Raw genomic sequence first — 57,671 nt, 5'->3', positions numbered from 1 at the left:
AGATTCAATTGCCATCCTCCACTCGCATAACCAATCCCGAATTGTCCTACTGAGTAAGGAATTAAACCTAGTTGTAATCCCTTCTCCAAGCCGGTCTCGATTCGCGCATCTGTATAAGTATAGTTAAGAAAAGTTGACCATTGCGGAGTCATTTGCCACCGTAATGCTGCCTCCAACCCATTTGTATTTACCAGCCCAATATTCGCCCAACGGCCTGATATAACTCCGAGGCGATTATCTAAACGGCTGCCGAAATAGGTAAACTGTCCTACCAAATTTTCTAAAAACTGGATATCGACTCCAGCCGTCCAAGAAGAGCCGGTTTCTGGATTTAGATCCGGGTTCGGCAACCAGTTATGAACCGTATCAAAAACATACAATTGATCTAATCCAGGATTGCGCTGAACCGAAGCCCAACTGCCCCGCACCGCCACCGTTGGAGTAACAGCCCACCGTCCCCCAACACTGGGATTCAAATAGCTCCCAAAGTCACTATTAAAATTTTGCCGCAGACCAAAATCTGCCTGTAATGAGTTACTTATTTTCCAAGTATTTAAGGCAAATATTGCTGTATGAAACCTATCTCTGTTTTCACTTTCGTTCAGGGTAAGCTGATTAGGGACTGTACTTAAAACATTCCCATTTAAGTAGCTATTTTGTACATCGAAGCCCCAAGTTAGAGTATTTCGAGGAGATGTTTGCCATTGATGCTCTACCCTAGCATTGAGAGCTTGGGAATTCAGAGTACCAGTCCGGTAGAAGATATTTTGAGTCGGGCCATAAGTATTAAAGTAATCCTGATTGTAAGAAAGTGTCGTTCTCAGAACAGAATCTTCCCCTTCTCCTAGCAAAGCCTTCCAAGATAACCCAATATTAAAAGCATCGTGGTCTAATCTGTCTCTTTGCAGAGGAAACCCGAAATAAAGTAATCCCCGACGACTGCTAATTTTAGAAGCATCTAAACTAAGAGTGTTTCTTGAATTCAAATCTAGCGATATCCCGCCAAAGTAGTTGCTAGTTGCGGTATCTCCGTTAAATAGAAGACCTTCAGAATCTCGATTTGCTGCACCTTTAGGGACAGCATAACGATTATCTGCTTCGTACTCTTCATAGCCGAGATTAAATCTTAGATTGTCCGCAGAACCCCCGTAGCTAATCCGATAGTTGGACTGATTAAAAGAGCCATATTCAACTGAAGCATTGAGTTTAGGAACTTCTTGCCCTTGTTTGGTGATGATATTAACAACTCCTCCAAAAGCTTCCGAACCATATAAAGTAGAACTGGTGCCGCTAGATAATTCCACTTGTTCAATTGCTTCTACTGGAATACTATTAAGGTCGGTAGCACCATGATAAGTATTAATATTCGTGTTGATAGGTCTGCCATTGAGGAGAAAAACAGACTGATTAATCGAATGTCCCCGGTAGTAAGTGCCAGTATGAATATCTGCCCCGAAACCGGCATCATTAATGGCAAATCCAGGGAGTCCTCTCAAGACTTCCGCTGCACTATTAGCGCCTTGCTTTTGAATTTCTTCTTGATTAATTGTATAGACGGGCGTAGATGTTTCTGGAAAAATTTCTCTTTTCGCCGTTACGACTAATTCAATTTCTTCATTTGTTCCTACTTGAACTTCTGGCTCAGTTGCCAACTCGCTTGATTCAAATGCTTCAGGCGTTTCATCAGACTCGCTATCAGGCTCAGATGCTATGGAATCAGTAGTATTATCTAGGTTGAAAATAAGCGCGGAATCACTTTGATTAACTTCTCCGGCCGGAATCCCAGCCTTTCCAATTATGACTACCTGAATACTATTAGAATCCAAAGGAGTAACAGATACAGCAGTAATTGCATCAGTAGGGTTGTTTTGATAGAAACGATTTCCTTCGGGTAAGCTCAAGTGAGCATTGATGATGTTAGCGGTAAAGATATCGTTGTTGCTGGATGTCAAAATTTGAGAAAGTGTACCACCCGTAGTTTCTAAAATTACCTGAATGCCGTTACTTGTTGGAATTAAACGAATGCTAGTGACTTGCGTAACTTCAGCTAGAACTGGATGGCAAACTAATACTGCTACAGCATTCGCTACCAAAAAGCTATTGAACAGTAAGTGTTTATTCATATATTTTTTTCAATAAAGTTTTAGTTAATAATCGTTTTAGCTAATTGCTTCGAGTTTTAGCGATCGCATGGATGATTCAAGGTAACAAATGATTAAGAAACCAGAAGATGACTTGACGAATGAAGCTCTTTAATTTCTTGTAGTAAACTTTGATATTGTTGTCGTTTCCCTTGTTGTAGATAGAGATCGGTGGCTTTCTCAAAATCTGCTTTCACTCCCTGTTTGTGTCCCAGCGTGTAGTGGACGAGACATCGACAGTGATAGGCGTCGCCATCCTGAGGATTGAGTTCAATCGCTTGGCTAAAGTCTTCTATTGCTCCCGGATAATCTTGTAGTTGGGAGCGGACAAAACCCCGATTATAGTAAGCTAAAGCGAGGCTGGGGTCGATCTCAATTGCTTGGCTAAAGTCAGCGATCGCTCCTTGCGTATCTCCGAGGGCAGCGCGGGCAAGACCTTGATTCGTGTAAGCTTGAGCATTATCGGGATTGAGCCGAATTGCTTGGTTTAAATCAGCGATCGCTTCAAGGTAATCTCCGCTCAATACCTCGTAAACTCCGCGCTTGAAGAAGTCCTCAGCGCTCATTTGATCTGTATCGGTACTCGCCGTTAGCGTGATTTGTAATGGCTGAGCTTGAGCCATCGACGGCGAATTCAGCAGTGCCATTACAATGCTGAAGATAATGCTGAAGATGACAATCTTGCGGGAAAGGCGACTCATAACATAGACATTGAGAACATAGATGTTGAGAAAGCACTGCGTAACACCCGTCATTTAGTAGCCAATTGCTCACAGGCTGTAAGTTTGTCGCTACACAAACAAAGCCTGCCTACGCAGGCTCAATGTCAGTAGATTTTGCTCTGACTGGGATGCAACCCCATTATTTTGAGTTGAGTCGTTGTTGCCGTCAAAAGACAAGCTGTCAAACTTGAACAAGAGTGCAAGTCTGGAGTGTAAGCTTATTCAGAGATTGCACAAGGCACAAAGTTCAGATGTATGGTTCCTCTACCTAACTACCGTCCCAAACAACTTTCCCTTGGCCCTTTAGAAGCGGAGATTTTAAATATCGTCTGGGAACTCGGCTCTGCCACCGTTAAGGATGTACACGATCGCATTCTGGCTGACCCAGACCGGGAGTTAGCTTATACTTCAGTAACAACGGTGCTGCGTCGCCTGACCCAAAAAGGTTGGCTAGCTTGCGATAAACAAGAACGAAGCTTTTGCTGGCAACCTTTGGTATCGCGGGAAGAAGCGCAAGTCATTAAAGCTCACGAACAGTTACACCAGTTTTTGGCAGTGGGGAACCCGGATGTCGTCGCCGCCTTTGCAGATAGCCTAGATAGCGCTAGCGTAGAGCAAATAGAAGCGATCGCGCTTCGTCTTCAATCCGCACGCAAAGCGAGAGAGGAGGGAAAATCATGCATCTAGCGATGATTCTGACGGCGTTAGGATTGGCGTGGTGTCTGAGATGCACAGGGTTAGAGCCATCAGGAACTTGGACGCAACGCTGGCAACGATCCTTTGGGTTATTTTTGTTTCCGCCGCTGCTATTGATCGTGACAGCGATCGCAGTTATTTGCATGGGTGCAGACGGAAAGATGGGAGGACTGCAAGCCGGATGGTTCAGTTACTCCTTCGCCTGGGGATTTTTAGGCGTTGCCGGAATTTTATGTCTAAAGCTGGCACATGAAGGATGGCGTTCGGTACAACAGACACGCACTTATCCCCAAATCGAGCTTGAAGGTAAATTGGGTCGCCTTCTCAATGCCAGCGTTCTATTTAGCGCCCAAATTGGTTTCTGGCAGCCTGAATTAGTCGTCAGTCAGGGATTGTTAGAAACCCTCGATCGAGATCATCTAGAAGCAGTTCTCGCCCACGAACAAGCGCATTACTATTATCGGGATACGTTTTGGTTTTTCTGGCTTGGCTGGGTGCGCCAGATAACCGCTTGGTTGCCGAATACAGAAGCTTTGTGGCAAGAACTTTTACTATTGCGGGAACTTCGTGCGGATCGATGGGCGGCGCAACAGGTAGATCCCTTGTTGTTAGCAGAATCTCTGCTATTGGTGGTGAGTGTCTCGCCAGTACAGTCTGAAAGTTTCTGTGCAGCGTTCAGTGCCATGACCCCTCGAAATCGTTTAGAGGAGAGAATCGAAGCGCTTCTGGCACCATCAGAGGAGTCAGCTTCACCCAGCATATGGCTTTGGCATTGGATACTACTAGGGTTTCTGCCGCTAGTAACCGTGCCGTTTCACACTTAAATTTTGGTGTTGCACAATCAGGATAATTTCCTTTCAAATTTCGCGCAAAGACGCAAAGACGCTAACAAAAACTTTGCGTCTTTGCGCGAGATTATCATTAACCGAGGACGGAATTACTCAAGAAAACCACTCCAATCGAGCAGATAACCAAACCGGCAAATCGCTGCCAGGATAAAGGTTGAGTGGCAGATTTCCGGCTCACTGCATTGCCAAGCAGCATGGCAACCAAGGCAACGCCATATTGAATGAAAGTGAAACCCAGAAGGTAAGCAACAAGCGGTGTCATACCAGCACCGACGATTGCCTCGCCATAAGCATAGCCGTGAAATAAACCAGCAAGCGCTCCCAGCGCTATAAGAACCATCCAGTTTGGTTTGTTTGGCGTTAGCAGCAGCGCCCCAAAGACAATCACGGAACCGGCGATCGCTATCTCAGCTGCCGGTAAATCTAGATTGAGTAAATGAATCCCAGTTCCCGCCAGTGCTGCCAATACAAACCCGGCTGGGATGAACGCGCCCCGCACTTGCCCAACCGCCAGTAATCCAATCGCCACCACAAACGCAAAATGATCCAGTCCAATCAAGGGGTGGGCTAGCCCTGAAAAGAACCCTTCAAAGAAATTAGACGGCGTCTTGCCACCCATTGGATGGTGAGCGATCGCCCGCTGGGCACATAGGAAAGTGCTAATTAAAACCAAAAATACAATTACCGTTCGGCTTTGCATCAGATTTAAGAAAGCAAAGCGTCTATCTTTAGACATATTCTGTACCTCGCAGATTTCGCAAATCAATTTCTCTCGGCGGGTATTCTGGCTGAGAGACCAAAACGACGGATCTCATTACAGCTGCGGGACAGCGACGGTTTTACACCGAACTTTCCCCGTTACCTCTGGTGGCTGCTCCCCACCAGAACCGATTGAGTAGGGCAATCATATCACTTCAGTGCTGGCATTTTAAAAAGTATGGGTAAAATGAACCTCAACTCAAACAGATGACTCCAAGAGCCGCTTTATTTGAGGAGGAATCGGAAAAATGTGCGTTAATTGTCTGCTGGGTTCGGCTTTAATGTTCTTTACACCCAGCGTTTCCGAAGTACCATCCAACCCGACGAATCAAATTGCATTACCTCAAGAAACTCAAATAGCGATCGCTACTTGAGTGCTACTAAAATTAGCTGAGGATTTCCTTTAGCTCGTGCTGGTTCCAAAGCGAACGGTAAAGTCCAGGTTGTTGCAAAAGTTCGGCATGAGTCCCAGACTGCACAATTTGACCTCGATCCATCACAAAAATGCGATCGGCAGTTGCAGCCGCAGACAATTGGTGAGAGATAAAAATAACCGTTTTGCGCTGGATGCCTTCCGAAAGATTATTCAAAATGGCTGTGGCAGTTTGATTATCAACGCTGGAGAGAGCATCATCCAAAATCAGAATCGGGGAATCCATCAGCAAAGCACGGGCGAGAGCAGTTCGCTGTCGCTGTCCCCCTGAGAGGGTGATGCCGCGCTCTCCGACAATGGTTTCGTATTGCTGGGGAAAATTGAGAATTTCCGGGTGAATTTGCGCTTGCTTGGCAGCATTAATAATCTCTGTCTGTTCGCTCAGAGGATTGCCGTAGCGAATATTGTTTTTGATGGTGGTACTAAACAGAAAGCTGTCTTGCGGGACATAAGCGATCGCTCCGCGCAAATCGGGCAATTTGATCTGCGTAATATCATTGCCATCTACGAACAAACTATCGCTTGGAATATCCACTAATCGCGGCAAGGCATTGGCAAGTGTCGATTTTCCTGAGCCAATTGGTCCCACAATCGCCACGGTTTCCCCTGGTTCAATCGTAAAGCTAACATTCTTCAGCGCGGGCGTTTCGGCTCCCGGAAACGTATAACTGAGTTGACGCGCTGTTAATTTACCGCTTACTTTTTCAACGGGTAATGCGAGTGCATTCGGAGAATCTTTAATTTTGGCTTCTGCCATCAGAATCGACTCAATGCGGTCGATACTCACCTCACCTCGTTGGTAAGCAGTAATCGTAAAACCTAGTAAGGCGGTCGGGAAAACTAATCGTTCAGTATAGAGAATCAACGCCAGAAAATCGCCAATTGTGATCGCACCCGCCACAATTGATCGTGCTCCAACCCATAGCAATATCAGTAAGCTGATAAAAGCCATGCCTTGAATGATTGGAAACAAGACATTTCTGGTCTTTGCTAATTGGATATTGGCTTGCAACAGGCGATTATTTAACCGGGAGAAGGCACGGCGTTCGTTCTCCTCCTGAGCGTAGATTTTAATCAGACCAATCCCGCTCATATCCTCTTGAATCAACTCGCTGATGCTAGAGAGTTCCTCTTGCAACACCAGCTGTTCGTTCCGTAGGCGATCGCTAAATAGCTGCACAGCGATCAGCATAAACGGATAGACTGCGATCGCCAGCAGACTCAGCTTCAAATTAATCGATAGCATCACCGGCAATGTCAGTCCGTAGGCAAAGACTGTATTCGCCAAACTTAACACGGCAAATCCCAGCAGACGCCGGATATTATCCACATCGCTAGTCGCCCGGTTAATCAAATCTCCAGCAGTGTTGCTTGCAAAATAAGACGGTTCCAGAGTGAGTAGATGCTGAAAAATCTTTTGTTTCAGGTCAAATTCTACTTGTCGCCCGACTCCAAACAGCAAGATGCGCGAAGCCATCCGCACTACCCACATTGCCGAAGCCAGAATCAGGATTAGCGCTACATACTTCCAGATTTGAGCGAAGTCGAACGCTTGGCGGAGTTCGTCAACGCTATCTCGAATCAGCAAAGGGATATAAACGCCCACTGCATTCACAACAAACAGCGCGATAACGCCTAAGGTAGCCTGTCGCCAGTGGGGACGCAGATAAGCACCCAATTTTTGCAGCCGAGAGTGAGCCATTCTGTGAGGACTGAGGATTAAAAACTGAGAAAAGGCAACAGACAAAAAACTTTCTTGCAACCTGCAAGAAGCTTTCGCCTAACATCCAATCCCAAACCATCGTAGACGAATTGGCGCTCGTGCTGCTTCTATAAAACGAGGGGTGTCAACCAGCCGCGTAAGAAGTAGTAGATGAAAGTGAGATATTCTTCTACCACTCGCGTTGTCGTGACTAGCGCTTCCACGGTGGGAACAAAATCCGTGACGGTGATGCGTCGGGCAGGCGTTGCCCCACTTTGAAAGGTAAAGAAATCTGTAGCTCTGGGAATGACCGTGACGCCCAAATTGGCAAACGTAAGGTTGGCACGGCGAATATTTAAGCCGGAGGCAACGAGAATAATCCGGCGCGATCGAATACCGCGCTGCCTCAAGATTTCCTCAACTCTGACCGCACTGGTGCGGAGATCAACCCCACGCGGTTCAATCACAATTCGATTGCGGGGTACACCCATCCTGACCAGTAGCGCCGCGACATCGTTAGCCTCGTTAACACTATCTTGATTTCCTGTCAGCTCCGCTCTAGGTCCTGCACTGACAATCACTAAGGGGTCATTACCGCTCCGTAGCTGTTCTTGATACAGCTGAGCAGAGTATAGAATGCGATCGCCTGTATCAGTTAATTGAATCTGCGTCCGGTAGGGAAGATTGGGTTGTGTCGTCCCTCGCCCCAGCACCACAATCGCCCCCACAATTTGAGATCCGGTCGGCGTAATATCAGCCGGACATTGAGTTTGACAAATCAGTTGCCGTCGTTGCTCCAGTTGAATCGCCTCCACTTCCGCTTGCTGAGCCAGCCAGTAGGCAACGATTGGCAAACTAGACAACAGCAAAACGAAGAAGGCTATCCTAAGTTGGTTCCAGGCTACGCCTGTTAGCGCATTCTTTTTCACTCCGCCAATGGCGAACAATAAAAGCATAATCGACAACCCCAACGGTTTGAGCGGAAACGAAAGAATGTTCCAGGCACTCGATACCAACCTTTCATTGGGGTTGTAAAACGCCATCACCATGATGACAAACAACAGCAGCCCGCCCAACCAAGCGAGATATTGTTTGGGAATCCATCGCACTAACAAAAAATAGACTAAGGTGCCAATCAGCAGCCACAGCAGAACCCGCGTTAGTAGTAAAAACATAGTAGGTAATTGGTAATGGGTAATTGGTAATGGGTAATTGGTAACGACTATTCACCAGCGATTACCGATTGCCTCTTATTGACGTTTCAATTTTGCCCGAATCGCCTCGGTTACGGTTTGAATTACCTTAACACGGGCATAGTATTTATCATTCGCAGCAACAATTGTCCAGGGAGCGTTAGGAGTGTTCGTCCGCTGAATTGCTTGATTGACTGCCACTTCATAGAAAGCCCAATTGTCCCGATTTCGCCAATCTTCGGCGGTGAGTTTGTATTCTTTAAAGGGGTCATTCTGACGCGATATGAATCGCTGATACTGTTCTTCAGGACTAATATGCAGCCAGAACTTGACCAAAACGTAGCCTGCATTCGTCAGTTGGCTCTCAAACTCATTGATTTCCTGGTAGGCTCTGCGCCATTCCAGTTCTGTGGCAAAACCTTCAACACGCTCTACTAACACTCGCCCGTACCAGCTGCGGTCATCAATGCCAATTGTCCCTGCTGTTGGCAACCACCGCCAGAACCGCCAGAGGTAGTGATGCGCTTTCTCTTCATCCGTAGGTGCTGCGAAGGGATGAACGGCATAACTGCGGGGGTCGAGGACATCGGTTAAGCGTTTGATGGCTCCTCCTTTCCCAGCCGCATCCCAACCTTCAAACAGCACCAAGACGGGCACTTGATGTTTGTGAATCTTCATCTGAAGCTTCAGCAGTTCTACTTGGGCATCGCGTAACTGCTTTTTGTACTCATCCCTGGAGAGAGCAAGATTGAGATCGACTTGCGCTAAGAGATCCGGCTCTGCTGGGTTGAGGTGTTTTTGAGGGGGTACAGGGGTGATAGGCGTCCGAATGTGAAGTCGGTCGAGGGCTTCTGTGAGAGTGGCAGCGAATTGGGTGAGGACTTTCACCTGCGCCCAGCGTTGGCAGTTGCCCTCCACTAATGTCCAGGGGGCGGAGCCAGTGCTGGTTTGGACGAGCATTTCTTCGGCATAATCTACATATTTACCGTAGTGTTTCTCTTGTTTCCAGTCTTCCGGACGCACTCGCCAAGCGTCTAACGGATCTTTGGCATATTCTTTGAGTCGGTGCTTTAATTCTTTGCGGCTTAGATGAATCCAGAATTTAGCGATCGCATTTCCATCATCCACCAGTTGGCGCTCAAAGGCGTTTATCTGGGCCATCACGCTTGGGATTTTTGAGTCCTCGATTCGTTCAAACAGCCGGTCTTCCAAAACATGGGTGTACCAGCTGTGATAAAAAATCCCAATACTGCCCTTTACTGGCAGTCTCCGCCAGAAGCGCCACAAAAAAGGGTATTGTTGCTCTTCCTGGTTGGGAGGCCAAATCGGGTGAACCGTAAACCCTCGCGGGTCCATGTAATTGACCATTTTCTTGACTAAAGCACCTTTCCCCGCTGCCGCCCAACCTTCCAGCACGACAATCATGGGTAGCTTTTTGTCCCAGCAAGCCTTTTGGAGCGATCGCACTTGACGCATTAGCGTCTCAATCTGAGAATCATAGATATTTTTATCGAGGCAAAGATTCAAGTCCAGCGTATCTAGCATGATGTTGACTAGAAAAGAGCAGTACCTTTAACTATCTCCTAGTCTTGCACTTGTTGCGCTGACTATTCAGTAACAATCTGCAAATGTCAAAGCTTAGACATAAAAATACAGGAGCCAAAAACAAGAAGACAAAAGCGCTTTTTCTTCTTGTTTTTGGCTCCAGGCACTAGATAGTTTGAAAAGAATCGGTAATTGGTAAATTACATCCCGTTACCAACTACCCATCTGATTATTTTGCTTCAAATGCTCCGATATCGCAAACACCACCTTGCGGTCTGGCAACACCTCGTTGATCCGTTGCCAAGCAAGTCGCGTTATTTCCTGTATTAATCGCTGGACTCCCTGCTAATAAGGGTAGAGTCTGAGTCAAACCACCAGTCGCAGAAAGTGCGCCTAGTATTGGTTCAATAATCGTGATGCCAAGCGCGCAGTTTTTGTCAGTGGGATCGTTTGGGTTTTTGGCGGGAAATTGGATATTGTTGCCGCCATTAGTCATTTCGTCAGAACAATTCTGCTTAATATTCCAGGTATTCCCGCCATTATCCGCTTTATTGTTAGCGATAATTGTATTTTTCAGGGTTATATCTGGACTGCTGCCAAAAATACCAGCCCCCATAAACCCAGCATAATTGTTAGCAATCGTGACATTATTGATGGTCATCTTGCCACTGGTTCTCATGATTGCGCCGCCTAGACCCCCCTTGGCATCTGGAGTCACAGCACGATTCCCTGAAAAAGTAGTATTAGAAACTTCTGCGCTTACGTCATTTCCCGTCCACAGTCCCCCGCCCTGATTCGCAGAAATGTTGCCAGAGAAGGTAGTGTTCCTCACTATAAAAATAGTGCTGTTTGTTCCGGCAGTGTAATTAGGGGCAGTTGTGGTGCCACCGACCACGAAAATAGCACCGCCAAATCCTTTGTCGCCAGTGCCCGTAACGCTATTTCCAGAGAAGGTGTTATTTTCGATTGTCGTCGTATTGTTGTTATAAAGTTGATTAAAAAAAGCCCCACCTTGATTGGTGGCAATATTGTTTGTGAAGGTGTTGTTCCGGAGAATAATTTTACCTAAATTACCATTCGCACCATCATTATAAATGGCACCACCCGCCCCCCCAGGAGCCACAATTCCAGCGGTATTTCCCGTGAAAGTGCTATTCGTTACGGTTAAGTCGCTGAGCAAGTCATAGATTGCTCCGCCGAGGCTAGCTTGATTTCCGGTAAAAGTGCTTTTATCTACAACAATTGTACTTTCACTTTTACTATAGATGGCACCGCCTCCGGCCTCCCCAGGCTTCGTGGATTTGTTATTGTTAAAGGTACAGTTAAGTACCACTAACTTACCTCTGTAGCCGCTATAAACGCCGCCCCCATTTTCGGTACTAAAGCCATTCGCAATAGTGAGATTTCTTAGGGTCAATTGCACGAGGCTATCAGTGGAAAAAATCCGATTAGTTCCATTTCCGCTGAGAGTTACTACACTTCGTCCGTCGATTACTGTATTCGCGGAAAGTACCTTTTCTTTCACTACAATCGTATGCGGACTAGAACCACAATTAAAGGTTACAGTCCCCCCGCCTACTAAAGCAGTATCTAAAGCAGCTTCAGTACAACTTGCAGCGGTTCCGTTCCCGACAGTTCCAGCCGCCTCAGCTTTTTGATGTGAGGAAATCGTTAAGGCAACACAGAAAGCGAGAGTTAAGAAATAGACTGGTTGTTTCATACCAAAAACCTCATTGTTCAATATTAGAAGAGATTTATTGTTCGCAATTGCATGACCAAATGAGCTTACTTATTTTTGGGCGTAGAATACTGTGCAATTGCAAAAAAAGGTTGGAAGTGAGAAAGGTTAGAAGCTGAGCTAACAACCCAAATATTTGACAGACTCAATATTTGTTGGTTCCCTAACGAATCCGGCAGTCTCAGATCGAGGAATAAGTTGTAATCTGAAATAGAGCCTTTACCAAAAATAGGAATTTTAATCCTCCGCGAATATACGTAGTTTTAACTATGTAAAATTGTCTTGCGACAAGCCTTGTTAAATAGTTCTTCGTTATAGCTGTCAATCCGGAAAACTTTTCGATTTTCAGTAAATTTACACAGGTTTTATAGTATTAAAGCATTGCCAAAGTACAAATATATTTTTATTTAAAAATAGAAATCATGGTTAACCGTATAATTAGCTATTAATTCGTATTTGCGCGTACACAATAAAATTAACTTTATCCCTATATTTACACAAATAGAGTTTAAGAAAATTCGCTTTTAAAAATATTTTATTTATTTATTAATGAAGCCTGTTTGAGATCCTGATAGTTCTATCAATCCTGGTAATGAGGAGCAGGATAAATCATGACCCCAATGGGTTAACACCAGATGAAATCAGCTTTTGAAAGTTCTGGCGTATTGCTTGGCTTACTTGCCGTTGCACCAGCGATCGCTGTGAAACCGGCACAGGCAGAAACGATTGTTCCAGCTCAAGACGGTACGGGCACAATTGCCGCTCCTGAAGGCAATACAATCAATATCGGCGGAGGAAAACTGTCTGGCGATGGAGCAAACCTTTTCCACAGCTTTGAGCAATTTAACCTCAATGCAGACCAAATAGCTAACTTTATTTCTAATCCCAAAATTGAAAATATTTTAGGCAGAGTAGTGGGTGGAGATCCCTCTACCATTGATGGCTTAATTAAAGTCAGCGGAGGAAATTCTAATTTATACCTGATGAATCCATCGGGGATTATATTTGGTGCCAATGCCAGATTGGATGTGCCGGGAAGCTTTACCGCAACCAGTGCTACAGGGATTGGTTTTGGCTCTAATTCTTTTAATGCTAGCGGCGATAATAATTACGCAACCTTAACGGGAATGCCCAGCAGTTATTCGTTTAATACTGCTCAACCGAGTGTTATTGTCAACTCTGGAGAACTAGCAGTTAAAGAAGGGCAAAATCTTACCTTGCTGGGTGGCACTGTTGTTAGCCAGGGAACGCTGTCAGCACCAGGAGGTAAACTAATTGTGGCAGCAGTACCAGGACAGAATACAGTCCGGATTAGTCAACCCGGTCAATTGCTAAGTTTAGAAATTCACCCCATTTCTTCTGATGCTAGTCAGCCTTCAACCGGAACAGTTTCCTCTCTACCCCAACTACTAACGGGTAGTAAAGCGGGAAATGCCACTGGACTGACTACAAATAGCAAAGGAGAGGTAGAACTAACAGGTTCTGGTATCAAAGTAGAAGCGGGGGATGTGGTAGTCCGTCAGCTCAATGCGGGAACAGCTACACTTTCAGCCAACCATAATTTGACTCTGGTTGAAAGCCAAATACAGACATCTGGGGATATGAATTTGCTGGCAAAAGATACCGTGCGAGTGCGGGATAGCGTCGCGACTCCTTTTGTGGCAAAGGCGGGAGGGAATCTCACCGTTCAAGGCAATAAAGCGGTTGATATTTTGGCGCTGAATCACCCAGAAACACCCTTTCAAAGTGGCGGCAATCTCAGTTTAATCAGTGATGGAGTGATTTCTGGAGATGCTCACTATTCAGCAGGGCGGAATTTCTCAATTCTCAACTTATCGGGAGCAGGCGGCAAGTTTCAAAGTATTTATGACCCCATCATTACGTCTGATGGCGATGTCATGCTTGATTCTTATACGGGCGCTTCCCTGAAGATAATCGCAGCCGGAAAAATTACGATTAGTGGAGATATCGTCATTAATGCGATCGATCCAGAGGTAGATCCTAATAGTCGTGCCCTGATTTTACAAGCAGGTGCGACTGGGACAACTGATAACGTACCCTTCACCGAACCCTTTCCGGGTGCCCCTCCCGAATATTTTGACGATGCAGGCGCAAATCCCTCCTACACAACCTTTGTGAAATCTCCTACCTCAGCTGGAACGATTACAGTTGCAGGAACCATTAAATCTGATGATTTATTGGGACCAGCGGAACCTTTAAATGTTACCTTGTCGGCACCGGGTGATATTAATGTTCAAACCATTCAGTCGTCTGGTGGAAATATAAGTATTAGCAGCACCAGCGGTTCTATTAATGCCGCCGATCCAGTTAATCAAGTTTACAATTTAGACTCTCGTAATCGCCCTGGTAATGCAGGTGCAATTACCCTCAGCGCCCCATTGGGAAATATTACAACCGGAGATATCTTTTCCTCTTCTGATAACTTTGGCACGGCTGCTTCTGGGACTGGCGGCGCGATCGCAATTAGCGCCGGAGGCAATATCAAGACTGAAACCATAGATTCCAGTTCTAAGTGCAATTCTTGCTCTTCCTCTGGCAATGGCGGTGACATTACGCTGATTGCTGGTAATGATATCGCCGCCAAAATCATCGATGCTCAGAGTCTTGGCAGTGGCACTGGCGGTAATGTAACTATCGCGGCGGGACAGAATCTCACCGTTGATAATAAGTTCGTTACTTTTACCTACAACAACCCCAGCATTAACACGACAGGAACGGGCGGGGGTGGAGCCATTAATATCAATCATCACGGGGGAGTTCCAGTCCCCTCGACTCCATTTGCTGTTGGCGATCCCACGACGAATGGAACTGCCCAAGCCATCACCACGGGCACTTCGACAATATCGCCCCCCGAATCTTTCCCCGGTGGAACTGTTCAGGGCAATATTACGATCAATACCACTCCTCCACCGCCAATTCCCGCGCCAATTCCTGCACCAATTCCTGCGCCAACTCCCGTGCCAAGTCCTGCGCCAACTCCTACCCCCATACCCAGTTCAAATCCCCAACCGGAACCTGGGAACCAACCCAAGACAGAAATTGTGACAGACTTTCAAGGAAATACACTCTCACCTGTACCAGTAGCGGGTGCAGAAAATCAAAGACCGATTTTGTGTACGGTAGAGAGTCTCGAAGATGAAAAGCTGCCACTTTTACACAGGTTGCCTCGCTGTCAAGAACACCGCGATCGCCGCAATCAACCACCGGCAAGCTCTAAAACCCTGTTTGTTCCCCGACAACAAAGCGATCGCGCAGTTCCTCAAAAGTAATCAATGTCGCTAAAGCGCTGGTTTGTAAGCTCAGCCGCAAAAATCTCTAAGATATAATTTTGAATCGCACAGAAATGGGGATGCTTCCGCGTTTCTGTGCGATTTTCCGACGAAAGAGGTATGCGATCGCTAGTTTGGTGAAGGAAAGTATTTATAAGGAACACAAGCTCTCTTACCGAGGACAACGCATTGCCCTCAGTTAGCTATCCTTATAAAGCACTGATTCAAAGTTTGAGAAGGTATTGAACGTGTCGCAAGTCAAACCAACCATTCTGGTGACGGGTGGAGCTGGATATATTGGAACCCATGCCGTACTGGCGCTGATCAAGGCAGGCTATGGGGTCGTGGTATTAGATAACCTGGTGTATGGACATCGGGAATTGGTGGAAAATGTACTCAAAGTAGAGCTGGTAGTGGGAGATATGAGCGATCGCGCTCTCCTCGACCAGCTCTTTGCCACTCGCAACATTGCGGCAGTCATGCACTTTGCCGCCTATATTGCGGTGGGAGAGTCCGTCACCGATCCCGCGAAATACTACCACAACAACGTCGCTGGCACCCTGACACTGTTAGAAGCAATGGTGGCAGCGAACGTGAAGAAATTTGTCTTTTCTTCCACTTGTGCCATCTACGGGATGCCCCAGGAAGTTCCCATGACCGAACACCATCCCCAAAATCCCCTTAGTCCTTACGCGACGAGTAAGTGGATGGTAGAGAAAATTCTGGCAGATTTTGATATTGCCTACGATTTAAAGTCCGTGGCGTTCCGCTATTTCAATGCCTCTGGTGCCAATCCCGATGGCTTACTCGGTGAGGATCACGAGCCAGAAACGCACCTGATTCCCCTGGTACTTCAGACAGCTTTGGGCAAACGGGAATCTATCTTCATTCTCGGCACCGATTACCCGACACCGGATGGCACTGGAATTCGGGACTACATCCACGTCAGCGACTTGGCAGATGCTCACGTTTTAGGGCTAGAGTATCTCCTGCAAGGGGGAACGAGCGATGTCTTTAACTTAGGCAATGGCAACGGTTTCTCCGTCAGAGAAGTGATTGAGACAGCCAAGGCGGTCACGGGGCGGGAGATCAAAGCAGTAGAACGCGATCGCCGTGCCGGGGACGCCCCTATTTTAGTTGGCAGCAGCGATAAAGCAAAAAAAATTCTCGGTTGGTGTCCGCAATACGCAGACCTGAGTAAAATCGTTGCTGACGCTTGGCAATGGCATCAGCATCGTCATGGATAATTCTGGAGTGGAAGTTAGATTAGGTCGTTTAGAATCGATTGTTGAACAAATTGCAGAGGCAGTACTTGCCAGCGCTGACACAATTGACCGTCTTGGCGAGCGAGTAGATGCTCTCACAATTCAAGTACAACAACAGGGAAACCTTAGGGAGGCAGTAATTGCCACTAATGAGACAATTAACCGCCTTGCTGACCGAGTGGATGCCCTGACCATTCAAGTACAAGAACAGGGGCATCAAGTCCAACAGCAGCACTATCAAATTTTTGCCTTAAGCGATGCGGTGCAAACCTTGGCAGAAACCCAAGATGATTCTCTTGTGCGGTTGATGCAGCTAACAGAAGCTTTACAACGCCTTGTGGATGCCATTGAAGCAACGGAAGAGACCGAATCTTAATCTCGGTCTCTGGTTTGCCATCGTATCCCGATTGGCTGTCAATCCTAGGGAAATAAAGTGGAAGTACCCATCAACTCATCAGGAGAGTTTTCATGCACTTTCTTCGTCGGTACGCTGTCATCCTTCCCGTGACTGCCGCCGTCAGTTTCTCGATCGTCAGTTGCACCGAAAGCAAAATCACTCAGTGTCAAAAGATATTCAAGATTACCAACGAAACGGTGAATGAAACCAAAACCGTTACCAATGGAGGTCAGAATAGCTCTCCAGAAGCGCTAGCTAAAACAGCCGAGATTTGGGATAAATCAGCTCAAAAAATGACAAATATTAGCGTCAACGATCCAAAGCTTAAAAAGTTTCAAGCTGATTTTATTAGAATGTATCGAGAGAGTAGTAAGGCAACTCGCGAATATGTTTCAGCTCTCAAAAAAAGGGATTTTCCCGCAGTTGACGCTGGATTTAAAAAATTGCAGAAATCCTATAATCCAGAAAAAAATTTAGTAAACGGGATAAACAGTTACTGTGGAAGTTAACCAAAAGCTGCCTGCGATTTCCACTCGCTCTCTAAAGCTCAAAAAAGTAGTAGAAGAGAAGAAGCAGGCTATTTTTCTAAGCTAAGTTCTAGGAAGTCATTTTTAATTCCCTGTAATCCAGTGTCAGGCGTGCAAAAGTGCGGTAATGCACTTAGAGCCTACAGCGATCGCTCTTGAGCTAGCGATCGCGGGCTGAGGAGTGAGTAAAATTTACACTCAGCCCTTAAGTACGCGCAACTGTGAAGTCAGCTTTGTCATTAAAATATGCTCTCGTCCATGAATGGTTGACCCCCGAAGCTACTGGCGGGTCAGAACTCGTTGTCCGTGAAATCCTCAAGCACATTGATGCCGACCTCTATGCCCTAATTGACTTTGAATCCACCAATCCTGAAAGTTATCTCTTCAATCGCCCCATTGGCACCACATTCCTGCAACACTTCCCGAAAGCCCGTAGTGGCGTCCAAAAATATCTCCCTCTATTGCCGCTAGCAATTGAACAACTAGACTTACGCGACTATGACGTAATTCTCTCCTCTGCCCACGCTGTCGCCAAAGGAGTCCTCACCAGCCCACAACAACTGCATATCTGCTACTGCCATACGCCCATGCGCTACGCCTGGGATTTAACTTTTGATTATCTAGACAGTAGCCGACTAGGGCGGGGTCTCCCAGGCATCCTGACGCGGTATCTCCTTCATCAACTGCGTCAGTGGGATGTACTCTCCGCAAACCGCGTTGATTATTTCATCGCCAACTCCCAACACACCGCACGTCGCATCTGGCGCTGCTATCGGCGGCAAGCAGAAGTCATTTATCCACCCGTCAATGTTGAGCGGTTTTCCTTTCAGCCCCAAAAAGAAGATTTTTACCTCACCGTTTCCCGGCTGGTGAGTTACAAGCAAGTATCTTTAATTGTCCGATCTTTTAACCAACTGGGACGCCCGCTTGTGGTGATTGGCACGGGGCCGGAACTTGACGAAATGCGCCAGCTAGCGAAACCCAATGTAAAAGTGCTAGGGTCACAACCAGATGATGTTGTTGAGCAGTATATGGCTCAAGCAAAAGCATTTGTATATGCAGCCTGTGAAGACTTTGGCATGGCGTTGGTAGAAGCCCAAGCTTGTGGCACTCCTGCGATCGCCTATGGTGCTGGTGGGGCATTAGAAACCGTTCTGGATATTCGGGAACACCCGACACAGGGAACTGGCTTATTTTTTCCAGCCCAAACAGAAGCGGCTTTGATAGAAGCGGTAAAAACCTTTGAAGCATCGCAAGGATTATTTAATCCGGAGATTGCTAGAGTCCGCGCTTCTCAGTTCGCCCCTCAAACTTTCCAGAAGCGCTATCTAGCCTTTCTAGAGAGCTGTTATCAAGAATTTCAGTCATCCTCAGCCATTCGTCCCTAATCATCAGTCATGCTCTTTAGCCGGTTGCTAAAAACTCATGACTAATGACCAATGACCCATGACTAATGACCAAATTCTACTTTCTGGGACTCCATTAGCTGTCTTCAGGCGTCTTGTGGCTTTATGATCGGGACTGTGTGGTGTGAAGTGAAGGAGTAAGATGACTGCCGAAAGCCAACTTATCTCCGGCAAGATGTTGTGGGCGTTCGTGAAGCGAGGTTTTCAACCACTCGCGCCGACAGGTAGGCCCAGAGGTTTGAGCAAACAGCGAGACCTCCCCCTACAGCGTCTAGACCGAGATTTCGCTAAGCGATGTTTTGATGTTCTGTTTTCACTGTCGGTTTTGATTTTGTTTTCTCCGGTTTACCTGCTGTTGGCCTTGCTGATTGCTCTGAGCACACGAGGTCCAATTTTTTATGTTCAGGAACGAATCGGGAAAAATCATCAGCCTTTTGGTTGTCTCAAATTCAGAACGATGGTGCCAAATGCAGACGAAGTGTTGCTGCAAATGATGGCAACCTCACCCCATCTGCGTCAGGAATTCGAGGATAATTTCAAACTCAAAGACGACCCTCGAATTACATGGATTGGTAAATTTCTACGGGTGACTAGCCTGGATGAGTTTCCCCAATTCTGGAACGTTCTTAAAGGGGACATGAGCGTTGTCGGGCCAAGACCTCTCGTTGCCGAGGAGTTGTCAAAATACGGGCATCACATTGACAAAGTGCTGACGATTCGACCTGGAATCACCGGATTGTGGCAAGTTTCTGGGCGCAATGACATCCCTTATCCGCGCCGAGTCCAGATAGATGTCTATTACGTCAATGCCAGGAATTTCTGGCTGGATTTGTGGCTAGTTGTAAAAACAATTGGCGTTGTCGTTTCCCCCAAAGACAATGGTGCCTACTGAAACATAGCTAATGTTCGGCAATCTATAACTCAAGTCAAGTTCTTTGAACAACGGCTCCTACAGCTTTCCTCCTTGTGTGGAGAGAGCTGTAGTATTTTGTCGTTCATCGTTTGATGAGTTAGTACAGCGCTGGGAGTTACGCTTGCCTCTACAGCAGGTAAACTCTTCATGTCTAATTTCAGAGTTTAGATAAATTGGTTGTTGTAATGGCGATTAATTAATTTGTGTCGCTCAGAATTTATGCAACAGGTATTGTAGGTACTCTTGCAAGAAGCTTTCCCCTCTTCTTTGCTCAACATTTAGTCCACCGTCGAAATACGTAAGTCTTATTGCCGAGGCTTAGAAGAATCTACGTATATTCCTGATGTTGCGCCAGAGATTTTGCGTTAACGTAAGGAGTGAATTAAGGATTTCCTCTACTTACAGAGGGATTTTTCATAAATTTGGGTGCAAGTGACTCTTGCTGCAATGTTAGCGAGAGAAAGCTTACAGGATAATTACCAGTTACTGTTAAGACGATTGTTTCGTCACAGGCTATAGGGAATACTAAGTATGACGCAACGCAAGCGAGCGCTAATTACGGGCATTACGGGACAAGACGGTTCTTACTTGAGCGAATTTTTGCTTGAGCAAGGCTATGAGGTTCACGGGATCATTCGCCGGACTTCTACATTTAATACAGACCGAATCGATTATATGTATGAAGACCCTCACAAAGAGGGGGTGCGGTTGTTTCTGCACTATGGCGATTTAACCGATGGCACAACTCTACGCCGGATTTTAGAACAAGTCCAGCCGGTAGAAATTTATAATTTAGGTGCCCAATCCCACGTCCGCGTTAGTTTTGACTCGCCGGAATACACGGTTGATGCGGTCGGGATGGGGACGCTACGCCTTTTGGAAGCAATTCGAGATTACCAGCAGCGTACCGGCATTGAAGTACGGTTTTATCAGGCGGGTTCTTCTGAGATGTTTGGTAAGGTACAAGAAGTGCCTCAGAAGGAAACCACACCGTTTTATCCTCGCAGTCCTTATGCTTGTGCGAAGCTTTACGCTCACTGGCAAACGGTGAATTACCGAGAATCCTACGGGCTGTTTGCGTGTAACGGGATACTTTTTAACCATGAAAGTCCGCGGCGAGGAGAGACGTTTGTAACGCGCAAGATTACCAGAGCGATCGCTCGCATTGTTGCCGGGAAGCAGAAAAAAATCTACCTGGGCAATCTCGATTCCAAGCGGGATTGGGGCTATGCAAAAGACTATGTAAGAGCAATGTGGCTGATGCTACAGCAACAGGAAGCAGATGATTACGTTGTAGCCACAGGAGAAACTTACTCCATTCGTCAATTCCTGGATATTGCCTTTGAACACGTCAATCTAGATTGGAAAGACTACGTAGAGTTTGACGAACGCTATTTGCGCCCAGCGGAAGTGGATTTACTGATTGGCGATCCCACGAAGGCGCACCAAAAGCTGGGTTGGAAACCATCGGTTACTTTTGAAGAATTAGTTCGCTTGATGGTAGAAGCGGATATGCAAGCTTTGGGCTTGAATTGTCCGAATGGCAATGGTTCGCACTCGCCTCTGGATCTTGCCACGATTCGCCAGAATGTAGGTAGTATGCACGATTAAGTCGTTTTGACTTGTAGGGGCAAGAGCGATCCCCGCGCCCTACTGAGTGATGAGTGATGAGTTTTTCATTAACTCATCACTCATCAATTTTTGGAGATATCCTGAATCCAGTGGAGGATGGCAAGAGATATGGCTAGTTTAGATTTAAGCGATAAACGGATTCTCGTCACTGGCGGAGCTGGTTTTTTGGGGCGTCAGGTCGTAGATCGGTTGTGTAAAGCCGGAGCCGATCAAAACAAGATTACGATACCGCGATCGCGCGAGTACGATCTCCGCTCCTTAGAACACTGTCAACGCGCCGTTGAGCAGCAGGATGTCGTGATTCACCTCGCTGCTCACGTCGGCGGCATCGGTCTGAATCTGGTCAAACCCGCTGAATTATTCTACGACAACCTGATGATGGGCACTCAACTGATTCATGCGGCCTATCAAGCAGGGGTTCAAAAATTTGTTTGTGTAGGGACTATCTGCGCTTATCCCAAGTTTACGCCAGTGCCATTTAAAGAAGATGACCTCTGGAATGGCTATCCGGAAGAAACTAACGCTCCCTATGGCGTTGCGAAGAAAGCTTTACTGGTGCAACTCCAATCCTACCGGCAGCAGTACGGCTTTAACGGTATTTACCTATTGCCAGTGAACTTGTACGGGCCGGAAGATAACTTCGATCCCAAGAGTTCCCACGTGATCCCCGCCTTAATTCGCAAAGTACACGAAGCTCAAGCTAGAGGTGACAAGCAGCTACCTGTATGGGGCGATGGGAGTCCCACTCGCGAGTTTCTCTATTCTACGGATGCGGCTTTGGGTATCGTCATGGGTACGCAGGACTACAATGGCGCAGAACCCGTCAATTTGGGAACGGGTTATGAAATTTCTATCAAGGATTTGGTGGAACTGATTTGCGAACTGATGGGCTATCAGGGCGAAATTATCTGGGAAACCGATAAGCCGAACGGTCAACCGCGCCGCTGTTTAGATACAGAACGGGCGAAGCAAGAGTTTGGCTTCACAGCCCAAGTGGACTTCAAGCAAGGGCTGAAGAACACGATCGATTGGTATCGACAACACGCTGAGTAAGCGTGAAAAAGTTGCTAGTGAGAAGAACCCGTTTTGCCAAACAAAACGGGTTTCTGCGTTGTCAGAAGCGAAAATAGCGTAGCGATCGCAAAACAAGTCCACAGGATATCGAGTCAAGGGATGGACGCTAGCATCCCCTCGCCACAAACCAAATTTATTAAGACTTGTGAACAAAATCGATTATCAACTGGATAAACAGCAATTGAGGCGATCGCTTCTCAAAACACGACAATCGATGCCTGTGGAAGAGTGGAGAGAAAAGAGCGATCGCATCTGTACCCACCTCGAATCTTCGCCCCTATTTACTCAATCAAAAACTGTCTTAGCTTATTTCAGTTTTCGACAAGAACCTGACCTCAGCCCTCTAATTAGCGATCGTCGCCATTGGGGATTTCCCCGCTGTGTTGGCGATAGCCTCATTTGGCATCTATGGAAACCTGGAGACTCCTTACAAAAAGGTGCTTATGGTATTCTTGAACCGCACCCAGATAGCCCCGTTTTACATTCAACCGAGGTAGATTTAATTCTTGTGCCATCTGTAGCTTGTGATGTGCGGGGATATCGTTTAGGTTATGGTGGTGGTTATTACGATCGCTTGCTCAATTCATCTGAATGGGCAACCAAATTAACTATCGGCATTGTCTTTGACTTTGCTTTTTCCCTAGAGTTGCCAATTGATTGCTGGGATAAATCTTTGCAGGGCATCTGTACAGAAACGGGGTTGAGGATGATGCGATGAAATCTCAATTTCTCAATTTTTATTTTTTAATTTCCGCGCAGAGGACATTGTCCTCTGCGCTCCAACCACCTACTTAGAACAAGCATTTGGTTAGACCAATACACTTACTATAATATGACTTAATTAGATTAAAAGCAAGATTTTTTTCCAAGAATAAACATCATAAATTATTAATAATAATAGAAATAATTATTCATTTTTTATTGACTGATTCCAATTAAAGAAAACAGCTATTGTCGCCCAATGATAAATTCCAAAACTCAAAAAACAAACGCGATATATCGCCTTTTTACAACTCAAAACTCAAAAGTTAAAACTTTTTGGATGTATGGGTTCCTGGGAGCGATCGCGCTAGTGATGCTTTTTCCTCTACTTTGGCTCATCAGTACTTCCTTAAAATCTCCCACTGAAAATATCTTTCAGTTCCCACCCCAGATAGTGCCACAAGAGCCGACATTCCAGAACTTCATCACCGTTTGGCAAACCAATCCCTTTGGTCAGTATTTGTTCAACAGTACCCTGGTGGCAGTGCTGACAGTGGGCTTAAATCTGCTATTCTGCTCGCTTGCCGCTTACCCCTTGGCACGGCTGGATTTTCGGGGACGAGACATGGTTTTTGCGGCTGTTGTCTCCACGATTATGATTCCGTTCCAAATTGTAATGATTCCCCTGTACATCTTGACCGTACAGCTAGGTTTGAGAAATACCTATTTGGGTGTTATTTTGCCAAGCATTGCCTCTGCCTTCGGGATTTTCCTACTGCGGCAAGCATTTCAGGGCGTTCCCAAAGAACTGGAAGAAGCCGCTCGGATGGATGGCTGCTCGGAGCTAGGCTTGTGGTGGCACGTCATGCTTCCAGCAATTCGCCCAGCACTGGTAACGCTGGCAATTTTTGTCTTTATCGGTTCTTGGAGTGACTTTCTCTGGCCCTTAATTGTCCTCGACCGACCCGAATATTACACCCTCCCCTTAGGTGTCGCCACCCTTGCCGGGGCATTATCTCTAGATTGGCGACTGGTAGCAGCGGGTTCTGTCATTTCCATTACTCCAGTGCTGCTTGTCTTCCTCTTTTTGCAACGATATATTGTGCCGACAGATGCAGGGAGCGGCGTCAAAGGTTAATGGTGCTTCAGATCAAGGCGATCGCGCAAAGATTTATCAAAGCACCCTATCCAACCAGAAATTTCCCTTAGAAACAGAGCGGTGCTACTGTTAGCTTTATTTTCAGTTCCAAGAGTCCTGAATTCAACCCGAAAGCGATCGCGCACGAGAGATTTAAGTGGATTCACCTCGATTTAAGTCATGCAATCAGGTGATGGAAACTCACCCAATCGGGTGAACTTTGTGGGAACAACCTGGCTGTTTGCGAAATTTCAATGACTCAGATGGATGTTTCAGAAGTACCTAATGTAAATTCTTGCAGCGATTTCCTTCAGGAGCAGTCACTCTCTATGATTCACCACATTTCTCTCCCCGCTGAAAATCCCCTTCACGTCGCCAATGTCTTTGCAGAGATATGGAATGGAAAGGTTGCCCCATTCCCACCAAATCCAGGCAGTTATATCGTTATCGCCGGCGATGAGTACGGGACGATGATTGAGATTTATCCGGTTGGTACCGAAATGATACCTGGTGAAGGTTACGAGCAGGCAGCATTCATTCAAAACGTTTTGTACTCACCGTTTACAGCTACCCATGCTGCCATATCTGTACCGACGAGCCAAGAACAGATTGAGAAAATTGCCACCCGTGAAGGCTGGCGCGTGCTGCGCTGTAGCCGGGACTCGTTTTTTGATGTAATCGAGTTGTGGATTGAGAACAAGCTATTGATTGAACTGCTACCCCCAGAGATTGCCCCTCAATACGTAGCATTTATGCAGCCACAAAACTTAGAGAAGTTGTTCTTTGCCACTGCTACAGCAGCGTGAAGCCTGGATTAGACAGGCTGGGCGTTTCCTACTCTGCCTAATTAGACAAAGTTGATTCGCTCGTTAATCTTTCAAATTCCGATCGGAAGAACAACTGAAGACCTAGAGATATAGAAATTAGATTTCTTCCGGATATAGCTACGTTGTCTATGTAAAACAAAGATTAGTTAGATGCACCCTGATGTTTACCCCTGGAGACAAGCCAGGGGTTTTTCTTTTTAAGGGGTTATTTTGACCGATTGATATTTTCCGGAGTTGGGATGCAATTCCTTGAGGCTAGCTAGAACAGATTTCTGATAACGTTTGGGGGGAGTTTGATTGAGCGTGCGTCAATGGTTTTTGTCTAACTGGCGTCGTGTTTTTCTGCTCCTCTTGTTGGGAAGTGCCGCGAGCGCTCCAGCGACGATCTACTATGTGAGTGCAGTTACCAGAAGCGATCGCTATACCGATCCTGCCCAAGTTCCGGCTGAGCGTGTCGCCATTGTTCTTGGTGCAGGCGTATTGCCCGACGGTAGCCCCACACCGATGCTAGCCGATCGCGTGGAAGCGGCTGTGCAACTTTATCAGATGGGTCGGGTTAAAAAACTGTTGATGACGGGCGATAATAGCCGCACCGACTACGATGAAGTGAGCGTAATGCAGCGCTACGCGAGCGATCGCGGTGTACCGGCTGCTGATATTACTCTGGATTATGCTGGTTTCAGCACTTATGAAAGTTGCTATCGCGCACGAGAGATTTTTGGGGTGACACAGGCGGTTGTCATCACGCAGCAGTTCCACTTGTCACGCGCCGTGTATACTTGCCGTCAATTAGGTGTGAATGCGAGCGGCTTGGGTACACCCGATTGGGGACGGTATGGAGATGGGGTGATGAAATCCTATTCGACGCGGGAAGCACTCGCGACGGTGAAAGCCGTTTTAGAGGTGAATCTTCTCCGTCCTCAACCAACTTTTTTGGGGCAATTTGAGGGAATAAAGTAGGGACAAGCAAATGTTTGTAAAGATAGTAGACTTCTTGCACGGAGTTTTTTATAAAACCGCAGAGGCAAGAAGTCTATTTGTTTTACGATTTGATTGCTGCAATGCGATCGCTTTGCAAGCTGGAGAATAAGCTTTCCCAGTCGGGATTTTGGCTATCTTCTGCCTCTTTTACCTCAAAGGTGAGATTACACGCTTTCGGTTCTTCTAGCGATCGCACGCACAATTCGGCAATATCTTCCCGGCTCACTTTGCCCCGAATATTATCACCTTGCTCGAAAATTAACGCCTTGCCTCCTGGTTCTTCCGTCAAAGCACAAGGTCTAATAATTGTGTAAGAAATACCACTTTCACGGATACTTTCTTCACCGCGCAATTTCCAAGTAAGGATTCCTCCTAGTTGGTCGTTCATTCTCACCGCTGGTGGTTCTTCCTCTAAATTAATGCCAGGACGACCAGGACGAGTCACACCTGCCGAACTGATCGTGATAAATTGAGGCATCGCGCCGCCATAAGCTTTGATAGATTCCACCTGCAAAGCAAAGCCTCCCGGTGAAAACTTCGGATTTAGTTCTCCATCGTATTCAAACTTGCTCAACATCAACTGGAACGAGCAAATTTTACTGGGATTAATTGCTTCGCCATCTTGCAAAGTTTTGGCGCGAAACACGGGAATTAACTCAGCGAAGGGAACGCGAACATCGATCCAGGTATTTGCTACGGTATCAAAAGAATAAGAATAAGCAACGCCATCCCATCTGGATTCGGTGCGGATAAAAAATTTGTAGCGTTTTCCATCGCCTCTGACACGCAATTCCACACCCTCGTATCCTGCCAAATCAATTGGAGTGTCGAAGTTGCGGGTGCGGACGGAAGCAAAACCACCAGAGTTGTCGGTTGATACGTTGCCCGCAAACAGCGCTGTGCCTTCTACCAGTTGTATGCCACTCTGGCTTACGCCACCCATAACGACATCATCCACCGCACCCCAAGTATTTTTGATGTCATCTGAAAGGTTGCTAAAATCAAATACTACTTTTTCAGCTCCCCCCTTCGTCTGAGGGCTAAAGTAGTTGGCAGCAACTTGCACTAAGTTCTGGATGCCTTGATAGTCCACGATTTCCGGGCTGTCAACGACTTCGGGCATATAAAACTTGATACCCTGATAATACTTCGCCCGATCTGGTGTATCGCCCTCGACTGGTTGCACCCGAACCCCAGTGCAACAAATTACAGCACTAACGTTCGACATCATTTCCGGCGTCAATGTTTCTGAGATGGTGATGTCTCCCTCAAAGAGTTCTACGTTGTCGCCAAGCATTTCCCGCGCTTTCTGGGTATTTCTGACGAGGGCACGCACTGGATAACCCCGTTCAACCAGTCGCCGCACGACTCGTTTACCGACACCACCCGTCGCCCCAGCAACCAGTATCACTCCCACGCGCTTTCCTCCAGTAGGTTTGTCTTGATTATCCTTGGCACGGCCTTGCAGCAACCGCTGAAGGCAGTTGAAGAAAGGAATCACCTCGAAATAGGTCAGAGTTTGCAAAAATCTGCCGAAATCCCATTTAGAGCGGTTATTTTGATTCGTCATCTTTTTGTAAAATTTACGTTTTTATCTGATTTTTCCCTTTATCTTTTTTAATAGTCAACTGACTTCAAAACAACTCTCTAATGGAGCAAGATCCTTCAGCCGTCAATGCTGAGACTCATTTACTCATCCTCGATCTCGATGGCACAGTGCGATCGCCACTCTCAAATCACAAGTTTATCCAGCGTCCCGGCGATCAGCAGATTATTAAAGGCGCTGAGGGAGCGATCGCTTACTTCGCCGCGTCTGGCTGGAAAATCGTCGGCGTAACCAATCAAGGGGGTGTCGCCAGTGGTAAAAAATCTCTGCAAAGTTGCATTAAAGAGCAGCAATACACTTTGGGATTATTACCAGAGATAGAAGAAATTTATTTCTGTCCTGACTTTGAAGGAAAAAAGTGTTTTTGCGTCACCTCCAGCGATGTTGTTAACCACAGCCAGCACTCTGAATCTGGAAAGTTTCGCAAACCGAATCCAGGAATGCTGAATTTGGCGATAGAAAAACACTTGCCAGACAAAGTGTTAATGGTAGGCGATCGCTCGGATGACAGAAATGCTGCAAAAGCCGCAGGTATCAAATTTCAGCAAGCAGAAAGCTGGAGGCAAACTTATGGCGATACTGACGTTTGAACAAATGGGGATGAGGATGCGATCGCCAGCGGACGGACGCGAATTAGACTACACTACTCGATGTGCGATCGTATCCTCGCTTTCAATCTCGCTCTGCTGGGTGAGTTAACAATTACTGTTCCAGAATCAGTTATTGCTCTTTACAGTTGTAATTGCCATTGATTTTGCTCCAGTAAATACAGATTTATAGGCTACTATTTCCTTTAGCCTAAAATTAGCTTTTTTTAACGCAAAGGCCACCAAGGTAAGCGCAAAAGTACGCAAAATTAAAGATGTAAGCTTAAGGTTTGTTAGCGCCTATGCTTCAGTTTCAGCCGCCTGGTTTTGAGCAAAAAGTCATAGAAACCTCCCTCGGTTCGATGGTTTACTATACCGCAGTAGAGGACTCGTGGTTAGGGCAACGACAAGCTGAATTGCCACCGTTAATCTTCCTGCATGGCTTTGGTGGCGGAGCTTCTGCCTACGAGTGGTCGAAGGTGTACCCGGCTTTTGCAACGACTCACCGCATATTCGCCCCGGATTTAATTGGTTGGGGAGAGTCAGCTCATCCAGTCCGAGATTATCAAATTGCAGACTATTTGAAGACGCTGACGGAGTTTATTGAAAAAATTGGTATTTCTGGAGGAGAGCAAAGTTTTACCCCGGTAAAAGTGGTGGCATCTTTGCTGACGGCGGCTTTCACTATCCGTGTGGCTATTGAACGTCCGGAGTTATTCCAATCGCTATTTTTAGTATGTCCGTCTGGATTTGCCGATTTTGGACAAGATGCTGGGCGCAGATTACCGCTTCAAGTAATTGGGACGCCGCTGTTAGATAAGCTAATTTATACGCTTGGGGCGACAAACGACGTGGCGGTGCGGAGTTTTCTAGAACGCTTCCTATTTACTAAGCAAGAACGATTGTCTGAAGAGATAGTAGAGGCTTATTTGGCGTCAGCGCAGCAGCCAAATGGGGAATACGCAGCGCTGGCATTTTTGCGGGGCGACCTTTATTTTGACCTTGCCCTGTATATTCAGCAATTGACGGTGCCAACTTTTATCCTGTGGGGTGAACAGGCACAATTTATCAGTGTGAATCTGGGCAAGCGTTTGGCTGGACTGAATCCAAAAGCAATTCGCGAGTTTCAGCCAATTGCGGGAACGGGAGTGCTACCTCATTTGGAGCAGCCAGAAGTGTTGATTGGACTGCTTCAAGGTTATTTGTCAGCAGTTAATAGATAAGTGTGTTTTTCTCAATCCGCGAGGAGAGTCTAGCTACGCGAATAGTCTTCTATTAAACGGATGCTTTACATCCTTTGTCTGAGCTAACCGTGAATTTGGGATAAGCAATGCGTTGGTGATTATATTGTTGCCAGACTTGGACGAAAACTTCCGCAATGCGGGATAATTCTTCTCGCGTTAACCCAGACTCAGCTAACTGGCTGTCTTGCCAACGAGCGCGGAGAATTTTGTTAATCATGGAGAGGGCTTGTTCTGGAGTCGCATCTTTAAGCGATCGCAATGCTGCCTCACAGGAATCTGCCAACATCATTATCCCCGTTTCTCGCGACTGAGGAATCGGCCCATCATAGCGGAAATCTTCCTCCCGCACAATTTTCGTCGGGTCTTTCTCGGCTATCTGCTGCGCTTGGTGATAAAAATAGGCAATCAACATTGTTCCCTGGTGTTCCGGGATAAACCCCTGAATTGCCTTGGGCAAACGGCATCGCCGCGCCATTACCATGCCCTCAGTCACGTGTTTTTTGATAATCTCAGCACTCTTCCAGGGGTCATTAATTTCATCATGCTTGTTGGGACCACCCATCTGATTTTCAATAAATCCTAATGGATCGTGCATTTTCCCAATATCGTGGTATAAAGTACCAGCCCGAACAAGTTCTACATTGCAGCCCAGTTCCCGCGCTGCGGCTTCAGCCAGGGTGGAAACGAACAATGTATGTTGAAAAGTTCCCGGAGCTTGAGCGGCTAAACGTTTCAACAGGGGACGGTTGGGGTTCGCGAGTTCTGCCAGCCGAATCGGCGTCACCAAGTCAAATACGTGTTCTAGATAGGGACTCAAACCCAGCGCCACAATACTCCACGCTAAACCGGAAAAACCGCATAAGGCAGCTTCTTGGAGTACGGTGTACCAAATTGAACCCGTTGCGGCACCGAGAATCAGATTTACAATCAGGTAGACAGTGCCTTGAGTTAATCCGACGCCAACGCCAAGGAAAGCGAGTTCTTCGCGCGATCGCATTTTCCCTGCCAGTAAGCTCATCATAATTCCACCCGCAGCACCCGCCACCAAACAATCCCAAGTAATGGGCAGGCTAACCGATAACACGCCACCCAGCAGTCCCACAACGGTGACACCCAACGCAGAACCGTAGAAACTGCCCACCAATAAACCAACTGCTGGCAAATTCGTATAGCGAATACCCAAACTCACTAGCACTGGCGTACTCAAAGTCAGCAGCAATATCAGCAAGTGATCTCGTTGCCGGATTTGGGGATTAAATCGCCGTTCCACCCGCCAGAACGTACACACGCCACCCGTGACCAGAATTCCAAAACCAATCAATCCAGACCAGCTAAGGCTCCGGCGGCTTAATTGAAAATACTCTAACAGCACAAAATCTGCCTGGGAGATGGTTTCACCGGCGCGGACAATCACCTCATCCTGCCGAACTGCGATCGTTTGCAGTGCCACCGCTTTTGCTGCCTGTTCTGCCAGTTGTTTCGTTTGTTCTGGATCTTCTATTAAGTTGGGGCGCAGTCCCCAGAGCAACATTTGGGTTGCCACCGGCTCAGCTTCCGGGGGAACGAGCAAATTCATTTGCACTCTCAACGCTTGCTGTAAGATACTGTCAGGCAAGCCTGGGGGAATCCCTTGGGTGAGCATCCGTTCGGCAACCTGGGGGATGCCGGTTTTTGTTTGCTGCCAAGCTTCATTTGACAAGTCTAGTAGGGAGGCATCGTAGCGCCTTTCTGGATTGCCATCTGAGAAGGCGGCGACAGCTTTGGCGTATTGCGCGCGGGCTTGGTTAATCGTGCTTATTAGGGCTAAAAAATCTTGAGGACTTGCGGCCTGGTGGTAAGCTTGGAGTTCGGCGACAGCAGGGGTTGCGGAAATATTCGATTGACCGTTGGCATCTGGCAATAACCCTGACTGGGGTTGATTCACTTTCATGTCAGTGTCCACCGCTGCCAATATGGAGCGCCACTCCCACTCCGCGCACTTGCGGAGGTCAATCTGAGTGGCAGCAGACAATATGGCAGTCGGAACCATTGGAAAAGAACCGGCTAGTTGTCGGAGGTCGTCGGCGGTACGAAGCGATCGCTCCAAATCATCGTAAACTTGTTCGGTTACGTCTTGCTGGATCGTCAAGACGGGCACGGCACCTGTGCGGGCTGCCTTCCGTTTTTCTTCTGTGGTGAAAGTATCTACGACATTAGCGTCAAAGGTTGCCCGAATCGTCTGCGGTGCTATCTTGCCGACGGCGAGCTTTGGCGCATTGTAGTAGCGCTGCCCCATTGTTCCGGTGAGGGACACCACTGCCAGCAGCCAAACAATCCGAGGACGGTTTCTGCGGTTTTGGAGAGTAGCGCCAAGACCTAATCCTAGACCTTGCCCTGGTATAGCGGCAGGCGAATCAAAAAGTCGGGATGGTAAAAGACTGCGAAGGGGCTGGTACGTCCGCCGCCATTGATCAAGCTGGTGCGTCAATGACTGAAGCGTCTTCATGTTTATAGTATGGCTGTCGTTTTAGGCGACAGGAGTGATGGTAGCGAAAAGTAGATTGGCATTCATAAAAGGCACCTTACAGCAATCTTTACCCTTAATGGCACCCCTTTGTTGGCTTCATCCTACCTTACAAAACACTGCCTAAATTGCCTATCCCCCTTGGGGGATTTATCCGATTAAATTTAATTTTCTTTGACCAGCTTAGCTTGCATGGAGTAGCGATCGCTGGTATTAAAAAAAATTAACGCCGTTGAATTACATGGGGCGCTGCTACGGCGCTGATTTGCTGGACTTGCTTTGCTGTTGAGGCATCATAAACACCAGACCAAACAGCAAGGAGATTGTCTGCTAGTTGAAACAACTGAGCATCTGAGGCGATTCCCCACTTAGGTTGATTCCAAGATAGCCGCCATCCCATAGGAATGCCCACTGTACTGTTATACGCTCCCGATAAAGCACCCGCGATCGCGCAGGTAATCGGGGGTTGGTAGCCGCTACGGGCAGCACGGGCGACACTCAGGCGAAAATCTTCTAGAGTACTGAGGAAGCAGTAAAAACCCAGAGCGATGGGGGTACTCTGAGGCTGGGCATTCCGACATAGTTGAGCGATCGCTATTTCTAAGCTCGCATTTTCTGCTAATAAAATTTGGACTTGCTCTAATTGTTGCACCAGAGGCGTCTGGGAATCTCCTAAGAAGGCAAGGGTTTTGGGAATCAAAGTAGCCCGATTGAGTTTTTCTCGAAGGCATTGAGCGATCGCGTATCCCACTGCTAACGCCCCATCTCTTAACTCTGGCTCATCTTGCCAGATGCTGACAACTTGTTCTAAATTTTGCCGCAGTTTGGCTTTATATTCATGGGAGAACAGCACAATCGGCAGTGTGGCAATAATCGCTCCTGGCGTAGGCGCGTTAGCACTGTTCGCCTCTATCTCCACAAATTTTTCCGTGAGGTGACGCCAATCTGCGAAATCGAATTTACCCCGCTCAATTAAGCTTTCTGCACCCCAAACCGCCATTTTGCCCCAGCTAGTAGGCTGCTGAGACTGTTTTTTGCTCAAAGGGGTGAAATCCCCGAATGCAGCGCCCAACAAGGTGCCGCGAAACCGACTTAACAGAGAGTAGCGCATGATTTCTATCGTAGAGGCGATCGCGACTTAGACAGCGTTCTCTCAACATCTGCCGTGCTATAGTCTACCGTCTCCCCAGTAGAATCGCATCTTCACTGAAAATTTTCTCTTGTAATGACTTCTCCTGTTTGGATATTTTTCAAAAAAGGAATGCCTATCCAAACTTCTATCGAGAAATTATAAGATGAATTGTAGTCATCGACGATATAACATCCATTAAAACTGCGAGTTTTCTTCAGGGAAATATTCCAACTCGGCGGAGAAATACTCCAATATTTAGCTTTTTCACTAGATTCGTTTTGTAAATTTGTTTTACTAATTTTATAAGGAACTTCAATAATATCGATTAAATCATAAGCATATTCATACTTGTCCAAAATACTTAGAATATCTTCCCAACTTTGAACTTTTATTTTTTTGTCAAAAATTCGTGAATTCAGCCAAGAATTACCAATTTCAACCAGTTGTTTCGCGATTAATTCTACCCGATGCTTGTCTTGCTTGAGAAACTCTAAATCTTCGGGAAGTAATACCCTGTTGGGTAGAATAGTCCAAACTTCAAAGGAAGTCTCTGTCTCTGTATCAAATGAGAAAGTAGATTTTTTTATACCTGGTATGTCTTCAAAAACTTGCACAGCACTAATGGGTGCTAGGGAGTCTAAGTATTTAGATTTAGTAGAACCTATTTCAACTTCTGGTAAATCTTTTGGGTAATTCTCCGCTAAATGATAATCTGGAGCCTTACATAGCTCTTCTGGAAGATAGGATTTTGTTGAAGTTTGCACTGCGCTTCTCCATTGGAATAATTTTTGTTTCAACAGAGTAGCAGAGCGAGTAAGACTATTCAGTGTTGCAGTTTACTAAAAAAAATAGTTTTAATTATCAAGTATTTTCATCCGCCTAAAGATAGATAAAAAAATGAATAACGAACACCAAGCGATCGCTCATCAAATTTTATAGACGGAAAACAAGTCAAGTATGGGGAAGAGAAATGCAACAACTGAAACTTAGAGTAAGATTCCCTATCTATAGTAAGAATTCAGATGCCAAATGCGCGAATTATGCTAAATTTGGTCGTCCTTCGGAATGGATATGAAAATTCTTTTTCATCGTTGCACTGGGCAGCAAGGCTCACAGCGACTCCAGATTTTAATTGTCATTACCAGCATTTTCTTCATTACCATTCCATCTGGACTTGCCCAGGAGGCTACCTCGCCAAAATCCACACCCGTAAGGATTTCAACTGAAGAACAATATTTTGCTGATGTTGTTGTCAGAGGACGCCCAGTTTTTCAAGTAGGTAGTTTATCGGGAATCAGCGCTCAAGAGCGATCGCAAATTATCAATCGGCGGATTGCCAGTATACTGCTGCAATCAGAGGCTTTGGGGCAAGTCACCGTTAAACCAGACAATCCACGGAAGATAGCCACCTTACAACTCAATAACCGAGTCTTAATGTCAGTAACTCAACAGGACGCCCGCGACTTTGGGGTGTCTGTAGAGGTGCTTGGCGAGAAATGGGCGAACCAATTAAATCAAGCTTTCAAAAAACCGCCCCTAGCCATTGATGTCGGACAGCGACTTTATCTTACGGTGAGAGATCTAGTCCGGGATGCCATCAGCAGCTTGCCCTCAATTTTAGGGGCGCTGGTCGTTGTTGGCATCACCTGGGTAGGCGCTAGAGGCGTGCGTTACATAGCTTTGAAATGGGCGCAGAAAGAGACAGAAGGCGATCGCAGCACTGAAATTCTGATGGGGCGAGTAGGATACGGTGGAGTCTGGGTTATTGGCTCCGTGATCGCTCTAGGCGTCTTGGGGCTTGACATTGGGGCCTTACTGGGGGCGTTGGGACTCACCAGCGTCGCAATTGGTTTCGCCCTCAAAGAGGTTTTCAGTAACTACATTTCCGGGATGATTTTACTTGCCGCCCGACCTTTTCGATTAGGCGATCAAGTGACGATTAAGGAGTTTGAGGGAACTGTTACCCAAATTCAACTGCGGGCAACCACTCTAAATACCTATGATGGACGGAAGGTGTATATCCCGAATCAAGAAGTTTTCCTCGCCAGCATTATCAATAACACCGCTTTCAAGCACCGCCGCAGTTCGGTTACGGTTGGCATTGCCTATGGTGCCAATATCTCTACTGCTAAACAAGTGATTACTGATGCCGTTCTTAAAGTCAAAGGCGTGCAGCCAAAACCAGTGCCAGAAGTCCTTGTCCGGGAACTGGATTCTGGAAAGGTGAATTTGGAAATCCGCTTTTGGGTGAATTCTCGGCGTTTGGAGTTTTTAGAAACCACTTCTAAAGCAAATGAGGCGATTAAAGAAGCCTTGCACAAAGCGGAGATTGAAATACCCACCGAAATTTATACATTGTTAGTACGCAAATCGCAGACTGAGGCTGATGTCTATCCCAGCGACTGGGATTCCCAGAAGCGGCTTCCGAACGGCAAGTAAGCTGTTCTAGGCTCCCAGTCTGTTAGCTCCGAATGTTAAGCTCCAAATAAAGCGCGATCGCTTTTTTACGACACCTGTGGCACCGATGGGGGTGCAGAACTGACACCGCTTCCTTTGCCTCGGTTGTATTTCAAATAAAACCCTGCCACTACTAACAAGATAATCATCAGGGTGCCAATACCGAGGGGACTGGGAAGCCAGAATACCGCCTCAACATGGTTCACTTCACCGGGTTTGAGCGTCCAAACTAACAGATGTCCTTTCTCTGAGATAACTGGGTTGAGTGCATTCTCCGCCTTCTCAACACTCCGCGCGCCCCAAGGGGTTCTCAAGCTAAAGTCCAAATCGAACAGCGAACCGGGACTAACGATAACGTTACCGTTAGTAGAAAGAACACCGAGCGATCGCAAATCCAAATCGTAGCTTAAGTGATTCCGTATCCAGAACAGGAAATTCCCCTGTCTCAGACTCAGGTGGGAATTAATCTTTGGTAAATCTGTCTCTGTCGCCGCCTGAGAACCTTTCTTTACAGGGGGATTAAAAAACTGGTTAAACTTCTCTTCCAGTTCCGCACCGCTAGCGAACGGGATTGTCACCACAACTTCCTGGTTTGAGATGCGCTTCGTTTTCCCTTGCAATTGTCGCGCCCGACGCTGAAGGCTATCTAACCATTCCTGTGCCTGATCGCTGCTCAATGCCGTCAGCTGTTCGCCCAACTTGATATGCTGGACAATCTCGCCACGGTTCGGATTCTCGAACCTCACCCCAGCATCATACTGAACGCAGCCCGACAGCAATACGACCGCTAACAGCATCGCCCAAAGAACCCGCATTTTCGGCAATACTTTACCGAAAGCACCCCTCGCACTCTGACTCAACACAGCTAACTTCACGCCTTTCTCTCCTCCTTACTTCTCTGGTTGCCTTCTCTCGTGCCGGAAGTCGTTCGTTACCCTTGCCGCGCCGCTACACCCAACTGCTGGAACAACAAACTCGGCAAGAAACTACCCCCGCCTACCCATTCCGGCTTATCGCCCAAATCCACCAAATTTTTAAACGCCTCAAAAATACTACCAGCCACCATCGTATTCTTGACTCGACCGACAATCTGACCTTTTTCTACCTTGTAGCCTAAATCCAGATTGACAGAAAACTCTCCCGCCATTTGATTCGACTGTCCAGCACCGAGAACCTGATCCACAATCACCCCCTCATCCATGCTGGCAATTAAATCCGCTGTCGATGTCTTCCCAGGCGCAAAGCAGAGATTTACTAACTCTGGGCTGGGACGCGACAAACCACCCCGAAAGCCGTTTCCTGTTGACTCACAGCCCGCCCTGGCTGCCCAGCGCCGATCCCAATAAAATTCTTTTACCGTGCCTTTCTCGATAAGCACTTTGCGACGGGTGGGCGTTCCTTCATCGTCAAAAGCACAGGCAGATGGCCCGATGCTGGGATCTTCAAATAAATTTAAGCGTTCGTCAAATAGGGTTTCGCCCAGTTTACCGACCAGAGGAGAGGCTTTTTGGACGATACTTTGACCGGAGAGAACCGTTTTAAATAGGCGTCCGATGGCACTAGCGGCAGCTCTAGGATTAAACAGAACGGGGAAAGATCCGCTCTGAATGGTCGCTGGCTGCTCTGCTAGAGCGTATTTTCGTAACAAATCTTCTAGAAGGCGATTAAAATCTGGGACGCCTTCACGGGCAATATCGGAGCTATAAACCTGGAGAAAATCTTCACCCCGTACCAAATTCCCCGAAAGGCTGGCACTGACAACTTGGCTAGTGCGCGAGGCGTAGACATCCGCACTGGTTGCAATTTTTACGTTATTTGTCCGGACGTGGAACCCCACATCTACCAGAATATCGGAGTTGTAGTCGTGGATTTGAGAAATTAAGCGATCGCCCACTTCCACTAATTCCTGGGTTGCTGGTGGCGTATATTTTTTTTCCGGTTCCGTCACCTGTACATCCGCAGCAAATTCAAACTCAGCCTTGTCGCCAATTTCTGAAGTTTGTACGGCAGCATCCACCAAATCTTCCAGCCGCGTCAAGTCTGTGGAACTGGCAAAACCCAGCCTCCCCTCGTGTAGCACCCGCAGCGCGACTCCTTGCAGTGCTTTGGTTTGCAGGGATTTTAAGCGATTGTTTTCAAACTCAACTGGTGTGTCTTGGCTTGATAGATAGTAAACCTCAGCGGAGTCGGTTCGTCCCTTCGCCAATTTCAGAATCTGCTCCAGCGTCGCATCAGTCACCATCTCAGGTTCTCCCGCTTCACCCATACCATCTTAAAGCTACCAGAGGGACTCGTCGCACTACTGCCCTAAATACCGCTGTAAAGACAGACAGGAAGTTTACCGACTGCTGCTAATTGTTCTACGACTTTTAATTGGAGAAAAATCTCCTCAACAACTCAAACAGAAGCTGGATTTGCGATTAGATGAATTTTCCCAACCTAGGAAAGCCCATCCAGTCACGCCATATTGGGCATAAAAAAAGGTTTGCGGGAAGCCAAACAAGAACCCAATCACAGATAAAATTAGCGTTCAAAAATTAAACCAAGCTAATCCACCGAGTGTCAAACCAATGGCAACCAAGGCAACCCAAATAAACAAATTGTCCTTGGTATTTACTTGGCTGAGATCGATGGGTTCCGGTTCTGGACGCTTTTGAGGAGTTTTCGTAGCACCCTGAAGATTGCTCCCCCGGCGAAATTCCGGTTCGCTGTCAGCGAGAGTTGTGAGATCGGGAATCTCTGTCAACCATTCTGGACGCCTGCTGAGTTGCGGGGCTTCCATAATGTAGAGTAAGCGACGGCTTTGCTTGCTAGTTTGTGGATCGGGATGATGTCGCAGCTGTTTGCAGAGAGCTATCGCTTCTGTTGTTTGTCCTGCTGCTTCATAAGCCGTCACCAGCCAAATCAAGATTTCTCCTCCCAATCGGGAGTTCCGCGTCACCAAGCTACTTGCCTTCTCTAAATGCTGCACTGACTGGCGGTAATCTCCACGTTCAAATGCCGCTGTGCCAGTCTGGTACTCGGTTTTAATAATGTCCTGGGTTTCTGAATTCACTTTGCCAATCGAATTTAAAGAGAACTTTTTTGTGCTTTGTACGTCATCACCGACAGCCCCTTTAAATTTTAGCGAAGCAGATTATCCTGTAATCAAGACGGCTAAAATCAATTGCCTTTGCCAGGGTTTTCGAGAGCATCGAAAGACAAAAATTGCCAGATGCCAGCTCGGAAGATTTATCGTCTGTAACGGGTGGTTTCTGTTTCGTTGTTTCAACATCACCCGTTCAGGTGAATCAACGAGGGGAATTTTCCTCGCCTTGCCAGGGTTTATCTTAAGAAGTCATTTAAACTTTCATACTTAGCACCATCCAAAAGATTAGGATGTAAAACCATGCTCAAAACCCTACCTCTGCCGTTGCATCGTTTTCATCGGTTTTGCCTTGCTACCGGCTTAGCACCCTTGACGCTGGGCATTACGGTACTAACCGGGGCGATTTCCCCAGCCAAGGCACAATTAATCATTCAGCAAGGCGTGCCTACTTATGGATTTCCCCAGCATGGAGTTCCCCAGCCGTCGTCGGGTAGCTTTGTTTATGGCAGTCCGATTCCCAGTCCGATTCCGATAAACCCAACGACGGGGATGAGCGATCGCGGATCGAGTAATTACTACCGAGTCAATCCCAATCCCTATCCGAGTTATCCCGACTATTACCAGGGTTATCCCAACTCCTATCCAAGTTATCCCGACTATTACCAGGGTTATCCCAACTCCTATCCGAGTTATCCCGGCTACCCGGTGGGATCGCACAGAAGAGTCAACAACTCGACACTGATCAACCCCACCTTAATCAATCCCCAGATTCGGGATTCTATCCTGATTAATCCAGTGATTGTGAATCCGCGAGGCAATCGCAGACGCTTCAACCAACCCAGGCAGATTATTATTCGTTAATCGCGCACGCCTAAGTCATAGACCCTAAGTCATAAACTCAGAGGCGATAATCATCGAGCCGATACCGGCGTCGGTGAAAATTTCTAATAGCAGTGCGTGGGGAATACGACCGTCAATAATATGAGTAGCCCGAACGCCTTGAGCAAGCGATCGCACGCAACATTTGACCTTGGGAATCATCCCACCGCCCACAACACCGTTCTCAATCAGACGTCTCGCTTCGGCGATATCCACTTTGGCAATCAGAGTGGAGGGATCTTTGTAATCCTGCAAGATCCCTGCTGTATCTGTGAGCAAAATCAACTTTTCTGCCCCCAAAGCTGCCGCAAGTTCCCCAGCTACGGTATCCGCATTGATGTTATAGGCTTGTCCACTGTCATCGGTTGCCACGCTAGACACTACAGGGATATATCCGCTACTGACCAGCGACTGCAAAAGCTTGATATCAATACTGTTTACTTCTCCCACAAAACCAATGCCCTCTACCCCTTCTGGACGGGCTTTGATCAAGTTGCCATCTGTGCCGCAAAGTCCAACAGCGGAACCGCCAGCACGGTTAATTAAGGAGACAATTTCTTTATTGACCCGACCCACTAAAACCATTTCCACCACCTCCATTGTGGCGGCATCGGTCACGCGCAGGCCATTTTTAAATTGGGGTTCGATTCCCAGTTTGCCCAGCCAAGAGTTTATTTCTGGACCACCGCCATGTACCACGACGGGACGCAAGCCTACACAGGATAAGAATACAATGTCGCGCATTACCTTATCTTTGAGCGAAGCGTCTTTCATCGCCGCGCCGCCGTATTTGACGACAACGGTGCGACCGGCAAATTGCTGGATGTAGGGAAGTGCTTCGCTTAGCACTCGAACACGAGTCGCTTCAGCTTTCTTGAGGTATTCGCTATCGTTAAGCATTACTTAGCAGGATGATGCCAGTTATCGTTTTCTAGAAGTTTAGTGCATACTGGCGTCTGCGGCACGATGAGAGGCGGCTGTTTCCAGATTTACTGACCGTTATTCTCTTGCTTTGGCTTGAGAACTGAGGGAATGGCTTCGATGACTTGCGTAGCAATTTGTTCGGGAGTTTGCCCCTCGCCAATGGTGATGTGCAGATCGGCTTGGGCATAGAGTGGTTTCCGTTGCTCAAAACGCTTTGGGAATTCGGTCGCGATGTCAGCATTTTTTAACAGAGGTCGGGTGGTATCGTTTTGCAAACGGGCGACTAAAAGTTCCACAGGGACATCCAGCCATACGACGAGACCGTGTTGGAGATAGCTCCAATTTTCTCGCTTCAGGATAATACCGCCGCCAGTAGCGATCGCTAACTTCGTATAAGCCGACAATTCGGACAGCACTTGGCTTTCCAGCTTCCGAAAGCTTTCTTCCCCGTCACTGGCAAAAATCTCATTAATCGATTTTTTGGCAACTTGCTCAATCACCGCGTCGGTATCGAAAAAGTGATAATCCAGATGCTGTGCCAATAAGCGTCCTACGCTTGTCTTTCCCGCACCCATCATGCCAATGAGATAGACATTGATGCCCTTGAGTCGGTCGCGTAGTTTCTGATTGCTTTTTTCCATATTTACAATTGCAGGAGCGATCGCTGTCCTAGTGTAACCATCAACAGAAGAAATTAACTCTTTCACCTACATATCAAATTTCCCGGTAGCTATCTTTATCCAAGTCTTCCAGCGACGATTGCCACTTTTCTACCAATCCTCCGCGCACGCTGCTTCTCACCCAAGGATGCAGATCGTAGCGGGGACTGCCTAGCTCATCTTGTACGTCTTCAATCAAATACCATCGTCTCAGATCTGCCAGTGCCGCATCCAACTCTGAATCCAACAATTCCCCAACTTGAGACAACTCGGCTCTGCTAACCGTTACATCTACCCCGCCCATATAACGCAGTACACTTTTTGCTGCCACATTGATTCGCTGCCACGCTGCCTCCAGACAGAAGCGGTAGAAGGTCTCAACTTGTCGGCTGGCAAGCTTTAATTCCGACAAGATTGGCTCAAGTGCTTGATCGTGGAATACTCGCCCAGCCAGGAAATGCAGTGCTAAGGGTGCGCCACAAGACAATTGATGCATTTGATAAAGCTGTTCGTTGCTTGCCTGCTTGATTACCGAAATGTTGTTGTATTTTGCCTCATCCTCCAACAATTTAGACGACCATCTTTCTTCGAGTCCTGGGATTTCAATTAATCTTACATAGGGAGGTTTAGTTCGGTGTCGGCTGGTAATCAGTGCCCGACTGGGGTTGAGCATTTTGATAAGGTTCGCCAGAATATCTTCAACTTGTGCGGTCTCCGCATTATCCAAGACGACAAGCAATTTCTCTGCTCTCAAACGCTGGTGAACTCGCTCAGGGGGACAATCCAGTTGATGCGCAATTTCATTTAAAAATTTCTTCCACGTCAGCGCCTCAAACTGCTTTTCCTGGCTGATGTAACCATCCACCCACTCACTTTGCCTCGCTGTCACCCACACCACATCCGCGAACAGATTTCTGTCGAGTGCTTCTTTCGCAATTTGGCTGGCAGCTTCAGATTTGCCATACCCTGGACTGCCGCTGAGGGAAAAAATAGAGAGTTCGGCGGGATCGTCTAGGCGGTTCAATACTTCTTGAATGAAGCTTTCTCGCCCCCACACCATTCGACATCGCGGATTAGGGATAAACAAGCCCCACTGGCGTTTTTTGCCCCGCTCTAGTGGTGCTTCGGCTGGGGCGTTGAGGGTTCCATTCTCCTCCCAGCATCTTGTACCAGGAGTAGTAGACAAGGAGTCTTGAGGAACGACCTGTTCCCCGATTGGACAGGATAGCAAGCTCTGAGAATTGTCCGGAGCATTCTTAGAAAACTCGCTCCATTCATCATAGGAACAGTTCAATAACAGATGACATAAGCCATTGGCAATCCGATACTCGCAGGTTTGGCGGCTCTCCGAGTTCAAAATTGCTTGTAAAGCTTGGCGGGAGGGTTCAAGTGTATTGAGTTGTTTCCGCCACGCACTCAAAAATTCTTGCATTAAGGCACGCTTGCCTTCAGGCTTGTACTTTCTGTTGAATTCTTCGTGTAGCTTTTTCTTTAAGCTTGCGGACAAAAAAACGTTACTGTTATCTCTTCTGAGGTCAAATCCACCAGCCATATAGATACCGATAGACCTTTTTGCGTATTTCTGACAAAATTTGGAGCTTTGTATCAACAAAATCCTGCAAACTATTAACTTGAGCAACCAACTTGGCTTTGAATTACTTTGAAATTACCCTATAATTGCTTTGTTTCAATTTCAGTAATGTTACGGTTGCCTAATAAGGTTAAATTGTGAAGCACGGTAATCTCACTTAGGATCATCAAAGTTGGGTGTTCTACCATGAAAAATAACCTCAGCAATATCCGCGAAGTCGTCCAACACGCTTTGAGTACAGGCTACTTAACTGTTGCAGCCGAAGAACAGCTGCGGAGACTTTTAACAACTAAGTATGGATTAGAAGACTTCAACGCTTTTATGCAGTTGCAGCAAGCTGCAATGCTGGGTCAAGTGAGGCAAGAGTCCCGCGAACTCGCCCTTTCTCAGCGACTTTCCTGTGGGAGATGCTAGCGGCTAAGCCAAGCATTGGCAAAAAATCGTCCTTTCCAGCCCTTTGTTAACCCGGTAATGTTAACCCGGTAAGGTTAGACGACGGTTGGTTTCGTATCTCCCAGATGGAGCGTTAATTAGCCCCAAGCTTAATAAAAGAGCCACATCTTTAGTCGTCATTTCTTCACAAATCTGCTCAACTAATTTGTCAGCGAGATACGCCCTGACAACAGGTGGCAAGGTGAAATTATTCGAGGTTTTTTCAATCAGCGATCGCCGTCGCAAAGATTCCATTGCTTCTAGCTGCTGCCGTTTCGATACTCCCGGCACCACCTCGTCTCGCAAGGAACGTATAGGAATTAACTTGTGACGAATTGCCAGCCAGTACATTACTTTTTTTTCTAAGTCCGAGAGGCGATTGAACTGCCGATCTAATAGATCTCGGATATCCCCAAAGACAACCAACCCTTCTGCTAAAAAGTCGGTGATATTTCCGTCAAAGACATCTTGAATCGTCGTTGCTACAATTTTCAGGACTAGCGGATTTCCCGCATAGCGGTTGATCAGGACTCTACATTCTTCGGTTGAGCCAACTAAACCTTTGAGTTGCAGTAACTCTTGTCCATCGGATGCTGACAACCCCCTTAGTTCTAAGGAACGAATGGGTAAGTTTTCCCCTTCTAAGGATGCAATTTCTTTCGGTTTCTCCCGACTGGTGAGAACCAGACAGCTAGGATGGCGTTCTTCTCCCAGACGTCGGAACAGTTCCCCATATCCCTCATATTCGGGACGATAGTATCCAGCGTGTTGGATAGGAGATAAGACTTCCTCTGCTCGATCGAGGATGATCAGACAGCGATGCGATCGCAGATAAGCCATCAGTAGGGAAATTCCCTCGTCTGCGGTTGCGTCACCGATGATTTCCTGTCCTTGAGACAGAAATTGAACCAAGTTTGCCACCAAATCTTGAACTGATGGAGCATGACGTAGCGATCGCCAAATGACAAACTCAAAATCTTGCTGAATCTGTTCTGCTAGCTTTACAGCAAGAGCAGTTTTCCCGATTCCCCCTATCCCCAACAATGCCACTAAGCGGCAGCTGTCGTGGACAATCCACTGCTCTAAGGTTGCCAGTTCTTCCTCGCAACCGTAGTAAGCTGCTACATCAATCACTTCTTCCCAATCCTGGGAAGCGATCGCCGTCCCGATGGCAGATGTCTCAGCTTGACCGTGTTCGGATACGTTAGCGGAATCTATTTTATATCCAGCTTTTGAGAGCAAGTTGGTGACGCGGCTCCAGTTCTTGATTTTTATAACGTCACCCGTCTGGCGAATCAGGAGTTCTTGAATGTATTTGTACAGCCCATTCGATAAGTAAACTCTAACGGCACTGCTAGTGCGACTTTTGTAGACAGTGTCTGCTATTTCTGCTGGACTATAACCACACAACAATCCTCTTAAGAATTTCTTCTCAACTGGCGTCAAACTCCTTCCTTTGGCAGATGCTAAATCTAGATAAAGCTTCTCCAAATGCCAATTATTTGCTGCTTCTGTAAACTCGTCGTCCTGCCGCTCAACAGTTGATACCATTCTCTCGCGTTGCTAACCTCAATAAAGGCTGTCAACGCCTGATTCTAACGGATTAATTATGAAATCCTAACGAAGTTACGATGAAGTTCTAACGAATTTAATAACGATTGTTAGATGAAGTTTCTTTAATATTTTGGCTATCCTTAAATTTTAGGGAGACTTTATCTAACTTTCATCTAAAGTTCATTAAAATTTCACAGTCTTTGAGAGGGAGAAAAGAGGTGAAGCGATGGTTTTCCTAGGTTTTAACGGCATTACCTTACCCTGCGGCTCAATTATATTGCCCTGCCTCAGAAAAGGCATCCGTAAATTAACTGAAGTGAATTCCCTATTTCAAAACCTAATGGTTTCTCCTGGTATTGATTGAGTTGGTGAAAAATTATGATGCTCATCCGCGAACTTGTCGAACAAGCACTGACTATTGGATATTTAACCGTTGAAGCTGAAGATCAACTGCGACAGTTATTAAGAAAAAAGTATGACAATGAGGATTTTAATGCCTTCATGACCTTGCAGAAAGCCGCAATGACAGGTCTTGTCAAGCAGCAATCGCGCGAACTGATGCGGTTATAAGTAGTAGTTTAGAGTTAATTCTTGGGGTTAATGACTTGAGCATTCAGGAGTCAAAATAATAAAGCGTGTGAATGCTTCCCCGGAGAGGGGTTGAGGGAAACCCTCGCAAAAAAAAGTCACCCTCTAGGCTTATCGGTTCTTCCAATCAGTGTCAAACTCGTCGTCCTCGTCTTCAAATCCCCAGTCGTCCTCATCCGGATTGGTTTTCCGTACAGGTTCAGGTTCCTGATAGGGCGGGGTAATTACCCGGTAACTGGCATCATAAACGGCTTCAGTTTTTCCCACCCCAGAATTGCGCGGTTCCCGGTAACTGTAAGAATAGACGGAACCCGATCGAGAGGCGCTTTTCGGTTCTTGCTGACGCTCGTAGGTTGTACGTTCTGCTACAGATTCTTTTGCAAACGGTTGTCGGCTTGGAGTGCGATCGCGTGGTTCCTCGGATTCATCCCCCCAATCATCATCCTCCGCAACCTCCTCTTCCCAGTCATCTCCATCCGCATCGGTATTCGTTGGCTCTGGCGGAGGGGGAGGGGTGTAACTGGTTTGTTGAGTGGTAGAGGTTTGTTGAGTGGTATAGGTAGATTGGGCAGTTTCACGCCGCGACTGGTTGGAACGAGGGGGTTCTGTGGCTTCTAGTTTGCGGATGCGTGCTTGTAAGGGACGCCGTTGCAGATAGCTCAACAATTGCAGGAAACTGCCAGCCAGGGCACCCGTTGCGATCGCTGCCAAAATCCAAACCCCTACAGGTAGCGCTTGCGTTTTAGCACCCAAAAATACCAGCGCTAGCACCGGCGACAAATTTTGTAAAGCAAGTAGTGCTACGGACCCTAGCACCAACATCAGCAGTAAAATCCGAATCGCAGGCATAATCTATTAAAAATTAAAAATTAAAGCTTAAAAATGCAGAATTTCTTCTTGTATTTTCAATTTTACATTTTTAATTTTTCATTTTCCTTCCCATCGGTTAATCGGGATACAGTCAATATCTAGCTGATCTAAGGCACGCGCCACCACAAAGTCTACTAAGTCTTCAATTGTTTGGGGATTGTGATACCAAGCAGGAATTGCTGGGACAATTCGGGCACCTGCTTCTGCCAAAGCCGTCAGGTTACGCAGGTGAATCAAGCTAAAGGGCGTTTCGCGGGGCACAAGAACCAGTTTCCGCCCTTCCTTGAGTTGGACATCTGCTGCTCGCTCCAAAAGGTCGGAACTTAAGCCAGCTGCCAGTTTCGCCACCGTACTCATACTACACGGCATAATCACCATCCCTAGGGTGCGGAAGGAACCACTGGCAATATTGGCTCCCACATCGCCCCAAGGATGGCAGTAAAGTTTACCCTGCGTTTCGACTCCAGCTTGCTGTCGCCAAAATATTTCCTGTGCCACTGCTTCTACAGGCATCCGGATATTTTGCTCTGCCTGCCAAACCATGTAAGTAGATTTGGAGGCAACCAGTTCAACGCTGTACTCAGCTTGGAGCAGAAATTTTAAGGCACGCACGGCATAAATTAAGCCAGAGGCACCCGTGATGCCGAGGATAAGGGGTTTGGTCATTGGTAATGGGTAATAAGGAATTAGCTAAACAGTTAATGGCTCATGGTTGTTGAACACACCATGAGCCATTAACGATTAGCTATTCATCGAATTCAGGATCGACAGAAGAATCTGCTTCTATATCCTCATTGCTGGCTTCGCTACCGCCGCCGACAATGACCAAGTCAATTTGCTGACGATAGTAATCAACGCTCTTAACTTGGACTTCCACGCGATCGCCTAGACGATAAGAAACGCGGCTTTTCCGTCCAACCAGGCAAGCATGACGCGAGCGAAACTCGTACCAGTCATCTTTAAGAGAGCTGACGTGTACCAGTCCTTCCACTAGCAAGTCTTCAATTTCCACAAAGAACCCGTAAGACTGGACGCCGGTAATTAAGCCCTGGAAGACCTCTCCCGTGCGCTCCTTCATTAGCTCGGCTTTTTTGAGTCCTTCCAGATCCGCTTGTGCATCTGAAGTCAGCTTTTCACGCTCGTTGAGATGCACAACGATACCCTGTAGCTGGCTTTCTAAATCTTCTTGCACGTCTGGTGGCAAGACATTCCAGTTGATATTGCCCTGGGCGGAACTATGACGCAGATTCACGCTTTCTTTGGCGCGAGTGGTTCGGCGATCGCGTCCTTTCTCAAAGACGGCAAGCAATACCCGTGACATCAGTAAATCTGCGTAGCGTCGCAGCGGTGAGAGACAGTGGGTGTAGGGGCTTTCGTCCTCGCCTATCCCTAAAGCCAAACCAAAGTGAGAGCCGGGAGCTGTACTGTAACCACAGGGTCTCAGGGTGGACTGCAACAGATACATCAAGACTCGCTCTGACTGGGATTGAGCGAACATTTGAGTAAAACGTTGATAATCCCGTGATGTCACCGCTTCTTCCTGCTCTAGGCGCAGTTCCATGCCCAGATTACTCGCCAACTTCATCAATTCCTGCACATCCTCCGGGTCTGGAGAAGGCTGAATGCGATACGTTGCAGGCAGAAAGAGTGCTTGCAAATGGGTTGCGATCGCTTGATTTGCCAGGAGCATCAACTCTACGACTAGAGAACGCACTCCTCCCGAAAATACAATCGCTCCTAGGATGCCTTCATCGTTGTAGGGCAATTGAGTACCGGGCAGATTCAGTTCAAATCCTCCCCTCCCTAGGCGCTGTGCTTTCACTGCCGGACTCAGCTCGTAAAACAACTGACTGAGCATTTCAAACACTGGCGCTTCGGCATCTTGATGACGCTCTAAAATTGCTGTCGCTTCGTCATAACTCAGTTGGCGATCTACTTGAATCACCGTGGGTTGAATCTCATATTCCACCATTTGTCCGGTGGCGGAATCGAGAGTTAACAGTACCGAAATCGCTAAGCGAGCTTCGCCGGGTACCAAGGAGCAGCGACTGGCAACAGCATCCGGTAGCATTGGCAGCACCATGTCTCCCAGATAGACGGTGTTTCCCCGCTTGCGAGCTTCCCGATCCAGCGCTTCTTGTGGCTCGATGTAGTGGGCAACATCCGTGATGTGGACGCCCAACTGCCACAGTCCAGCCTCTGTTTTGTTAAGAGTCAGAGCGTTTTCTGTGACGTGCTGAGCCGTTTCGTTCTCACTTCTCGCTCCTGAAGGTTCAGGAATAAAGGCAAGAGTTAACAAATTCCGCAAATCCAGCCGGTGCTTGAAATCTTTTTGACTCGGCTGTTTGGGCAATTCCTCTGCGGCTCTCAGCACCTCAGCCGGAAAGTTGCGAGGTAAGTCGTGCTTGCAACAGACAATATCCGTGTCTGCGGCGGCTTCTGCATTACTGCCGAGAATGCGAGCGACTTTGCCAATCGGTGGCTGCGATGCCAGGGGATAGCGCAAAACTTCGACGTGAACCAGGTAATCGACGGCTTCCGCCAAGTTTTGACCGTTCGGATGCAGATTCAGTTCAAATAGCAGCCGATCGTCTAGGGGGACGGCTCTAAAGCCGGTTTCGACTTGCTTGACTCGTGCCAAGACCGAGGGATTGGCTCGTTCTAGAATCAGGCGCACTTCCCCTTCGGGAGAGCGTTTGCGGTTTCCTTCTTTAGTGACTTTGACGAGAACGCGATCGCCATTCCAAGCGGTACTCAGATGGCTCTCTCGGACGTAAATATCCTCCGCTCCTTCTACCTCCTGAATGGCAAAGCAAAATCCTTTACTCGAACAGCGCAGTTTGGCTTCGACGACATCTTCTTCTTGGACGCGCCGATACTTACCGCGATCTTTGACCAAAATGCCAATTTTTTCTAAGGCATCCAAGGCAATTTGTAGTTTAGTTAAGCTCTCTTCATCCTGGCAACGCAGTTTTTTTTCCAGAACCTTAGGAGCGACTAATTTGTCATCTGTGAAATTAGAAAGTAGTGTAGCGATTGAAAATTCCATGCAGCTATGAGTTTGCCTCCACCATAAAAACAATTCTGTTTGTCTACATTTGTCAGCTGATAGAGACGAGCTAACCTTATCTCTACAACAGTTGCTTCTTTCTTCTTGCCGACTACTGACTGTTGACCGCTGACGATTGAAAGCGATTTTTCTCCTTGTTATCCTGACGCCATGCTTGGAAAGCATGGGTATTTTTACCCTGATGTGGCAGCGCCAAATTCGCCGCGTTTTTAACAGATGTCTCGCTACTACCTGGGTGGCGCGTTTCTCACCCTACAGTATGCGAAACCTTGTCATCGTCATCGAACGCGATGCTCTAGCCTTCTTAGCGCTACACGAGGAGATGCATATCGCGATATACGCTATGCGAGGAGTCGCAGTTAATCGCGGCATACACTACGCGAGCGGAAGATTTTGGACTATCGATTTTAGACTTTGTAAACAAACAAAATTTTGTCTTTTTACAGATTTTGGACAACAGACAGCTGCGTTTGGTAGTCTCTAGTCCACGGTTGGTCGTCTTTAATCTACAGTCCACAGTTGAGCGTCAAGGGAACATCGTCAGGCAACCATCCCTCCTTCAGCCCGCCTTTGCGAATATCAAGCAGATGTCCCGAACAAGAACTCTGGATGCAACCAGCGACTGGCAGCAACCAGTGCTTTCTCTGTTCAGGTGCTTGACGACAAAAGCGACGACAAGCACTTTGTCTGACTGCCTTTTCTCAAGCCAACCACTGTGAAACGGACTCGGTCACTTGCGAGCGTAGCGGGCAGTAGCGAATGGTTTTATACCATACCGATGAACAGTCTCTAATTATTTTAGTTTCTTGCGGTACCTTCTCTAAAATCGTTTTTCAGGGGGCGTACTATACTTAACGTTGATGGGAGCCAAAAAACCCGACTAGGTTTGGGTGGCGTGGAGTATTATGTTTTCTCAATTCCGAGTTCGTTATCCCTTAGGCAGCCTGACCACGGAGTTACTAACCATTCATGAAGGAAAGTACGTGGTCAAAGCCGCTGTTCAAGTCGAAGGTGTAATCCTGGCGACAGGTTTGGCAGCAGCCGGTGAGATTGAGCTGGCAGAAGACAAGGCAACAGCCAGAGCGTTGAACTGTTTGGGAATTCCGGCTGGAAGTTCTACCCAAAGTAACGCGCCTGTTACGCAGTCTGATGCTCAGATTACACAGACTGTTGCGGTTGAGGTGCCAGTGGGGGTGATCGCAAACCCCAGACGCGAAACGGTCATTCCGTCAGAAAGCCCCTCGCAGCCAAGCCCAAATCGGCTGTATTCCGATCCAGTCAGCTTCAATGATATGGCTGGAATGTCCTTCTCAGATCGGGGACAAAAAGAAGCTGCTTCACCACCTCCCGTCGTGCTATCGAATCAGGATGTCCCGTTTGCAGAAGAGTATTCCCCTGCCCATACTGAGCTTTATGGGGATGATGCTGCGATCGAGACACCCGAAGAAATATCGGGAGGCTTGTTTAGCAACCAGCATAATCAGTCAATGCCTGCATCGCCTGGTTATCACGCTAGCGAAGAGATCATTCAGCCAAGTCCGATGGATATGACTATCGGTAGCACAAGTTCTGCTGCTGAGGAGATGGACTTATCCGAAGCGATGGCTAGAACGACGGTAGAAATTAAGCGTTTGCGCTGGACTGCTGAGCAAGGAAAAGATTATCTGAAGCGAACCTACGGTAAGCGAGGTCGTTCGGAGCTGAATCAGGAACAATTGCTGGATTTCCTGCGCTATCTTGAATCTCTCCCAACACCGGAAAAGTAACTGAGCAACATTGGCAATAAAAAATGAGGGAAGCTCCATTTTTTATTGACGGGATGTGTAATTTTCTGTATTTCTCCCTCAATCGATCGGGAGCTAAGGATCGTGGATTGATTAACCTCCTATTTTTGCGTAGTAGGGGCATGGCATTGCCATGTCCCTACAAAACGTGAACGAGCGTAAGTTATTTAATCTATGTTCCTGAGGGGATCTCACAGCATTTGCTTGACTCGATCCTCCCAAGCCCCGCTCGATGGAGGGGCTAACCAGAAATTGCACGTCCGTTAACTTTTAATTCTCTATACCGCTGCAACGGCTGTGCGGGTAGCAGAGGGGCTGCGTTTAATCACCTGATCGATCAAACCGTAGTCCTTGGCTTCCTCTGCCGACATAAAGAAATCGCGTTCGGTATCTTCCTCAATCCGCTCGATGGGCTGACCTGTGTGTTTAGCCAGATATTCGTTCAGCTGTCTTTTGTGGTACAGGATTTCCTTGGCTTGAATCTCAATATCGGTGGCTTGACCTTGAGCGCCGCCGAGAGGCTGGTGGATCATGATCCGGGAATGAGGCAGACTCATCCGCTTGCCTTTAGCTCCCGCGCTGAGGAGGAAAGCGCCCATACTAGCGGCTAATCCGAGGCAGATGGTGCAAACATCCGGGCGGATTTGATTCATCGTGTCAAAAATGCCCATACCTGCGGTGACGGAACCACCGGGAGAGTTGATATACAGGTAAACGTCTTTCTCTGGATCTTCAGCGTCTAGAAACAGCAGCTGAGCCACGATTAAGTTGGCAAGGTCGGAATCAACCTGTTGTCCCAGGAAGATGATGCGTTCCCGGAGGAGCCGGGAGTAGATATCAAAGGCACGTTCGCCACGACCTGATTGTTCGATAACGGTAGGAATCATGGAGTCTGCTTTTTCGGGTGATTTTTCTTAATTTTAGCGATTGTAGGAGAAAGTACCGGGTGCTGGAAATACTACCGATACAACCCTAGCGAGAAGGTGCGCTTGCAGCAGGTGGATTGGGCTTGTCGGCTGGAATGTAGAACATCAGGGAAAACCCGTCGCTAACACTGAAAGGGTAGGCGTATTTTGTCGTTGTGTCCTCTGGGGTTCGGTTTTTCAACAGCGATCGCATCTTGCTGGTTGTCTTCGTCAGGAAACAATCGCCCAACTGGGTGAATCAATGGGACGAAGTGCGATCGCTATAGCAAATCGTACTGTTAGAACTATTCGGGGATGGAGGGAACCGAGTCATGCCTAAAAGACTTCTGCAAGCCGCCACGATCACCTTGTTGCTCAATGTAATCGCAGCACTAAGCGTCCCAACCACAATTCAGACACCGCGATCGCTCTCAACTGCTCAACCCAACGCTAATGGGGAGTTGACTGGATCGACTTCTGTACAGATGCGTCCTTATTAACAAAGGAGTTGCTCGATATGACCGTGCAATTTAAAGATTTAGAAGCGATCGCTCAACAGAAGATTGACTTAACGCCAACAGCAGCACTGGCTGCACAGACACGGCAATATCAGGATGTACCTTTAGAAGAAATCTACGATTTACTCGAAAGTGTCACAGAACCTTTTACCGTGTTAGCGGATTCTCTTCCTACACCACTCCAACAAAGTGCCCGACAAGAAATTGAGTTTTTTGTCTGTTTGTACCAACAGCGCCTCGATCGCCCCCTCCATCAATCAAGCCAGAGATAGGATGCTTTAATTGATGGAAGTTATTGGTAGGCGCGGTAGCGAAGCGGTGTTGCTCTTAGCACGCTCCTAGCACCCCTGTCCTAGCGCTCTAGTTGCTCGCTTGGATAGGGGCGGCATCTATAATCTACGCAAGCTAGAGCAGTTGGGGCGCTTTTCTTTTTCTCGTCCCTCTGCTTCCCGTGAACCAGGCAATGTTATTCAAACCCAAAGACATAAAGAACGCTAAGAAAGGAAAGAAACTAATTTTGTTATAAACAAGGATAAAATCTCTATATATCAATATCAAACTTTGTTACGAAAAGAAGTTGACTTGAACATGAAAAAAAGCATTTTTCTATTTTTGTTATTAGCCTTGGGTTCTTTTTCAGTAGTTTATTATTACTGGAAACAGGCGACCCAACTTCCTGAGTGGTACGTTACCAAAGAAAAAACTACAAATCCTCAAGTTAGGCAAATTAACTTTCGCAATGAAGCTGAAGTCCAAACAGTCAAAGACAGATTGCAAAGAAATGTTGATGCCAAAATAGAAAATAGCATTGGGGCTAGCCAAGGATTGCCAACAAAACTAGGCAGACGCGATGGAGGTGATGAAAAAACTGCTGTTGATAAAATTACCGAAAACCCGCAAGCGGAATTAGGCACTCAAAATATAGAAATTGATTTGAGCGAACATGAAGTTAATGATTTGGTAATTTCAACAATTGCTAAAGATAAAAATACCAGTAAGTTACTGGCATCTACCAAGGGCCTCAATACAACCATCAAGAATGGTCAGGTAGAAAGCGGGGTTGTATTCAATGTCTCAGAAGTTCCCAAAGAAGAACTGAATCAACAAGAGAAAGAATTGTTGGAAAAAGTTATAAAAACATTCCCTTTTTTAGAAGAGAAAGAAGTTTATATTGGTGTGGAAGGTAAGCCAAGGGTAGAAAATGGGCAATTAAAACTTGAAGAACAAACAAAAATAAAAGTGGGGAATTTGAGTTTTACGACAGCAGAACTTTCCCAGCGGCTGGGAATTCCTCAAGAGAAAATTGAACAAAGATTGAAACTGGAACTGGAATTGGGACGTTTAAAAATAAACGATATCGAAATTAAAGAAAATAACGCTTCGCTCAAAGGTTCGGTTAACTAATGTACTCACCCAGCCACGATTGACCAGAATCTAGCGTGGGATGGAGCGATCGCTCCATTCATCACGCTAAACTGCTAGGGGTGAAAACGTACTCATATCGAGTTCTGCTATTAGCCCCATGACCAATCGCCTCAATCAAGCTGAAAGCCTGTACCTCCGCAAACACGCTGAAAATCCCATCGACTGGTGGCCTTGGAGTGAAGAAGCCCTAGAAGCTGCCAAGCGGGACAATAAGCCAATTTTCCTATCGATTGGCTACTCCAGCTGCCACTGGTGTACGGTGATGGAAGGAGAAGCGTTTTCCGACCAGGCGATCGCAGACTATATGAATGCCAACTTTATCCCGATCAAGGTAGACCGGGAAGAACGACCTGACATTGATAGTATTTATATGCAGGCGTTACAGATGATGGTAGGTCAAGGCGGTTGGCCCTTGAATGTCTTTCTCTCTCCTGAGGATCGGGTGCCGTTTTATGGCGGTACATATTTTCCGGTAGAACCGCGCTACGGGCGTCCCGGATTTTTACAAGTGCTACAAGCGATTCGTGGTTACTACGATACAGACAAAGCGAAGTTGCACGCGGTAAAAGAAGAACTTCTGGGTCATCTCCAGCAAGCAGCCATTCTGCGACCAAGTATGGGGACGGGTTTAAAACCTGCCTTGACCAACAAGGATTTGCTACAGCAGGGGTTAGAAACGAATACCGGGATAGTGGCTTCTAGCGAACATGGCGCTAGTTTCCCAATGATGCCCTATGCCGAGTTGGCGCTGCGAGCAATTCGATTTAATTTTGAATCCAAATACGACGCCAAGCAGGCGTGTACCCAGCGCGGTTTAGATTTAGCACTGGGCGGGATTTACGACCATGTAGGCGGCGGTTTTCACCGCTACACGGTCGATCCGACTTGGACGGTACCGCATTTTGAAAAAATGCTCTATGACAATGGTCAGATCGTCGAGTATCTGGCTGATTTGTGGAGTGCTGGGATACAAGAACCGGCATTTGAAAGAGCGATCGCAGGCACATTTCAATGGCTAAAGCGAGAAATGACGGCACCGCAGGGTTATTTCTATGCTGCCCAAGACGCAGATAATTTTACCCATCCAGAGGAAGCAGAACCAGAGGAAGGGGCATTTTATATCTGGACGTATCCTGAAGTAGTCGAATTGCTGACTCCAGAGGAGTTAGAGGAAATTCAACTGCAATTTACCGTGACGCCGGGGGGCAACTTTGAAGGTCTCAATGTCTTGCAGCGCCGCCATCCGGATATTTTGAGCGAAACAGTAGAAAAGGCACTCGCAAAGCTATTTGAAGCACGTTACGGTACGTCTCCCACTGCCCTAGAAACCTTTCCTCCCGCCCGCAATAACTACGAGGCAAAAACTGGCAACTGGTCGGGTCGAATTCCGCCAGTGACGGATACTAAAATGATTGTGGCTTGGAATAGCCTGATGATTTCAGGGTTAGCCAGAGCTTACGGAGTATTTGCTAAGGAAGAATATCTGTCTTTAGCTGGAAAAGCAGCTAATTTCATTTTGGATTGTCAGTGGGTGGAGGGGCGCTTCCACCGTCTCAACTACGACGGAAAACCTTCTGTACTGGCGCAGTCGGAAGATTACGCTTTGTTTATTAAAGCGCTGCTTGATTTGCACCAAGTAACTCACGCTAGTTTCTGGATGGAGAAAGCGATCGCCCTTCAAGAAGAATTTGACGAATTCCTCTGGAGTGTGGAACTGGGTGGATACTATAACACCGCCAGCGATGCCAGTAGCGATCTGTTAGTGCGGGAACGCAGCTATGTAGATAATGCCACCCCAGCGGCGAATGGGATTGCGATCGCTAACTTAGTGCGTCTGGCTTTACTCACTGAAAATCTTACCTATCTCGACCGCAGCGAACAAGCTTTGCAAGCCTTCAGCAGTGTGATGCATCAGTCACCTCAAGCTTGTCCGAGTTTGTTTACCGCCCTGGATTGGTATCATCACTGTACACTGGTTCGCACTACTATCGACCACCTAACTCCTTTAGTTGCTCAATATCTGCCTACAACAGTATCGACGGCGGAGTCGAATCTGCCATCAGGTGCGGTCGGGTTAGTTTGCCAAGGACTAACTTGTCTGGAACCGTCCCAAAGTCGCGACCAAATGTGGGAACAAGTGCAGCGAAGTCAAATTCGCAATTAAAAGTACCAAGTTAGAAATTAAAGAGGTAAGATTTAATTCTTCTTTTTTAATTTCACCTTCGGAATTGGCTTTAGCGATTAGCCGCAATTTATTTTAGGATGGTGCTTCACAAATCATTTAGGGCTGCGATAGCAATCCTATTTTAATTGTGAGATGCTAGATTTCCGAATCCCCGACTTCTCTCAGCCGTCGGGGATCTTGCCTTTACATACAATTATTGAGGGCTACGATATAGACTTTTTATTTTATTTTTGTTAAAATAAAATCGATAAGGAAGAACTAGCTTTTAATATTTAAATCAGACATATTTCTATTATTTAAGGATACCTTGGGCAGCCTAATTAAGAAAGTCATATTAAATAAAAATTTTGCGCGATCGCCTGCAAGCCGTTATCCCCACTCGTAATTAAAAATGTAAGGGTCAGCAGATTTGCACAACTAATCTAACGGTTGGTTGCGATTAGTTATTAGCTCTGAATTATCACCAATAACTAATGACAGCTTCAACATAGGTTTCTTTACGCTCTCCTACTTAATTTTTAATTTCAGAAGGTGGAATTTTCTCAAGGCTAATTAAGGCTTCCATCACTGATTTCACTACAGGTGCGGCTACGGTGGAACCATAGACCTTGCCCTTCGGTTCATCGACAACAGCTAGAACCACATAGCGGGGAGCATCAACCGGAAAAATGCCCACAAAGCTAGTGATTCTGGCAGAGCTAGAATATCCCCCAGTAGCGCTGGCTTTCTGGGAAGTGCCCGTTTTCCCTCCTATTCGATAGCCTGGGATTTGTGCCGCTTTCCCCGTCCCCTTCGTAACGACTGCTTCCATCATTTCTAACACCGTCTGAGTCGTCGCTGGGGAAAAGACGGGGCGCGGCGTGGGTAGCGTTGGCTGCCAGTACATCTGCCCTTGGGAGTCGATTAGCCCCCGGACGAGATGAGGAGTCACCAGTTTGCCGCCATTGGCGAGAGCAGCGTGCAACTGAGCCAGATGGATAGGGGTGAGGGAAAAGCCCTGACCAAAGGAGGTGGTAGCGGGTTCAATTCGAGATGACGTAAACTGCTCTTGGCTTTTCATTTGTCCGGGTGATTCAAAGGGCAGGTCGATGCCAACCGCTTGCCCCAGCCCCAGCCGTTCCAGCCAACCGTAGTAGATACTTGGCTTGAGTTGTTGGATAACTTGCACCATGCCGACGTTGCTTGACTGTTGCAGAATCTGAGAAATCGACAGGGCACCGTGACTTCCCTCTTCAGCATTTTTGATCTGCCAGCCAGCAACCTGAATCTGACCTCGATCGTAGAATACAGTGTCAGGTTTAATGGCTCCAGCTTCCAGCGCGATCGCTATATTGAGTGGCTTAAACGTCGAACCCGGTTCGTAAAGGTCTGCCAGCGCCCAGTTCTTAAACAAACCTACATCCGATGTAGAATACTCATTCGGGTTGTACGTCGGCTCTGCAACCAGGGACAGCACCGCACCATCCCGCGCATCCATCACGATGATAGTGCCCCGTTTGGCACTAAACAACTCCATTTGTTGCTTGAGGGCAGAACGAGCAGCACGTTGCAGGCGATTATCTATTGTCAGTTGGAGTTGCAGCTCATCAAAATGCAGCAATCCTTCGGGCAGGTGATCCGGCATCAACGTTCCGTTACCAGCGCGGCTAAGCCGAACGGTGCGAACAGCCCGGGTGAGTAAATTTTCCTGGCTATACTCCACACCCGCCTGACCGCGATGATCCACATCCACATAGCCCAC

51 protein-coding genes, 1 pseudogene and 1 riboswitch (2 of these 53 running past the window's edge) are annotated in these 57,671 nt (G+C 47.1%); of the genes and pseudogenes, 28 read left to right on the top strand and 24 right to left on the bottom strand.

The genetic code is table 11. The features are described from left to right. A protein-coding gene (locus NC997_RS07990) for a TonB-dependent receptor (protein ID WP_190530383.1) crosses the window boundary here: on the bottom strand, window positions 1-2,123 show its 5' portion. Its footprint begins 235 nt before the window's first position; the window shows 2,123 of its 2,358 coding nt (coding positions 1-2,123); the start codon lies at window positions 2,121-2,123; the stop codon falls past the left edge of the window. 92 nt (window positions 2,124-2,215) lie between these two features. Further along, entirely contained in the window at window positions 2,216-2,896 is a 681-nt protein-coding gene (locus tag NC997_RS07985) for a tetratricopeptide repeat protein (RefSeq protein WP_190530381.1), read from the bottom strand. A gap of 222 nt (window positions 2,897-3,118) precedes the next feature. Between NC997_RS07985 and NC997_RS07980 the strand changes: the two genes are divergently transcribed. Continuing rightward, complete coding sequence (locus tag NC997_RS07980; protein ID WP_190410694.1) at window positions 3,119-3,550, top strand: BlaI/MecI/CopY family transcriptional regulator; 432 nt, start codon at window positions 3,119-3,121, stop codon at window positions 3,548-3,550. Further along, entirely contained in the window at window positions 3,541-4,383 is an 843-nt protein-coding gene (locus NC997_RS07975; RefSeq protein WP_190530379.1) for a M56 family metallopeptidase, read from the top strand. The genes NC997_RS07980 and NC997_RS07975 overlap by 10 nt, the downstream gene beginning before the upstream one ends. Before the next feature lie 97 nt (window positions 4,384-4,480). Here the strand turns inward: NC997_RS07975 and NC997_RS07970 are convergent, their stop codons facing one another. Continuing rightward, window positions 4,481-5,143, bottom strand: a complete 663-nt coding sequence (locus NC997_RS07970; RefSeq protein WP_190530377.1) for a HupE/UreJ family protein — start codon at window positions 5,141-5,143, stop codon at window positions 4,481-4,483. Window positions 5,144-5,163: 20 nt separating this feature from the next. Continuing rightward, window positions 5,164-5,314, bottom strand: a riboswitch (cobalamin riboswitch). Window positions 5,315-5,414: 100 nt separating this feature from the next. Here NC997_RS07970 and NC997_RS07965 point away from each other — a divergent pair. Beyond that, complete coding sequence (locus tag NC997_RS07965; RefSeq protein WP_277879644.1) at window positions 5,415-5,540, top strand: hypothetical protein; 126 nt, start codon at window positions 5,415-5,417, stop codon at window positions 5,538-5,540. 12 nt (window positions 5,541-5,552) lie between these two features. Here NC997_RS07965 and NC997_RS07960 read toward each other — a convergent pair whose 3' ends face one another. The 4 genes from NC997_RS07960 to NC997_RS07945 form a co-directional block, all read right to left on the bottom strand. Beyond that, entirely contained in the window at window positions 5,553-7,301 is a 1,749-nt protein-coding gene (locus NC997_RS07960; RefSeq protein ID WP_190530465.1) for an ABC transporter ATP-binding protein, read from the bottom strand. Between the two features lie 128 nt (window positions 7,302-7,429). Continuing rightward, window positions 7,430-8,476: a YdcF family protein gene (locus tag NC997_RS07955; RefSeq protein WP_190410690.1), complete on the bottom strand. Its 1,047-nt coding sequence runs from the start codon at window positions 8,474-8,476 to the stop codon at window positions 7,430-7,432. A 75-nt stretch (window positions 8,477-8,551) separates the two neighbouring features. After that, window positions 8,552-10,039, bottom strand: a complete 1,488-nt coding sequence (gene pap, locus NC997_RS07950) for a polyphosphate:AMP phosphotransferase (RefSeq protein ID WP_190530375.1) — start codon at window positions 10,037-10,039, stop codon at window positions 8,552-8,554. A 229-nt stretch (window positions 10,040-10,268) separates the two neighbouring features. Next, a complete protein-coding gene (locus NC997_RS07945; RefSeq protein WP_190530373.1) occupies window positions 10,269-11,759 on the bottom strand; it encodes a choice-of-anchor Q domain-containing protein in 1,491 nt (496 codons plus the stop codon). 653 nt (window positions 11,760-12,412) lie between these two features. Here NC997_RS07945 and NC997_RS07940 point away from each other — a divergent pair. Genes NC997_RS07940 through NC997_RS07925 form a run of 4 tightly spaced genes read left to right on the top strand, consistent with a single transcriptional unit; the run spans window position 12,413 to window position 16,708 of the window. Beyond that, entirely contained in the window at window positions 12,413-15,067 is a 2,655-nt protein-coding gene (locus NC997_RS07940; RefSeq protein ID WP_190530371.1) for a filamentous hemagglutinin N-terminal domain-containing protein, read from the top strand. A gap of 59 nt (window positions 15,068-15,126) precedes the next feature. After that, the gene (locus NC997_RS07935) at window positions 15,127-15,270 is read left to right on the top strand and encodes a hypothetical protein (RefSeq protein WP_190410686.1); all 144 of its coding nucleotides are present in this window, start codon (window positions 15,127-15,129) and stop codon (window positions 15,268-15,270) included. Window positions 15,271-15,315: 45 nt separating this feature from the next. Continuing rightward, window positions 15,316-16,314 carry a UDP-glucose 4-epimerase GalE gene (gene galE / locus NC997_RS07930; RefSeq protein ID WP_190530369.1) on the top strand — a complete coding sequence of 333 codons (999 nt, stop codon included), beginning with the start codon at window positions 15,316-15,318 and terminating at the stop codon, window positions 16,312-16,314. Next, window positions 16,307-16,708 carry a hypothetical protein gene (locus NC997_RS07925; protein WP_190410684.1) on the top strand — a complete coding sequence of 134 codons (402 nt, stop codon included), beginning with the start codon at window positions 16,307-16,309 and terminating at the stop codon, window positions 16,706-16,708. The genes galE and NC997_RS07925 overlap by 8 nt, the downstream gene beginning before the upstream one ends. A gap of 44 nt (window positions 16,709-16,752) precedes the next feature. Here NC997_RS07925 and NC997_RS07920 read toward each other — a convergent pair whose 3' ends face one another. Beyond that, the gene (locus NC997_RS07920; protein WP_190410683.1) at window positions 16,753-16,899 is read right to left on the bottom strand and encodes a hypothetical protein; all 147 of its coding nucleotides are present in this window, start codon (window positions 16,897-16,899) and stop codon (window positions 16,753-16,755) included. A 27-nt stretch (window positions 16,900-16,926) separates the two neighbouring features. Between NC997_RS07920 and NC997_RS07915 the strand changes: the two genes are divergently transcribed. The 9 genes from NC997_RS07915 to NC997_RS07875 all read left to right on the top strand — a co-directional run bounded on the left by NC997_RS07915 (window position 16,927) and on the right by NC997_RS07875 (window position 25,908). Continuing rightward, window positions 16,927-17,238, top strand: a complete 312-nt coding sequence (locus NC997_RS07915) for a hypothetical protein (protein ID WP_190432809.1) — start codon at window positions 16,927-16,929, stop codon at window positions 17,236-17,238. Between the two features lie 251 nt (window positions 17,239-17,489). Further along, window positions 17,490-18,644: a glycosyltransferase gene (locus NC997_RS07910; protein WP_190530367.1), complete on the top strand. Its 1,155-nt coding sequence runs from the start codon at window positions 17,490-17,492 to the stop codon at window positions 18,642-18,644. A 160-nt stretch (window positions 18,645-18,804) separates the two neighbouring features. Next, entirely contained in the window at window positions 18,805-19,554 is a 750-nt protein-coding gene (locus NC997_RS07905; protein ID WP_190530365.1) for a sugar transferase, read from the top strand. Window positions 19,555-20,106: 552 nt separating this feature from the next. Further along, on the top strand, window positions 20,107-21,186 hold the full coding sequence (gene gmd / locus NC997_RS07900; RefSeq protein WP_190410680.1) for a GDP-mannose 4,6-dehydratase: 1,080 nt from the start codon (window positions 20,107-20,109) through the stop codon (window positions 21,184-21,186). A gap of 129 nt (window positions 21,187-21,315) precedes the next feature. Then, window positions 21,316-22,260, top strand: a complete 945-nt coding sequence (locus NC997_RS07895) for a GDP-L-fucose synthase (RefSeq protein WP_190530363.1) — start codon at window positions 21,316-21,318, stop codon at window positions 22,258-22,260. A gap of 166 nt (window positions 22,261-22,426) precedes the next feature. Beyond that, entirely contained in the window at window positions 22,427-22,999 is a 573-nt protein-coding gene (locus tag NC997_RS07890; RefSeq protein WP_347276169.1) for a 5-formyltetrahydrofolate cyclo-ligase, read from the top strand. A gap of 324 nt (window positions 23,000-23,323) precedes the next feature. Continuing rightward, a complete protein-coding gene (locus NC997_RS07885) occupies window positions 23,324-24,121 on the top strand; it encodes a carbohydrate ABC transporter permease (protein WP_242030340.1) in 798 nt (265 codons plus the stop codon). A gap of 329 nt (window positions 24,122-24,450) precedes the next feature. Then, window positions 24,451-24,927 carry a hypothetical protein gene (locus tag NC997_RS07880; RefSeq protein ID WP_190439115.1) on the top strand — a complete coding sequence of 159 codons (477 nt, stop codon included), beginning with the start codon at window positions 24,451-24,453 and terminating at the stop codon, window positions 24,925-24,927. Window positions 24,928-25,290: 363 nt separating this feature from the next. Beyond that, on the top strand, window positions 25,291-25,908 hold the full coding sequence (locus NC997_RS07875) for an ElyC/SanA/YdcF family protein (protein ID WP_347276172.1): 618 nt from the start codon (window positions 25,291-25,293) through the stop codon (window positions 25,906-25,908). Window positions 25,909-25,990: 82 nt separating this feature from the next. Here the strand turns inward: NC997_RS07875 and NC997_RS07870 are convergent, their stop codons facing one another. Continuing rightward, complete coding sequence (locus tag NC997_RS07870; protein ID WP_190530360.1) at window positions 25,991-27,499, bottom strand: CIA30 family protein; 1,509 nt, start codon at window positions 27,497-27,499, stop codon at window positions 25,991-25,993. Window positions 27,500-27,579: 80 nt separating this feature from the next. Between NC997_RS07870 and NC997_RS07865 the strand changes: the two genes are divergently transcribed. From NC997_RS07865 to NC997_RS07855, 3 genes are all read left to right on the top strand, one after another. Beyond that, window positions 27,580-28,125 carry an HAD-IIIA family hydrolase gene (locus NC997_RS07865; protein ID WP_190530358.1) on the top strand — a complete coding sequence of 182 codons (546 nt, stop codon included), beginning with the start codon at window positions 27,580-27,582 and terminating at the stop codon, window positions 28,123-28,125. Beyond that, on the top strand, window positions 28,106-28,234 hold the full coding sequence (locus NC997_RS07860) for a hypothetical protein (protein WP_277881828.1): 129 nt from the start codon (window positions 28,106-28,108) through the stop codon (window positions 28,232-28,234). The genes NC997_RS07865 and NC997_RS07860 overlap by 20 nt, the downstream gene beginning before the upstream one ends. A 190-nt stretch (window positions 28,235-28,424) precedes the next feature. Then, window positions 28,425-29,345 carry an alpha/beta hydrolase gene (locus NC997_RS07855; protein ID WP_190530356.1) on the top strand — a complete coding sequence of 307 codons (921 nt, stop codon included), beginning with the start codon at window positions 28,425-28,427 and terminating at the stop codon, window positions 29,343-29,345. A 52-nt stretch (window positions 29,346-29,397) separates the two neighbouring features. On the opposite strand, the gene NC997_RS07850 is transcribed toward NC997_RS07855, so the two are convergent. The 3 genes from NC997_RS07850 to NC997_RS07840 form a co-directional block, all read right to left on the bottom strand. Further along, on the bottom strand, window positions 29,398-31,851 hold the full coding sequence (locus NC997_RS07850) for an HD family phosphohydrolase (protein ID WP_190428761.1): 2,454 nt from the start codon (window positions 31,849-31,851) through the stop codon (window positions 29,398-29,400). 241 nt (window positions 31,852-32,092) lie between these two features. Further along, window positions 32,093-32,980 carry an ADP-ribosylglycohydrolase family protein gene (locus NC997_RS07845; protein ID WP_190530354.1) on the bottom strand — a complete coding sequence of 296 codons (888 nt, stop codon included), beginning with the start codon at window positions 32,978-32,980 and terminating at the stop codon, window positions 32,093-32,095. A gap of 92 nt (window positions 32,981-33,072) precedes the next feature. Continuing rightward, complete coding sequence (locus NC997_RS07840) at window positions 33,073-33,765, bottom strand: hypothetical protein (RefSeq protein WP_190530352.1); 693 nt, start codon at window positions 33,763-33,765, stop codon at window positions 33,073-33,075. A 307-nt stretch (window positions 33,766-34,072) separates the two neighbouring features. On the opposite strand from NC997_RS07840, the gene NC997_RS07835 reads away from it, so the two are divergent. Continuing rightward, entirely contained in the window at window positions 34,073-35,440 is a 1,368-nt protein-coding gene (locus NC997_RS07835) for a mechanosensitive ion channel family protein (RefSeq protein WP_190530350.1), read from the top strand. 65 nt (window positions 35,441-35,505) lie between these two features. Here NC997_RS07835 and NC997_RS07830 read toward each other — a convergent pair whose 3' ends face one another. The 3 genes from NC997_RS07830 to NC997_RS07820 form a co-directional block, all read right to left on the bottom strand. Next, complete coding sequence (locus tag NC997_RS07830; protein WP_347276168.1) at window positions 35,506-36,333, bottom strand: DUF3153 domain-containing protein; 828 nt, start codon at window positions 36,331-36,333, stop codon at window positions 35,506-35,508. Between the two features lie 56 nt (window positions 36,334-36,389). Continuing rightward, window positions 36,390-37,697 carry a metallopeptidase TldD-related protein gene (locus NC997_RS07825; RefSeq protein WP_190410915.1) on the bottom strand — a complete coding sequence of 436 codons (1,308 nt, stop codon included), beginning with the start codon at window positions 37,695-37,697 and terminating at the stop codon, window positions 36,390-36,392. A gap of 291 nt (window positions 37,698-37,988) precedes the next feature. Then, a complete protein-coding gene (locus NC997_RS07820) occupies window positions 37,989-38,513 on the bottom strand; it encodes a tetratricopeptide repeat protein (protein WP_190530348.1) in 525 nt (174 codons plus the stop codon). A 333-nt stretch (window positions 38,514-38,846) separates the two neighbouring features. Here NC997_RS07820 and NC997_RS07815 point away from each other — a divergent pair, with 333 nt between their 5' ends. After that, window positions 38,847-39,407: a hypothetical protein gene (locus NC997_RS07815; protein WP_190530346.1), complete on the top strand. Its 561-nt coding sequence runs from the start codon at window positions 38,847-38,849 to the stop codon at window positions 39,405-39,407. Between the two features lie 24 nt (window positions 39,408-39,431). Here NC997_RS07815 and argB read toward each other — a convergent pair whose 3' ends face one another. The 3 genes from argB to NC997_RS07800 form a co-directional block, all read right to left on the bottom strand. Next, window positions 39,432-40,325 carry an acetylglutamate kinase gene (gene argB / locus NC997_RS07810; RefSeq protein ID WP_190530344.1) on the bottom strand — a complete coding sequence of 298 codons (894 nt, stop codon included), beginning with the start codon at window positions 40,323-40,325 and terminating at the stop codon, window positions 39,432-39,434. Between the two features lie 89 nt (window positions 40,326-40,414). After that, on the bottom strand, window positions 40,415-40,990 hold the full coding sequence (locus NC997_RS07805) for a shikimate kinase (protein WP_190530458.1): 576 nt from the start codon (window positions 40,988-40,990) through the stop codon (window positions 40,415-40,417). Window positions 40,991-41,063: 73 nt separating this feature from the next. Then, window positions 41,064-42,515 carry an NB-ARC domain-containing protein gene (locus NC997_RS07800; RefSeq protein ID WP_190530342.1) on the bottom strand — a complete coding sequence of 484 codons (1,452 nt, stop codon included), beginning with the start codon at window positions 42,513-42,515 and terminating at the stop codon, window positions 41,064-41,066. 270 nt (window positions 42,516-42,785) lie between these two features. Between NC997_RS07800 and NC997_RS07795 the strand changes: the two genes are divergently transcribed. Next, complete coding sequence (locus NC997_RS07795; RefSeq protein WP_190410665.1) at window positions 42,786-43,013, top strand: hypothetical protein; 228 nt, start codon at window positions 42,786-42,788, stop codon at window positions 43,011-43,013. Between the two features lie 60 nt (window positions 43,014-43,073). On the opposite strand, the gene NC997_RS07790 is transcribed toward NC997_RS07795, so the two are convergent. Next, complete coding sequence (locus tag NC997_RS07790; RefSeq protein WP_190530340.1) at window positions 43,074-44,582, bottom strand: NB-ARC domain-containing protein; 1,509 nt, start codon at window positions 44,580-44,582, stop codon at window positions 43,074-43,076. A gap of 381 nt (window positions 44,583-44,963) precedes the next feature. Here NC997_RS07790 and NC997_RS07785 point away from each other — a divergent pair, with 381 nt between their 5' ends. Beyond that, entirely contained in the window at window positions 44,964-45,155 is a 192-nt protein-coding gene (locus NC997_RS07785) for a hypothetical protein (RefSeq protein WP_190410913.1), read from the top strand. 129 nt (window positions 45,156-45,284) lie between these two features. Here the strand turns inward: NC997_RS07785 and NC997_RS07780 are convergent, their stop codons facing one another. The 3 genes from NC997_RS07780 to NC997_RS07770 all read right to left on the bottom strand — a co-directional run bounded on the left by NC997_RS07780 (window position 45,285) and on the right by NC997_RS07770 (window position 49,092). After that, complete coding sequence (locus tag NC997_RS07780) at window positions 45,285-46,022, bottom strand: LapA family protein (protein ID WP_190530339.1); 738 nt, start codon at window positions 46,020-46,022, stop codon at window positions 45,285-45,287. Window positions 46,023-46,100: 78 nt separating this feature from the next. Continuing rightward, a complete protein-coding gene (locus NC997_RS07775) occupies window positions 46,101-46,709 on the bottom strand; it encodes a flavin prenyltransferase UbiX (protein WP_190439151.1) in 609 nt (202 codons plus the stop codon). A gap of 79 nt (window positions 46,710-46,788) precedes the next feature. Then, entirely contained in the window at window positions 46,789-49,092 is a 2,304-nt protein-coding gene (locus NC997_RS07770; protein WP_190439156.1) for a ribonuclease R family protein, read from the bottom strand. 926 nt (window positions 49,093-50,018) lie between these two features. On the opposite strand from NC997_RS07770, the gene NC997_RS07765 reads away from it, so the two are divergent. Then, the gene (locus tag NC997_RS07765; protein ID WP_190530337.1) at window positions 50,019-50,879 is read left to right on the top strand and encodes a hypothetical protein; all 861 of its coding nucleotides are present in this window, start codon (window positions 50,019-50,021) and stop codon (window positions 50,877-50,879) included. A 296-nt stretch (window positions 50,880-51,175) separates the two neighbouring features. Here NC997_RS07765 and clpP read toward each other — a convergent pair. Beyond that, window positions 51,176-51,787: pseudogene (clpP, locus tag NC997_RS07760) on the bottom strand (ATP-dependent Clp endopeptidase proteolytic subunit ClpP); the annotation flags it as partial. A gap of 347 nt (window positions 51,788-52,134) precedes the next feature. Between clpP and NC997_RS07755 the strand changes: the two are divergent. The 4 genes from NC997_RS07755 (at window position 52,135) to NC997_RS07740 (ending at window position 55,909) form a co-directional block, all read left to right on the top strand. After that, complete coding sequence (locus NC997_RS07755; RefSeq protein WP_190410657.1) at window positions 52,135-52,302, top strand: hypothetical protein; 168 nt, start codon at window positions 52,135-52,137, stop codon at window positions 52,300-52,302. Between the two features lie 17 nt (window positions 52,303-52,319). Next, a complete protein-coding gene (locus tag NC997_RS07750; protein WP_190410656.1) occupies window positions 52,320-52,592 on the top strand; it encodes a hypothetical protein in 273 nt (90 codons plus the stop codon). Between the two features lie 316 nt (window positions 52,593-52,908). Next, window positions 52,909-53,724 (top strand): hypothetical protein, encoded by an 816-nt coding sequence (locus tag NC997_RS07745; RefSeq protein WP_190530335.1) that lies wholly within the window; start codon window positions 52,909-52,911, stop codon window positions 53,722-53,724. A gap of 118 nt (window positions 53,725-53,842) precedes the next feature. Beyond that, the gene (locus NC997_RS07740) at window positions 53,843-55,909 is read left to right on the top strand and encodes a thioredoxin domain-containing protein (RefSeq protein WP_190530333.1); all 2,067 of its coding nucleotides are present in this window, start codon (window positions 53,843-53,845) and stop codon (window positions 55,907-55,909) included. A gap of 532 nt (window positions 55,910-56,441) precedes the next feature. On the opposite strand, the gene NC997_RS07735 is transcribed toward NC997_RS07740, so the two are convergent. Then, window positions 56,442-57,671: the 3' portion of a penicillin-binding protein 2 gene (locus NC997_RS07735; protein ID WP_242031526.1), read on the bottom strand. It continues 426 nt past the right edge of the window; 1,230 of the gene's 1,656 nt are visible here — the last part of the coding sequence; its start codon lies off the right edge, out of view — the gene reads right to left on this strand; it ends in the stop codon at window positions 56,442-56,444.

It is taken from the genome of Trichocoleus sp. DQ-A2, from assembly GCF_039961915.1.
Lineage (GTDB): Bacteria > Cyanobacteriota > Cyanobacteriia > Cyanobacteriales > FACHB-T130 > FACHB-T130.
The sequence above is the reverse complement of the archived record's forward strand: the minus strand, read 5'-3'. Positions and strand labels throughout refer to the sequence as shown.

Bases quoted from the DNA above. Each gene is read 5' to 3' on its own strand.
- NC997_RS07985 (WP_190530381.1), bottom strand. From the start codon at position 2,896: ATGACGGGTGTTACGCAGTGCTTTCTCAACATCTATGTTCTCAATGTC.
- NC997_RS07980 (WP_190410694.1), top strand. From the start codon at position 3,119: ATGGTTCCTCTACCTAACTACCGTCCCAAACAACTTTCCCTTGGCCCT.
- NC997_RS07975 (WP_190530379.1), top strand. From the start codon at position 3,541: ATGCATCTAGCGATGATTCTGACGGCGTTAGGATTGGCGTGGTGTCTG.
- NC997_RS07970 (WP_190530377.1), bottom strand. From the start codon at position 5,143: ATGTCTAAAGATAGACGCTTTGCTTTCTTAAATCTGATGCAAAGCCGA.
- NC997_RS07965 (WP_277879644.1), top strand. From the start codon at position 5,415: ATGTGCGTTAATTGTCTGCTGGGTTCGGCTTTAATGTTCTTTACACCC.
- NC997_RS07960 (WP_190530465.1), bottom strand. From the start codon at position 7,301: ATGGCTCACTCTCGGCTGCAAAAATTGGGTGCTTATCTGCGTCCCCAC.
- NC997_RS07955 (WP_190410690.1), bottom strand. From the start codon at position 8,476: ATGTTTTTACTACTAACGCGGGTTCTGCTGTGGCTGCTGATTGGCACC.
- pap (WP_190530375.1), bottom strand. From the start codon at position 10,039: ATGCTAGATACGCTGGACTTGAATCTTTGCCTCGATAAAAATATCTAT.
- NC997_RS07945 (WP_190530373.1), bottom strand. From the start codon at position 11,759: ATGAAACAACCAGTCTATTTCTTAACTCTCGCTTTCTGTGTTGCCTTA.
- NC997_RS07940 (WP_190530371.1), top strand. From the start codon at position 12,413: ATGAAATCAGCTTTTGAAAGTTCTGGCGTATTGCTTGGCTTACTTGCC.
- NC997_RS07925 (WP_190410684.1), top strand. From the start codon at position 16,307: ATGGATAATTCTGGAGTGGAAGTTAGATTAGGTCGTTTAGAATCGATT.
- NC997_RS07905 (WP_190530365.1), top strand. From the start codon at position 18,805: ATGACTGCCGAAAGCCAACTTATCTCCGGCAAGATGTTGTGGGCGTTC.
- gmd (WP_190410680.1), top strand. From the start codon at position 20,107: ATGACGCAACGCAAGCGAGCGCTAATTACGGGCATTACGGGACAAGAC.
- NC997_RS07895 (WP_190530363.1), top strand. From the start codon at position 21,316: ATGGCTAGTTTAGATTTAAGCGATAAACGGATTCTCGTCACTGGCGGA.
- NC997_RS07885 (WP_242030340.1), top strand. From the start codon at position 23,324: ATGTATGGGTTCCTGGGAGCGATCGCGCTAGTGATGCTTTTTCCTCTA.
- NC997_RS07880 (WP_190439115.1), top strand. From the start codon at position 24,451: ATGATTCACCACATTTCTCTCCCCGCTGAAAATCCCCTTCACGTCGCC.
- NC997_RS07870 (WP_190530360.1), bottom strand. From the start codon at position 27,499: ATGACGAATCAAAATAACCGCTCTAAATGGGATTTCGGCAGATTTTTG.
- NC997_RS07865 (WP_190530358.1), top strand. From the start codon at position 27,580: ATGGAGCAAGATCCTTCAGCCGTCAATGCTGAGACTCATTTACTCATC.
- NC997_RS07860 (WP_277881828.1), top strand. From the start codon at position 28,106: ATGGCGATACTGACGTTTGAACAAATGGGGATGAGGATGCGATCGCCA.
- NC997_RS07855 (WP_190530356.1), top strand. From the start codon at position 28,425: ATGCTTCAGTTTCAGCCGCCTGGTTTTGAGCAAAAAGTCATAGAAACC.
- NC997_RS07850 (WP_190428761.1), bottom strand. From the start codon at position 31,851: ATGAAGACGCTTCAGTCATTGACGCACCAGCTTGATCAATGGCGGCGG.
- NC997_RS07845 (WP_190530354.1), bottom strand. From the start codon at position 32,980: ATGCGCTACTCTCTGTTAAGTCGGTTTCGCGGCACCTTGTTGGGCGCT.
- NC997_RS07835 (WP_190530350.1), top strand. From the start codon at position 34,073: ATGAAAATTCTTTTTCATCGTTGCACTGGGCAGCAAGGCTCACAGCGA.
- NC997_RS07815 (WP_190530346.1), top strand. From the start codon at position 38,847: ATGCTCAAAACCCTACCTCTGCCGTTGCATCGTTTTCATCGGTTTTGC.
- argB (WP_190530344.1), bottom strand. From the start codon at position 40,325: ATGCTTAACGATAGCGAATACCTCAAGAAAGCTGAAGCGACTCGTGTT.
- NC997_RS07805 (WP_190530458.1), bottom strand. From the start codon at position 40,990: ATGGAAAAAAGCAATCAGAAACTACGCGACCGACTCAAGGGCATCAAT.
- NC997_RS07795 (WP_190410665.1), top strand. From the start codon at position 42,786: ATGAAAAATAACCTCAGCAATATCCGCGAAGTCGTCCAACACGCTTTG.
- NC997_RS07790 (WP_190530340.1), bottom strand. From the start codon at position 44,582: ATGGTATCAACTGTTGAGCGGCAGGACGACGAGTTTACAGAAGCAGCA.
- NC997_RS07785 (WP_190410913.1), top strand. From the start codon at position 44,964: ATGATGCTCATCCGCGAACTTGTCGAACAAGCACTGACTATTGGATAT.
- NC997_RS07780 (WP_190530339.1), bottom strand. From the start codon at position 46,022: ATGCCTGCGATTCGGATTTTACTGCTGATGTTGGTGCTAGGGTCCGTA.
- NC997_RS07775 (WP_190439151.1), bottom strand. From the start codon at position 46,709: ATGACCAAACCCCTTATCCTCGGCATCACGGGTGCCTCTGGCTTAATT.
- NC997_RS07770 (WP_190439156.1), bottom strand. From the start codon at position 49,092: ATGGAATTTTCAATCGCTACACTACTTTCTAATTTCACAGATGACAAA.
- NC997_RS07765 (WP_190530337.1), top strand. From the start codon at position 50,019: ATGTTTTCTCAATTCCGAGTTCGTTATCCCTTAGGCAGCCTGACCACG.
- NC997_RS07755 (WP_190410657.1), top strand. From the start codon at position 52,135: ATGCCTAAAAGACTTCTGCAAGCCGCCACGATCACCTTGTTGCTCAAT.
- NC997_RS07750 (WP_190410656.1), top strand. From the start codon at position 52,320: ATGACCGTGCAATTTAAAGATTTAGAAGCGATCGCTCAACAGAAGATT.
- NC997_RS07745 (WP_190530335.1), top strand. From the start codon at position 52,909: ATGAAAAAAAGCATTTTTCTATTTTTGTTATTAGCCTTGGGTTCTTTT.
- NC997_RS07740 (WP_190530333.1), top strand. From the start codon at position 53,843: ATGACCAATCGCCTCAATCAAGCTGAAAGCCTGTACCTCCGCAAACAC.